General features: G+C 72.2%; 50 protein-coding genes, 1 tRNA gene and 2 pseudogenes (1 of these 53 running past the window's edge). 31 read left to right on the plus strand and 22 right to left on the minus strand.

All coding sequences use genetic code 11. From position 1 onward, the window contains the following. The first annotated feature begins 130 nt into the window (after positions 1–130). From AB0N17_RS08380 to AB0N17_RS08395, 4 genes are all read left to right on the plus strand, one after another. Positions 131–214 (plus strand) — tRNA-Leu (locus AB0N17_RS08380). Positions 215–475: 261 nt separating this feature from the next. Next, positions 476–1,909: a DUF2252 domain-containing protein gene (locus AB0N17_RS08385; protein ID WP_366010368.1), complete on the plus strand. Its 1,434-nt coding sequence runs from the start codon at positions 476–478 to the stop codon at positions 1,907–1,909. A gap of 90 nt (positions 1,910–1,999) precedes the next feature. Beyond that, positions 2,000–2,806 (plus strand): hypothetical protein, encoded by an 807-nt coding sequence (locus AB0N17_RS08390; protein WP_366010369.1) that lies wholly within the window; start codon positions 2,000–2,002, stop codon positions 2,804–2,806. A 49-nt stretch (positions 2,807–2,855) separates the two neighbouring features. Next, on the plus strand, positions 2,856–3,185 hold the full coding sequence (locus AB0N17_RS08395; RefSeq protein ID WP_366010499.1) for a rhodanese-like domain-containing protein: 330 nt from the start codon (positions 2,856–2,858) through the stop codon (positions 3,183–3,185). Between the two features lie 27 nt (positions 3,186–3,212). On the opposite strand, the gene AB0N17_RS08400 is transcribed toward AB0N17_RS08395, so the two are convergent. The 6 genes from AB0N17_RS08400 to paaA all read right to left on the minus strand — a co-directional run bounded on the left by AB0N17_RS08400 (position 3,213) and on the right by paaA (position 8,105). Next, positions 3,213–4,355 carry an acyl-CoA dehydrogenase family protein gene (locus AB0N17_RS08400; protein ID WP_366010371.1) on the minus strand — a complete coding sequence of 381 codons (1,143 nt, stop codon included), beginning with the start codon at positions 4,353–4,355 and terminating at the stop codon, positions 3,213–3,215. Positions 4,356–4,467: 112 nt separating this feature from the next. After that, on the minus strand, positions 4,468–5,532 hold the full coding sequence (locus AB0N17_RS08405; RefSeq protein WP_366010372.1) for a 2Fe-2S iron-sulfur cluster-binding protein: 1,065 nt from the start codon (positions 5,530–5,532) through the stop codon (positions 4,468–4,470). Beyond that, the gene (gene paaD / locus AB0N17_RS08410) at positions 5,532–6,059 is read right to left on the minus strand and encodes a 1,2-phenylacetyl-CoA epoxidase subunit PaaD (RefSeq protein ID WP_366010373.1); all 528 of its coding nucleotides are present in this window, start codon (positions 6,057–6,059) and stop codon (positions 5,532–5,534) included. The genes AB0N17_RS08405 and paaD overlap by 1 nt, the downstream gene beginning before the upstream one ends. After that, on the minus strand, positions 6,053–6,754 hold the full coding sequence (gene paaC, locus AB0N17_RS08415) for a 1,2-phenylacetyl-CoA epoxidase subunit PaaC (protein WP_366010500.1): 702 nt from the start codon (positions 6,752–6,754) through the stop codon (positions 6,053–6,055). Before paaC ends, paaD begins: the two co-directional genes overlap by 7 nt. A gap of 26 nt (positions 6,755–6,780) precedes the next feature. Beyond that, a complete protein-coding gene (paaB, locus tag AB0N17_RS08420) occupies positions 6,781–7,068 on the minus strand; it encodes a 1,2-phenylacetyl-CoA epoxidase subunit PaaB (protein WP_366010374.1) in 288 nt (95 codons plus the stop codon). Beyond that, complete coding sequence (paaA, locus tag AB0N17_RS08425; protein ID WP_366010375.1) at positions 7,065–8,105, minus strand: 1,2-phenylacetyl-CoA epoxidase subunit PaaA; 1,041 nt, start codon at positions 8,103–8,105, stop codon at positions 7,065–7,067. The genes paaB and paaA overlap by 4 nt, the downstream gene beginning before the upstream one ends. Before the next feature lie 451 nt (positions 8,106–8,556). On the opposite strand from paaA, the gene AB0N17_RS08430 reads away from it, so the two are divergent. The 3 genes from AB0N17_RS08430 to AB0N17_RS08440 are packed head-to-tail and all read left to right on the plus strand — an operon-like array spanning position 8,557 to position 11,410. Beyond that, on the plus strand, positions 8,557–9,447 hold the full coding sequence (locus AB0N17_RS08430; protein WP_366010376.1) for a DUF5819 family protein: 891 nt from the start codon (positions 8,557–8,559) through the stop codon (positions 9,445–9,447). Further along, positions 9,444–10,655 carry an HTTM domain-containing protein gene (locus AB0N17_RS08435; RefSeq protein ID WP_366010377.1) on the plus strand — a complete coding sequence of 404 codons (1,212 nt, stop codon included), beginning with the start codon at positions 9,444–9,446 and terminating at the stop codon, positions 10,653–10,655. Before AB0N17_RS08430 ends, AB0N17_RS08435 begins: the two co-directional genes overlap by 4 nt. After that, positions 10,652–11,410 (plus strand): TrmH family RNA methyltransferase, encoded by a 759-nt coding sequence (locus AB0N17_RS08440; protein ID WP_366010378.1) that lies wholly within the window; start codon positions 10,652–10,654, stop codon positions 11,408–11,410. The genes AB0N17_RS08435 and AB0N17_RS08440 overlap by 4 nt, the downstream gene beginning before the upstream one ends. Here the strand turns inward: AB0N17_RS08440 and paaN are convergent. Next, positions 11,407–13,098, minus strand: coding sequence for a phenylacetic acid degradation protein PaaN (gene paaN, locus AB0N17_RS08445; protein ID WP_366010379.1), 1,692 nt, complete (start codon positions 13,096–13,098; stop codon positions 11,407–11,409). The two genes, AB0N17_RS08440 and paaN, sit on opposite strands and share 4 nt — an antisense overlap. 159 nt (positions 13,099–13,257) lie before the next feature. On the opposite strand from paaN, the gene AB0N17_RS08450 reads away from it, so the two are divergent. Both AB0N17_RS08450 and AB0N17_RS08455 read left to right on the plus strand, forming a co-directional pair. Beyond that, positions 13,258–14,772 carry a 3-hydroxyacyl-CoA dehydrogenase gene (locus AB0N17_RS08450; RefSeq protein WP_366010380.1) on the plus strand — a complete coding sequence of 505 codons (1,515 nt, stop codon included), beginning with the start codon at positions 13,258–13,260 and terminating at the stop codon, positions 14,770–14,772. Continuing rightward, positions 14,769–15,356, plus strand: a complete 588-nt coding sequence (locus AB0N17_RS08455; protein WP_366010381.1) for a TetR/AcrR family transcriptional regulator — start codon at positions 14,769–14,771, stop codon at positions 15,354–15,356. Before AB0N17_RS08450 ends, AB0N17_RS08455 begins: the two co-directional genes overlap by 4 nt. A gap of 42 nt (positions 15,357–15,398) precedes the next feature. Here the strand turns inward: AB0N17_RS08455 and AB0N17_RS08460 are convergent, their stop codons facing one another. Continuing rightward, the gene (locus AB0N17_RS08460) at positions 15,399–15,884 is read right to left on the minus strand and encodes an Lrp/AsnC family transcriptional regulator (RefSeq protein WP_366010501.1); all 486 of its coding nucleotides are present in this window, start codon (positions 15,882–15,884) and stop codon (positions 15,399–15,401) included. Between the two features lie 190 nt (positions 15,885–16,074). Between AB0N17_RS08460 and pdhA (AB0N17_RS08465) the strand changes: the two genes are divergently transcribed. The 7 genes and pseudogenes from pdhA (AB0N17_RS08465) (at position 16,075) to AB0N17_RS08495 (ending at position 24,077) form a co-directional block, all read left to right on the plus strand. Continuing rightward, entirely contained in the window at positions 16,075–17,220 is a 1,146-nt protein-coding gene (gene pdhA, locus AB0N17_RS08465) for a pyruvate dehydrogenase (acetyl-transferring) E1 component subunit alpha (protein WP_366010382.1), read from the plus strand. After that, complete coding sequence (locus AB0N17_RS08470) at positions 17,217–18,221, plus strand: alpha-ketoacid dehydrogenase subunit beta (RefSeq protein WP_366010383.1); 1,005 nt, start codon at positions 17,217–17,219, stop codon at positions 18,219–18,221. Before pdhA (AB0N17_RS08465) ends, AB0N17_RS08470 begins: the two co-directional genes overlap by 4 nt. After that, complete coding sequence (locus AB0N17_RS08475) at positions 18,221–19,612, plus strand: dihydrolipoamide acetyltransferase family protein (RefSeq protein WP_366010384.1); 1,392 nt, start codon at positions 18,221–18,223, stop codon at positions 19,610–19,612. Before AB0N17_RS08470 ends, AB0N17_RS08475 begins: the two co-directional genes overlap by 1 nt. A gap of 154 nt (positions 19,613–19,766) precedes the next feature. Then, positions 19,767–20,177: pseudogene (locus AB0N17_RS08480) on the plus strand (molybdenum cofactor guanylyltransferase); the annotation flags it as partial. Between the two features lie 170 nt (positions 20,178–20,347). After that, positions 20,348–21,973: pseudogene (locus AB0N17_RS08485) on the plus strand (molybdopterin-binding protein); the annotation flags it as partial. Beyond that, complete coding sequence (locus tag AB0N17_RS08490; protein WP_366010385.1) at positions 21,970–23,067, plus strand: potassium channel family protein; 1,098 nt, start codon at positions 21,970–21,972, stop codon at positions 23,065–23,067. The pseudogene AB0N17_RS08485 and the gene AB0N17_RS08490, both read left to right, overlap by 4 nt. A gap of 29 nt (positions 23,068–23,096) precedes the next feature. Beyond that, on the plus strand, positions 23,097–24,077 hold the full coding sequence (locus AB0N17_RS08495; RefSeq protein ID WP_366010386.1) for an NAD(P)H-quinone oxidoreductase: 981 nt from the start codon (positions 23,097–23,099) through the stop codon (positions 24,075–24,077). A 746-nt stretch (positions 24,078–24,823) separates the two neighbouring features. Here AB0N17_RS08495 and AB0N17_RS08500 read toward each other — a convergent pair. Further along, positions 24,824–25,513 carry a hypothetical protein gene (locus tag AB0N17_RS08500; protein WP_366010387.1) on the minus strand — a complete coding sequence of 230 codons (690 nt, stop codon included), beginning with the start codon at positions 25,511–25,513 and terminating at the stop codon, positions 24,824–24,826. Between the two features lie 173 nt (positions 25,514–25,686). On the opposite strand from AB0N17_RS08500, the gene AB0N17_RS08505 reads away from it, so the two are divergent. Continuing rightward, positions 25,687–26,229, plus strand: coding sequence for a bacterial proteasome activator family protein (locus tag AB0N17_RS08505; protein ID WP_366010388.1), 543 nt, complete (start codon positions 25,687–25,689; stop codon positions 26,227–26,229). 91 nt (positions 26,230–26,320) lie between these two features. Here AB0N17_RS08505 and AB0N17_RS08510 read toward each other — a convergent pair whose 3' ends face one another. Then, positions 26,321–27,949 (minus strand): protein kinase, encoded by a 1,629-nt coding sequence (locus AB0N17_RS08510; RefSeq protein ID WP_366010389.1) that lies wholly within the window; start codon positions 27,947–27,949, stop codon positions 26,321–26,323. A gap of 343 nt (positions 27,950–28,292) precedes the next feature. Here AB0N17_RS08510 and AB0N17_RS08515 point away from each other — a divergent pair, with 343 nt between their 5' ends. Beyond that, positions 28,293–29,903 (plus strand): protein kinase, encoded by a 1,611-nt coding sequence (locus AB0N17_RS08515; protein ID WP_366010390.1) that lies wholly within the window; start codon positions 28,293–28,295, stop codon positions 29,901–29,903. A 61-nt stretch (positions 29,904–29,964) separates the two neighbouring features. Here the strand turns inward: AB0N17_RS08515 and AB0N17_RS08520 are convergent, their stop codons facing one another. Next, the gene (locus AB0N17_RS08520) at positions 29,965–30,978 is read right to left on the minus strand and encodes a phosphotransferase (protein ID WP_366010391.1); all 1,014 of its coding nucleotides are present in this window, start codon (positions 30,976–30,978) and stop codon (positions 29,965–29,967) included. A gap of 571 nt (positions 30,979–31,549) precedes the next feature. On the opposite strand from AB0N17_RS08520, the gene pdhA (AB0N17_RS08525) reads away from it, so the two are divergent. From pdhA (AB0N17_RS08525) to AB0N17_RS08545, 5 genes are all read left to right on the plus strand, one after another. Continuing rightward, on the plus strand, positions 31,550–32,815 hold the full coding sequence (gene pdhA / locus AB0N17_RS08525; RefSeq protein WP_366010392.1) for a pyruvate dehydrogenase (acetyl-transferring) E1 component subunit alpha: 1,266 nt from the start codon (positions 31,550–31,552) through the stop codon (positions 32,813–32,815). Between the two features lies 1 nt (position 32,816). Beyond that, positions 32,817–33,794 carry an alpha-ketoacid dehydrogenase subunit beta gene (locus AB0N17_RS08530; protein WP_366010393.1) on the plus strand — a complete coding sequence of 326 codons (978 nt, stop codon included), beginning with the start codon at positions 32,817–32,819 and terminating at the stop codon, positions 33,792–33,794. Positions 33,795–33,804: 10 nt separating this feature from the next. Next, positions 33,805–35,187 carry a dihydrolipoamide acetyltransferase family protein gene (locus AB0N17_RS08535; RefSeq protein ID WP_366010394.1) on the plus strand — a complete coding sequence of 461 codons (1,383 nt, stop codon included), beginning with the start codon at positions 33,805–33,807 and terminating at the stop codon, positions 35,185–35,187. Positions 35,188–35,633: 446 nt separating this feature from the next. Continuing rightward, the gene (gene murJ / locus AB0N17_RS08540; RefSeq protein WP_366010395.1) at positions 35,634–37,202 is read left to right on the plus strand and encodes a murein biosynthesis integral membrane protein MurJ; all 1,569 of its coding nucleotides are present in this window, start codon (positions 35,634–35,636) and stop codon (positions 37,200–37,202) included. Between the two features lie 186 nt (positions 37,203–37,388). Further along, the gene (locus AB0N17_RS08545; protein ID WP_366010396.1) at positions 37,389–38,267 is read left to right on the plus strand and encodes an alpha/beta hydrolase; all 879 of its coding nucleotides are present in this window, start codon (positions 37,389–37,391) and stop codon (positions 38,265–38,267) included. Between the two features lie 62 nt (positions 38,268–38,329). Here AB0N17_RS08545 and AB0N17_RS08550 read toward each other — a convergent pair whose 3' ends face one another. The 3 genes from AB0N17_RS08550 to AB0N17_RS08560 form a co-directional block, all read right to left on the minus strand. Beyond that, positions 38,330–38,797 (minus strand): hypothetical protein, encoded by a 468-nt coding sequence (locus tag AB0N17_RS08550; RefSeq protein ID WP_366010397.1) that lies wholly within the window; start codon positions 38,795–38,797, stop codon positions 38,330–38,332. Further along, entirely contained in the window at positions 38,794–39,252 is a 459-nt protein-coding gene (locus AB0N17_RS08555) for a sigma-70 family RNA polymerase sigma factor (RefSeq protein ID WP_366010398.1), read from the minus strand. The genes AB0N17_RS08550 and AB0N17_RS08555 overlap by 4 nt, the downstream gene beginning before the upstream one ends. A 190-nt stretch (positions 39,253–39,442) precedes the next feature. Continuing rightward, positions 39,443–40,354: a D-alanyl-D-alanine carboxypeptidase gene (locus tag AB0N17_RS08560; protein ID WP_366010399.1), complete on the minus strand. Its 912-nt coding sequence runs from the start codon at positions 40,352–40,354 to the stop codon at positions 39,443–39,445. Between the two features lie 189 nt (positions 40,355–40,543). Between AB0N17_RS08560 and AB0N17_RS08565 the strand changes: the two genes are divergently transcribed. Then, positions 40,544–41,215: a GntR family transcriptional regulator gene (locus AB0N17_RS08565; RefSeq protein ID WP_366010400.1), complete on the plus strand. Its 672-nt coding sequence runs from the start codon at positions 40,544–40,546 to the stop codon at positions 41,213–41,215. Then, entirely contained in the window at positions 41,212–42,522 is a 1,311-nt protein-coding gene (locus tag AB0N17_RS08570) for an MFS transporter (protein ID WP_366010401.1), read from the plus strand. Before AB0N17_RS08565 ends, AB0N17_RS08570 begins: the two co-directional genes overlap by 4 nt. Before the next feature lie 100 nt (positions 42,523–42,622). Here the strand turns inward: AB0N17_RS08570 and AB0N17_RS08575 are convergent, their stop codons facing one another. Next, entirely contained in the window at positions 42,623–43,447 is an 825-nt protein-coding gene (locus AB0N17_RS08575; protein ID WP_366010402.1) for a maleylpyruvate isomerase family mycothiol-dependent enzyme, read from the minus strand. A gap of 184 nt (positions 43,448–43,631) precedes the next feature. Here AB0N17_RS08575 and AB0N17_RS08580 point away from each other — a divergent pair, with 184 nt between their 5' ends. After that, positions 43,632–44,432 carry a carbon-nitrogen family hydrolase gene (locus AB0N17_RS08580; protein ID WP_366010403.1) on the plus strand — a complete coding sequence of 267 codons (801 nt, stop codon included), beginning with the start codon at positions 43,632–43,634 and terminating at the stop codon, positions 44,430–44,432. A 5-nt stretch (positions 44,433–44,437) separates the two neighbouring features. Here the strand turns inward: AB0N17_RS08580 and AB0N17_RS08585 are convergent, their stop codons facing one another. Both AB0N17_RS08585 and AB0N17_RS08590 read right to left on the minus strand, forming a co-directional pair. After that, on the minus strand, positions 44,438–44,932 hold the full coding sequence (locus tag AB0N17_RS08585) for an LURP-one-related family protein (RefSeq protein WP_366010404.1): 495 nt from the start codon (positions 44,930–44,932) through the stop codon (positions 44,438–44,440). A gap of 32 nt (positions 44,933–44,964) precedes the next feature. Continuing rightward, positions 44,965–45,969: a helix-turn-helix domain-containing protein gene (locus AB0N17_RS08590; protein WP_366010405.1), complete on the minus strand. Its 1,005-nt coding sequence runs from the start codon at positions 45,967–45,969 to the stop codon at positions 44,965–44,967. Positions 45,970–46,021: 52 nt separating this feature from the next. On the opposite strand from AB0N17_RS08590, the gene AB0N17_RS08595 reads away from it, so the two are divergent. Both AB0N17_RS08595 and AB0N17_RS08600 read left to right on the plus strand, forming a co-directional pair. Then, the gene (locus AB0N17_RS08595) at positions 46,022–46,435 is read left to right on the plus strand and encodes a cupin domain-containing protein (protein ID WP_366010406.1); all 414 of its coding nucleotides are present in this window, start codon (positions 46,022–46,024) and stop codon (positions 46,433–46,435) included. 44 nt (positions 46,436–46,479) lie between these two features. Continuing rightward, positions 46,480–48,327, plus strand: coding sequence for an NHL domain-containing thioredoxin family protein (locus tag AB0N17_RS08600; protein ID WP_366010407.1), 1,848 nt, complete (start codon positions 46,480–46,482; stop codon positions 48,325–48,327). 12 nt (positions 48,328–48,339) lie between these two features. On the opposite strand, the gene AB0N17_RS08605 is transcribed toward AB0N17_RS08600, so the two are convergent. The 5 genes from AB0N17_RS08605 to AB0N17_RS08625 all read right to left on the minus strand — a co-directional run bounded on the left by AB0N17_RS08605 (position 48,340) and on the right by AB0N17_RS08625 (position 54,583). After that, positions 48,340–48,591 carry a DUF6458 family protein gene (locus AB0N17_RS08605; protein WP_366010408.1) on the minus strand — a complete coding sequence of 84 codons (252 nt, stop codon included), beginning with the start codon at positions 48,589–48,591 and terminating at the stop codon, positions 48,340–48,342. A gap of 95 nt (positions 48,592–48,686) precedes the next feature. Beyond that, positions 48,687–50,330, minus strand: coding sequence for a hypothetical protein (locus tag AB0N17_RS08610; protein ID WP_366010409.1), 1,644 nt, complete (start codon positions 50,328–50,330; stop codon positions 48,687–48,689). A gap of 127 nt (positions 50,331–50,457) precedes the next feature. Then, on the minus strand, positions 50,458–51,756 hold the full coding sequence (locus AB0N17_RS08615) for a M18 family aminopeptidase (protein WP_366010410.1): 1,299 nt from the start codon (positions 51,754–51,756) through the stop codon (positions 50,458–50,460). Positions 51,757–51,865: 109 nt separating this feature from the next. Continuing rightward, positions 51,866–53,692: an acyl-CoA dehydrogenase gene (locus AB0N17_RS08620; protein ID WP_366010502.1), complete on the minus strand. Its 1,827-nt coding sequence runs from the start codon at positions 53,690–53,692 to the stop codon at positions 51,866–51,868. Between the two features lie 132 nt (positions 53,693–53,824). Then, complete coding sequence (locus AB0N17_RS08625) at positions 53,825–54,583, minus strand: alpha/beta fold hydrolase (protein ID WP_366010411.1); 759 nt, start codon at positions 54,581–54,583, stop codon at positions 53,825–53,827. A 132-nt stretch (positions 54,584–54,715) separates the two neighbouring features. Between AB0N17_RS08625 and AB0N17_RS08630 the strand changes: the two genes are divergently transcribed. The 3 genes from AB0N17_RS08630 to AB0N17_RS08640 form a co-directional block, all read left to right on the plus strand. After that, positions 54,716–55,186: an SseB family protein gene (locus tag AB0N17_RS08630; RefSeq protein ID WP_366010412.1), complete on the plus strand. Its 471-nt coding sequence runs from the start codon at positions 54,716–54,718 to the stop codon at positions 55,184–55,186. A gap of 369 nt (positions 55,187–55,555) precedes the next feature. Then, complete coding sequence (locus tag AB0N17_RS08635) at positions 55,556–55,756, plus strand: hypothetical protein (RefSeq protein ID WP_366010413.1); 201 nt, start codon at positions 55,556–55,558, stop codon at positions 55,754–55,756. Positions 55,757–55,863: 107 nt separating this feature from the next. Then, positions 55,864–56,213 carry the 5' end (the start) of a pirin family protein gene (locus AB0N17_RS08640; protein WP_366010414.1) on the plus strand. The gene runs 628 nt beyond the window's last position, so only the first 350 of its 978 coding nucleotides appear in the window; the start codon lies at positions 55,864–55,866; its stop codon lies off the right edge, out of view.

Here is a 56,213-nt window from a genome sequence, read left to right on the forward strand (position 1 = left end):
CGTGCCCGGGCACCGGGGATGCGAGCCGGGCGGGCGGGAAGGGATGTGAACCCACCCCGTACGACGTGCTAATGTTCTGGGTGTCGGAAGGGGCCGCCCCGCAAGGGAAGGACCGGAAGACACACCCAATGCGCGGGTGGCGGAATAGGCAGACGCGCTGGATTCAGGTTCCAGTGCCCGCAAGGGCGTGGGGGTTCAACTCCCCCCTCGCGCACAGAGGCTACGGGCCCATCGTGAAAACGGTGGGCCCGTAGTCGTTTTGGCATGTCGTTTTTGTGAGGAAGGTCTCAGGCAGGTCTCAGATGCCGAGAGGGCCTGGCCGGCCGTTCTGCGCGCCGGGGATTTTCCACAGGTGACGGGTTGTCCACAGGGTCTGCCACGTCCGCTTCACCGGCTGTACGGTCTGCACGAGTTGATGTTCGGCGCGCTGTTCGCGCAGGCATGTGCGGGCAGGGGTACGGGGGAGGCGGTCGTGATGACCGAGGCCGGTGGGGAAGCGACGGGGGCGGCGGGGGGTGCGACGGGGCGCCGGCTGCCCCGGGTGCGGGGCTTCGCCGCCTGGCCCCGGCAGGGCTCCCCGAAGGAGGAGGGCAAGGCGCTGCGGGCGGCCGTGCCGCGCACCGCGCACCGCGCGCTCGACCTGGACGACTCCCGCCCCGACGCGGTGAGCGCGGTGACCGAGTCCAACGCCGGCCGCATCCCCGAGCTGACCCCGATCCGCGTCGGCCGCATGGCGGCCACCCCCTTCGCCTTCCTGCGCGGCTCGGCCGGCCTCATGGCGTACGACCTGGCCCGCACCCCCATGACCAGGATCGGCACCCAGCTGTGCGGCGACGCGCACGCGGCCAACTTCGGTCTGTACGGCGACGCCCGCGGCGGCCTCGTCATCGACCTCAACGACTTCGACGAGACCGTGCACGGCCCCTGGGAATGGGACCTCAAGCGGCTCGCCGCCTCGCTGGTCCTCGCCGGGCGGGAGGCCGGTGCCGACGAGGACACCTGCCGGGCCGCCGCGCAGGACGCGGTCGGCGCCTACCGGCGCACCATGCGCCTGCTGGCCAAGGTGCCGGTGCTGGACGCGTGGAACGCCATCGCGGACGAGGAACTGGTCTCCCACACCGACGCCCACGACCTGCTCGGCACGCTGCAGCGGGTCTCGGAGAAGGCGCGGGCCAACACCAGCGGCCGGTTCGCGGCGAAGTCGACCGAGGCGGTGGAGGACGGCGGGCGCCGCTTCGTCGACGCCCCGCCCGTGCTGCGCAGGATCCCGGACGCCGAGGCCGCGGCGGTCGCCGTCTCTCTGGAGGAGTACGTGCGGACCCTCGGTGAGGACCGGCACCCGCTGCTCGCCCGGCACGCCGTGCACGACGTGGCCTTCCGGGTCGTCGGCACCGGCAGCGTCGGCACCCGGTCCTACGTCGTGCTCCTCCTCGACCACCGGGAGCAGCCGCTGGTCCTGCAGGTGAAGGAGGCCCGTCCCTCGGCGCTGGTGCCGCACCTGGCGACGGCCGGTTTCGAGGCGCCGCCGGTCGAGCACGAGGGGCGCAGGGTGGTCCTCGGGCAGAAGCGGATGCAGGTGGTCAGCGACATCCTGCTGGGCTGGACCACGGTCGACGGGCGGCCCTACCAGGTGCGCCAGTTCCGCAACCGCAAGGGCAGCGTCGACCCGGCCGCCCTCGCCGCCGACCAGGTCGACGACTACGGCCGCATGACCGGCGCCCTGCTGGCCCGCGCCCACTCCCACAGCGCCGACCCGCGGCTGATAGCCGGGTACTGCGGCAAGAACGAGGAGCTGGACGAGGCGATCGCGGAATTCGCCGTCGCGTATGCCGACCGAACGGAGGCGGATCACGCCGGGCTGGTGGCGGGGATACGGGCCGGGCGGATCGCGGCCGAGCTGGGGGTGTGAGGGGCGGCGGGCCGGGGGCGCCGGGCCGTTGACGGTTGCCAGGGGACCGCGCTGTGACCCCCTGGGGGCCGCACCGCCTACCCTGGTCGGGTGACCACCCCGGAAGCCGAACAGGCACCGCGGCCCGAGGAGCGCCTCGAGCAGGCCGTACGGGCTGCCGAGCAGGCGTTGATCGAGTACGAGATCGCCGTGGAGACCTTCCGCGTCGAGGTCGAGAACTTCTCCCGGCTGCACGAACAGAAACTCGGCCCGCTCTACCTCCGCATCGAGGAGCTGGACGCGGAGATCGCCGAGGCGAAGGCCGCCCGCACCGGTGACCCGGAGGACGTCCGCCGTGCCGAGGAGGCCCGCGCGCGCGTCCTGCCGATCCCCGGTGTGGAGGAGCTGCTGCACGGCTGGATGGACGGCCACGGCCTGTTCCCGGAGGCCGCCGCCATGCTCACCGACCAGGCCGTACGGCCGCCGCAGCGGGTGCGCCCCAGCGAGGAGGCCCGCAAGCTCTACCGGGAGCTGGCCCGCAAGGCCCACCCGGACCTCGCCCAGGAGGAACAGGAGCGGCAGCGGCGCGAGGAGTTCATCAGCCGTGTGAACGGCGCCTACGCCCGCGGCGACGAGACCCTGCTGAAGGAGCTGGCCGAGGAGTGGGCGGCCGGTCCGGTGCCGCCCGAGCGGCGCCCGAGCCCCGCCGAGGAGCTGTACGCCCGCCTCGAGTGGCTCGCCCAGCGCAAGGAGCTGCTCACCCTCGTCGCCCGGGAACTGGAGGAGGGGGCGATCGCCGGCATGCTCCGCCTCGCCCCGGACGACCCCGACGGGCTGCTCGACGAGATCGCCGGCAGGCTGCGCTCCGACATCGCCCAGCGGGAGGCGGAACTGGCGGCCCTGCTGGCGCAGGGCTGAGCCACCGCCCGCTTCGGGTAGCGTCGGGGACATGAATTTCGGAGCTGGTGTGCCCACGGTCGGGATCACGGACCTCAAGGACGGCGACTTCCTGCTGGGCGTCCGCGAGGACGACGAGTGGCAGGCGGGCCACGCCGAGGGGGCGCTGCACATCCCCATCAGTGAGTTCGTCGCCCGCTACGGGGAGCTGACCGCGGCCGCCCCGCAGGACGGACGCGTCCATGTGATCTGCCGCTCCGGCGGACGCTCGGCCCAGGTCACCATGTATCTGGTCCAGCAGGGTATCGACGCCGTGAACGTCGACGGCGGCATGCAGATCTGGCAGGACGCGGGCCGCCCGGTGGTCACGGACGACGGCAAGCCCGGCTTCGTGCTGTAGTCCGGCCCGGTCGGGCTGTCGGGCCGGTCAGCCCAGTGGATGGGCCGCCAGCAGATCGCCGAGCCGCTCCTCGTACGCCGCCGCCGGGCCGAGCGCCAGCTCCAGGTGCTTGGCCCAGGCGTGATACCGGTGCAGCGGGTAATCGGTGTCCGCGCCGAACCCGCCGTGCAGATGCTGTGCCGTCTGCACCACCCGCCGTACGCCCTCCGCCGCCCAGATCTTCGCCACCGCCACGTCTCCGGCGGCGGGCAGTGCTCCTGGGGCGCCGGAGGCGATCCGCCACGCGGCCTGCCACAGGGTGGCCTCCATGGCCCGCAGATCGATGTACCGGTCCGCGGCCTGCACGGCCACCGCCTGGAACGTCGCGATCGGATGCCCGAACTGCTCCCGCTTGCCGGTGTAGTCGGCGGTCATCCTCAGCACGCGCTCGCCCAGCCCGAGCGCCAGGGCGCAGGTGCCGGTCGCGAGCAGCGCGTGCAGCCACTCCCAGGCGCCGTCGGCCTCGACGACCTCGCCGGCGTCGATCCGTGCCGACGCCAGCCGCAGCTCGGCCAGCCGCTCCCCGCTGGTGGACACCTGCTCGGCGAGGCTCACCCCGGCCCCCTCGCACGGCACCAGCGCGAGCACGGTCCGGTCGGCGGCCGATCCTTCGACGTGCGCCGGTACGACGACCAGGTCCGCGTCGTACGCCCACGGCACCGCCGTCTGCACGCCGTCCAGCACCCACGCCGGGCCCTCGCGCCGTGCGGTGACGGCCAGTTCGGCCGGATCATGGCCGGTGCGCCCGCTCGCCGCGACGGTCAGCACGAGCTCTCCACGGCCGGCCCGGGTGAGGAGACGGTCCGCCAACTCAGCGCCGCCGTACGCCTGTACGGCCGCTGCCGCCGCGCTGTGTTCCAGCAGCGGCACCCGGGCGAGCACCGCGGCGGACTCGCGCAGCACCAGGCACAGGGCGATCGCGTCCAGGCCGGAGCCGCCGTGCGCCTCGTCGACCAGCAGGCTCAGCAGGTCCGCCTCGGCGAGCCGGGACCACAGCTGCCGGTCGAAGCCCTCGGCCACCGGGCCGGTGGTCAGCGCCGGGCTGGGCACCGCGTCCGGCAGGACGCCGGCGAACACCCCGCGCGCCGCCTCGGCTGCCGCCCGCTGCTCCTCGGTGAAGGTGAAGTCCACGGCCTGTCCCTTCCGACGGTGCGGTCATCTGACGGGCCGTCAAGATAGAACAGGTTCTAGGAGAAGGGAACGCCGCGGACGGTGCGCGTGTCAGCGGCCGACGGTGCGCGCGTCAGCGGTCGAAGTCCAGCTCCACCTTCTCCGTCACGGGATGTGACTGGCAGGCCAGCACATACCCGGCCTCCGTCTCCTCCGCCTCCAGCGCGAAGTTGCGGTCCATCCGCACCTGTCCGGAGACCAGGAAGGCGCGGCAGGTGCCGCACACCCCGCCCTTGCAGGCGTAGGGCGCGTCGGGCCGGTTGCGCAGGACCGTCTCCAGCAGGGACTCGCCGTCCTGGACCGGCCAGGTGCCGCCGCGTCCGTCGAGCCGGGCGGTGACCGTGCTGTGCGCGGGCGCCGGGGAGGCGGCCACCGGGGCCGGTCCCCCGTCCACGTGGAAGATCTCCTGGTGGATCCGGGTCCGCTCCACACCCAGCTCACGCAGCGCCTTCTCGGCACCCTCGACCAGTCCGTACGGCCCGCACAGGAACCAGCCCGCGACCCGCTCCACCGGCAGCAGCGCCGGCAGCAGCCCTTCGAGCCGCTCCCGGTCGAGCCGGCCGGACGGCAGGCCCGCCTGCTGCTCCTCCCGGGAGAGCACGGTGACCAGCTGCAGCCGCTCCGGGTAACGGTCCTTGAGGTCGGCGACCTCCTCCAGGAACATCGTCGAGGCGGCCGTGCGGTCACTGCGTATCAGGCAGAACCGGGCTCCCGGCTCGCGTGCCAGCAGGGTGGAGACGATCGACAGCACCGGTGTGATGCCGCTGCCGCCGACGACGGCCGCGTACACCCCCGGTGCCGGTTCCAGGGTGAAGCGTCCGGCCGGGGTCATCACCTCCAGCTCGTCGCCGACGACGATCTCCTTCAGCGCATAGGTGGAGAAGGCGCCGCCCTCGACCAGCCGCACGCCCACCCGCAGGCTGCCGGGGCCCTCACCGTCCGGGTCCGGGGCAGGGGAGCAGATCGAGTAGGTGCGCCGGATCTCCGTACCGTCGGCCCGGCGGCGCAGGGCGAGATGCTGGCCGGGGGCGTGCCGGTACTCCGCGCGCAGCTCCGGCGGGACGGTGAGGGTGAGGGCGACCGAGTCGTCGGTGAGCCGGTCGACCGCGGCCACCGGGAGCGGGTGGAAGCGCGCCATCACAACTCCTTGAAGTGGTCGAACGGTTCACGGCAGGACAGGCAGCGGCGCAGCGCCTTGCACGCGGTGGAGGAGAACCTGCTCAGCAGCTCGGTGTCGGCCGAACCGCAGTGCGGGCAGTGGACCGGCTCCGCGTCCGCCGAGGCCGTGCGCGTCGGGCCGAGGCTCAGCGGCACCGGGCCGGTGTCACGGCGTACGCGCGGGGGAGCGATGCCGAACTCCCCCAGTTTGCGGCGTCCTTCGGCGCTGATGTCGTCGGTCGACCAGGCCGGGGCGAGCACGGTGCGCACGGTGACCTCGCGCATGCCGTGGGAGCGCAGCACCCGCTCGATGTCGACGGTCATCGCCTCGATCGCCGGGCAGCCGGTGTAGGTAGGGGTCAGGTCGACCTCGACCGTGTCCGCGCCGTGCAGCCGCACCGCGCGGACCACGCCCAGCTCCTGGAGGGTGAGGACCGGCAGCTCGGGGTCGGGCACCGAGCCCGCCAGCTCCAGCAGCCGCTCCTCCAGGGCGGTGGCGGTCACCATGACGCCCCCGGGTGGCTGCGGTGCAGATGCTGCATCTCGGCGAGCATCCGCCCGAACGGCTCGGTGTGCAGGCCCTGCCGGCCGGCGCCCGCCGACCAGGCTCCGGTGCGCGGGCCCTCGGGGACGGCCAGGCCGGCCCGGCCGAGCACGTCCCGCACGGACTCCAGCCAGCGAGACTCCAGGGCGGGCCAGTCGGCTTCCAGGCCCCGCACCGGCTGGAACGGCTCGCCGGTGAACCGCCACAGCGCGTCACAGGCCCGCTGCATCCGCTCGTGACTGGTCTGCGTGCCGTCACCCAGCCGCAGGGTCCACTGCTCGGCGTGGTCGCGGTGGTAGGCGACCTCCTTCACCGCCTTGGCGGCGAGCGGCGCGAACGGACCGTCGCCTGACGCCAGTTCGCCGTAGAGCAGCTGCTGGTAGGTGGAGAAGTACAGCTGGCGGGCGATGGTGTGGGCGAAGTCGCCGTTCGGCTGCTCGACCAGCTGGAGGTTGCTGAAGGCCCGCTCCTCGCGCAGGTAGGCCAGCTCGTCCTCGTCGCCGGCCAGGGACAGCAGCACGCGGGCCTGGCCGAGCAGGTCGAGCGCGATGTTGGCGAGGGCGACCTCCTCCTCCAGGACCGGGGCGTGCCCGGCCCACTCCCCCAGCCGGTGGGAGAGCACCAGGGCGTCGTCGCCGAGGGCCAGCGCGGCGGTCACCGGGACGGTGGCGGGGCCGGTCACGGTCACAGGTGCTTCACCCCTTCCGGGATCTCGTAGAACGTCGGGTGCCGGTAGGGCTTGTCGGCGGCCGGCTCGAAGAACGGGTCCTTCTCGTCGGGTGAGGACGCGGTGATCGCGGCGGCCGGGACGACCCAGATCGAGACGCCCTCGCCGCGCCGGGTGTACAGGTCACGGGCGTTGCGCAGGGCCAGCTCCGCGTCCGGGGCGTGCAGGCTGCCGGCGTGGGTGTGGGAGAGGCCGCGCCGGGAGCGCACGAAGACCTCCCACAGGGGCCAGTCGGGGGTGCTCATGCTCGCGCTGCTCCTGTCTCGTGTCCTGCCGCACCGGCGCCGTCCGTGCCGCCGGTGTGCTTGGCCGCGTAGGCAGCGGCCGCTTCCCGCACCCACGCGCCCTCGTCGTGGGCGCGCCTGCGCTGGGTGATCCGCTGTTCGTTGCACGGGCCGTTGCCCTTGAGGACCTCCCAGAACTCCGTCCAGTCGATCGCACCGAAGTCGTGCTGTCCCCGCTCCTCGTTCCACCGCAGCTCCGGGTCGGGGAGGGTGAGGCCCAGGGACTCGGCCTGGGGGACGCAGATGTCGACGAAGCGCTGGCGCAGCTCGTCGTTGGAGTGGCGCTTGATCTTCCAGTCCATGGACTGCGCGGAGTGCTGGGACTCGTCGTCGGGCGGGCCGAACATCATCAGCGACGGCCACCACCAGCGGTTCACCGCGTCCTGCGCCATCGCGTGCTGCTCCGGGGTGCCCTTGCTGAGGGCCAGCAGCAGCTCGTAGCCCTGGCGCTGGTGGAAGGACTCCTCCTTGCAGATCCGCACCATGGCACGCGCGTACGGGCCGTAGGAGCAACGGCACAGCGGGACCTGGTTGGTGATCGCGGCGCCGTCCACCAGCCAGCCGATCGCGCCGACGTCGGCCCAGGTCAGGGTCGGGTAGTTGAAGATCGAGGAGTACTTCTGGCGGCCGCTGTGCAGCTTGTCGAGCAGCTCGTCGCGACCGGTGCCGAGGGTCTCGGCCGCGCTGTACAGGTACAGGCCGTGGCCGGCCTCGTCCTGGACCTTGGCCATCAGGATCGCCTTGCGGCGCAGCGAGGGCGCACGGGTGATCCAGTTGGCCTCCGGCTGCATGCCGATGATCTCGGAGTGCGCGTGCTGGGCGATCTGCCGGACCAGCGTCGCGCGATAGGCGTCCGGCATCCAGTCGCGCGGTTCGATCCGCTCGTCGGCGGCCACGGCCGCGTCGAAGGCGCGCTGGTACTCCGCCGTGGCGCCGGTGGTGTCCGGCGCGCCGTCCGCTTCGGTGCGGGCCGTGCGCTGCGCGGCTGCTGTGGCCATGCGGTCCCCCTGACCTCGGGCTCTCCGTGAACACTGTCCCGACCGATCGTTCGGTCCGTGTGCAGTCCATGGTGTGCCGGGCCGCCGGAAGGTGTCAACCGCTGTGGAAAACTCCGCGGGCGGGCCTGTGGACAACGCGCGGGGAGCCGGATACGGGCCCGACGCCGGGGCCGGGGCGCTGCGTCACCCGGGCGTGGCGGTGCGGTGGTCGGGAGCCCGGCCGTGCCGCGGCCCGTGGCGAGAACCACGGTCACGGGTCCGTACCCGGGGCTGCGCCCGGCGGCCCGGGCTGAGTACCGTTCCGTGCGAGCGCCGAGCAGTGGCGCACGCGAACGGTGGGGCGCCCGAGACGGACGCCGACCATGGAGCCGGACGAGTGAACCGGTGACTGACCGGTGACCGAACCGGACCACTGAACGAACGACCTAGGCGAAACGGGGGACGGGGCCGAATGGACGCGTACGACGAGGACTCGGGGGCCCCACCCGGGCCGAACGGGTCGACCGGGACGCGTCTCCCGGACCAGCCGCCGCCCGGCGAGGGCTCCCCGGAGGCCTCCCGGAACGACTCCCGGAACGACTCCCGGAACGACTCCGGGGGCGAAGCCCGGGGCGGCTCCCGCTCCGGCGGGGCTCCCGAGGCCGGCTCCCCGGCCCCCGCGGACCCGCCGGCCGGCGAAGGCTCCGTGGCCCCCCGTACCGGCGTCGCCGCCCTCTCCCCCCGGTACCAGGTCGGCGCGGCGCTGGCGCTCGCCGTCGTCGGTGTCGCCGCCTGTGTGCATCTGCTGATGGTGTTCCTCAGCCTCGCGCCCGCGAACACCGTGTCGAAGCAGCACGGCAAGGCGGTCGAGGAATGGGTGTACCCGGAGTTCGAGCAGAACTGGAAGCTGTTCGCCCCGAACCCGTTGCAGCAGAACATCGCCGTGCAGGTGCGGGCCGAGGTGCGGATGAAGGACGGCACCGTGCGCACCACCGGCTGGACCGATCTGTCCGCCCAGGACGGCGCCGCCATCGACGGCAACCTGGTGCCCAGCCACACCCAGCAGAACGAGCTGCGCCGGGCCTGGGACTTCCTCGTCGCCACGCACACCCCCGACAACCGTCCCGTGGGCATGCGCGGCGCCCTCTCCGAGCAGTACGTGCGCAGGATCGTCGTCATGCGGCTGGACCGGACCGACCCGACCAGCCGGGCCGGCGTCGTCCAGCGGGTGCAGGTCCGCTCCAGCACCACCAACGTGCAGCCGCCGAAGTGGAGCCGTGAGCGGGTGCCCGACAAGCCGGTGTACCGCGTGCTGCCCTGGTGGCCGGTGCCCGCCGACGAGGCCGCCGGAGGTGTGCGGTGAACCGCTTCTCCCTGACCCTCTCGCACGCGATCGCCCGCGTCACCGCAACGGCCCTCGGGCCGTACCAGAGCGCCGTGATCCGGATCGGGTTCGCCGGGACCTGGCTGCTGTTCCTGCTGCGCGAGTTCCCCCACCGCCAGGAGCTGTACGGGCCGGCCGGCCCCTGGGGCTGGAACCTCGCCAAGGAGCTGACCAGCGACAACCACGCCTTCACGGCCCTGCTCTGGTCCGACGGGCAGCTGTGGTTCGAGTGCTTCTACACGCTGGCGGTCCTCGCCAGCGCGGCCCTGCTGCTCGGCTGGCGCTCCCGGACGGCGTCCGTGCTGTTCATGGTGGGTGTGCTGTCGCTGCAGAACCGCAGCGTCTTCCTGGGCGACGGCGGCGACAACGTGCTGCACCTGATGTCCTTCTACCTCGTGTTCACCCGGTGCGGGCAGGTGTGGTCCCTGGACGCGCGGCGGGCGGCCCGTCTGGAGACGGCACGCGCGCGTGGGGAGCGGGTTCCCGCCGACCGGGTGGGGCCGGTCCTGTGGGCGGTGTCCGGTCTGGCGCTCGTCCTGGTGACGGCCACCGGACGGTTCGACAACGGCTGGCTGATCCCCGCGCTGCTGTGGACGGCCTGGGCGGGTCTCGGGCTGTGGTGGGCCGTCGGCCGCCCGGCGAGGTCGCAGGAGCCGCGGATCCTGCTGGACGTCGTCGCCAACGTCCTGCACAACGGCGCCCTCTTCGTGATCATGGCGGAGGCCTGCCTGATCTACGCGACGGCGGGCTGGTACAAGATCCAGGGGTCGCGCTGGCAGGACGGCACCGCCGTCTACTACCCGCTCCACCTGGACTACTTCTCGCCCTGGCCCGGGCTCGCCGACCTGATGTCCGCCAGCGGCACGATCATGATGGCGGTGGCCTACGGGACGGTCATGGTGCAGGTGGCCTTCCCGTTCACCCTGTTCAACCGGCGGGTCAAGAACGTCCTGCTGGTGCTGATGATGCTCGAGCACGCCGTGATCGCGGTCGTCCTCGGCCTGCCGTTCTTCTCGCTGGCGATGATCACCGCGGACGCGGTCTTCCTGCCGACGTCCTTCCTGCGCAGGCTGGGTGACCTGGCGGCACGCGCGCGTGGGCGGTTCGTCCGGCGCGACGACGCCACCGTGCCCCCGCCGCGCACCTCGGAGGAGACCACGCCGGGCCACGTAGGGTTCACGGCATGACCGACCCGCTGATCCGCTGGCGCGAGCACGCCGGTACCGCCGCCGTGCTGCTCGACGGTTTCCACGCCCTCAAGCACGCGCTGCGGTTCGGCGCGGAGGTGCTGGTGGCCGTCGCCACGGACCGGCGGGCCGCTCTCGCCCTCGCCGAGGAGCTGGCGGGCGACGTACGGGACAGGCTCGACGCGCTGATCACCGAGGTGCCCGAGCAGACGTACGCCTCACTGGTGCCGCGGCCCCACCCGACCGGGGTGGCCGCGCTCGCCGTACGGCCGTCCCGCGAGGCCAACCTGCGCACACTCGCCCGCACCCCGCGCACCGCGCCCGTCGTGGTCCTGGACGACCCGCGCAACCTGGGCAACGCCGGTGCCGTGATCCGGCTGGCCGCCGGCTTCGGGGCGACCGGGGTGGTCACCACGGGCACGCTCGACCCCTGGCACCCCACCGTGGTGCGCGGCGGCGCGGGCCTGCACTTCGCGACCGCCGTGGAGCGGCTCGGCGTCGACGAGCTGCCCGCCGGGCCGCTGTTCGCGCTCGACCCGGAGGGCGAGGACATCCGGGGCACGAAGCTGCCCGACGACGCCGTGCTCGCATTCGGCTCGGAGCGCAGCGGGCTGTCGGCCGGGCTGCGCGCGTGTGCCGACCATCTGCTGGCGCTGCCGATGCGCCCCCAGGTCTCCAGCTACAACCTCGCCACCAGCGTGGCGATGACGCTGTACCACTGGAGCGCGACCGGGGGCGCATCCACGGCCTCCTAGGCCTCCCGGCGCACCTCGACCACGCGGAAGCGGTTGGCCACGAAGGCGCCGTCGCACAGCGCGGCGTTCGCCGCCGGGTTGCCGCCCGAGCCGTGGAAGTCGGAGAAGGCCGCCGTCTGGTTCACGTACACCCCGCCGGTCAGGTTGAGCGACAGCTGGGCCGCCTCCTCCAGGCAGACCTCCTCGACGGCCTCCTCGACCTCGGGGTCGGTGGTGTAGGCGCCGACCGTCATCGCGCCCTTCTCGCGGACCGTGCGGCGCAGCAGCTCCACCGCGTCGGTCACCGAGTCGACGGCGACGGCGAAGGAGACGGGGCCGAAGCACTCGCTCATGTAGGCGGCCTCGTCGTCCGGCTTGGCGCCGTCCAGCTTGACCAGGACGGGGGTGCGGACCACCGCGCCCGGGAACTCCGGGTTGGTGATCTCGCGGGAGGCGAGGGCGACCTCGCCGAGGCCGGCCGCGGCCTCCAGGCGGGCCTTGACGTCCGGGTTGACGATCGCGCCCAGCAGGGCGTTCGCGCGCGCGTCGTCACCGAGCAGGCCGTCGACCGCGCGGGCGAGGTCCGCGGTCACCTCGTCGAAGGTCTTCGGGCCCTCGTCGGTGCGGATGCCGTCCCGGGGGATGAGCAGGTTCTGCGGGGTGGTGCACATCTGGCCGCTGTACAGGGACAGCGAGAACGCCAGGTTGGACAGCATGCCCTTGTACGTGTCCGTCGACTCCACGATCACCGTGTTGACGCCGGCCTTCTCCGTGTAGACCTGCGCCTGACGGGCGTTGGCCTCCAGCCAGTCGCCGAAGGACGTCGAACCCGTGTAGTCGATGATCCGGATCTCGGGGCGGGTGGCGAGCGTCTTGGCGATGCCCTCGCCGGGGCGCTCGGCGGCCAGCGTCACCAGGTTCGGGTCGAAGCCCGCCGCGGCGAGCACGTCCCGGGCGACCTGCACGGTCAGCGCCAGCGGCAGCACCGCGCGCGGGTGGGGCTTGACCAGGACCGCGTTGCCGGTGGCCAGGGAGGCGAACAGGCCCGGGTAGCCGTTCCAGGTCGGGAAGGTGTTGCAGCCGATGACCAGGCCGATGCCGCGCGGGACCGGCGTGAAGTTCTTGGTCAGCGCCAGCGGGTCGCGCTTGCCCTGCGGCTTGGTCCACTCCGCGGTCTCCGGCGTGCGGACCTGCTCCACGTACGCGTACGCCACGGCCTCCAGGCCGCGGTCCTGGGCGTGCGGGCCGCCCGCCTGGAACGCCATCATGAACGCCTGGCCACTGGTGTGCATGACCGCGTGGGCGAACTCGTGGGTCCGGTCGCTGATCCGCTTGAGGATCTCCAGGCAGACCACGGCCCGCAGCTCCGCGCCCGCGTCCCGCCAGGCACGCTGCCCGGCCTTCATCGCCGGCAGCAGCACGTCGAGGTCCGCGTGCGGGTAGCTGACGTCCAGGTCGATGCCGTACGGCGAGACCTCGCCGCCCACCCAGTCGTCCGTGCCGGGCTGGCCGAGGTCGAGGCGGGTGCCCAGCAGGGCGTCGAAGGCGGCCTTGCCCGCCGCCGCGTCCAGGCTGCCGTTCTCGCCGTACGCCTTGGGGTGCTCGGGGTGCGGGGACCAGTACGCGCGCGTGCGGATCGCTTCCAGGGTCTGGTCGAGGGTGGGCCGGTGCTTCGCGATCAGCTCGTGGGCGGTCAGTTCGGCGGCCATGCGGGACCAACTCCTCGTTAGGAGAACTCGTCGTCGAGTTCGCGGCCTGGCGGAAAGGGAAGCGGGATGGGGCGGTCAGGGCTAGAGTAACCGAACGATCGGTCGGGACAAGGGGGCCTGCCGCATCTGTGGAAAACCCCGTGCGGGAGGATCGCGCACATGACAGCACTCGACCCCAGCAGCCCCGTGGCCGTCGTCGGCACCGGCACCATGGGCCAGGGCATCGCCCAGGTCGCGCTGGTCGCCGGCCACCCCGTGCGGCTCTACGACACCGTCGCCGGGCGGGCCCGGGACGCGGCCGAAGCGATCGGCGCCCGCCTCGACAGGCTGGTGGACAAGGGCTGGCTCACCGCCGCCGGCCGGGACGCGGCCCGCGCCCGCCTGACGCCCGTGGACGGCCTCGCGGAGCTGGCGGACTGCGCGCTGGTCGTGGAGGCCGTCCTGGAGCGGCTGGACGTCAAGCAGCAGCTCTTCCGCGAGCTGGAGGAGACCGTCGCCGAGGACTGCCTGCTCGCGACCAACACCTCGTCCCTGTCGGTGACGGCCATCGGCGGTGCCCTGCGCCGGCCGGGCCGCTTCCTCGGCCTGCACTTCTTCAACCCCGCGCCGCTGCTGCCGCTGGTCGAGGTCGTCTCGGGATTCGCCACCGACGTCGCGTCGGCCACGCGCGCGTACGAGATCGCCCGCGCCTGGGGCAAGACCCCGGTGGCCTGCGCGGACACCCCCGGCTTCATCGTCAACCGCATCGCCCGGCCCTTCTACGCCGAGGCGTTCGCCGTGTACGAGGCCCAGGCCGCCGACCCGGCCACCATCGACGCCGTCCTGCGCGAGTGCGGCGGCTTCAGGATGGGCGCCTTCGAGCTGACCGACCTGATCGGGCAGGACGTCAACGAGTCCGTCACCCACTCCGTCTGGCAGTCCTTCTTCCAGGACGTGCGCTTCACCCCGTCCCTGGCCCAGCGCCGCCTGGTGGAGTCGGGCCGGCTCGGCCGCAAGAGCGGCCACGGCTGGTACGACCACGCCGAGGGCGCCGAGCGGCCCGAGCCGCACACCGCCGACAAGGAGCAGCCGCCCGCCTACGTCGTCGCCGAGGGCGATCTCGGGCCCGCGGCCGGCCTGCTCACCCTGATCCGCGAGGCGGGCATCGAGGTCCGCGAGCAGGAGGAGGACGGCGGCACGCACCTCATGCTGCCGAGCGGGGGCGTGCTGGGTCTCGCGGACGGCACGACCTCCGTGGAGTTCAGCGACGTCGTCCACTTCGACCTCGCCCTCGACTACCGCGCGGCCACCCGTGTCGCCCTGTCCGCCTCCCAGGACGTCTCGCCGCAGACCCTCGCCGAGGCCGTCGGGCTGTTCCAGGCGCTCGGCAAGCGGGTCAGCGTCATCGGTGACGTCCCCGGCATGATCGTCGCCCGCACGGTCGCCCGGATCGTCGACCTCGCCCATGACGCCGTCGCCAAGGGCGTGGCCACCGAGGAGGACGTCGACACGGCCATGCGCCTCGGCGTCAACTACCCGCTCGGGCCCTTCGAATGGGACCGCCGGCTCGGCGGCGGCTTCGCCTTCGACGTCCTGGACGAGATGCACCGGCGCGACCCCTCCGGACGCTACGCGCCCTCCCTCGCGCTCTACCGCAACGCCTACGCCACCGACCAGCGGGAGGGCACCCCATGACCACCGCCAAGCGCGACACGTACACCCCGGAGACGCTGCTCTCTGTCGCCGTCCGGGTCTTCAACGAGCGTGGCTACGACGGCACCTCCATGGAGCACCTTTCCAAGGCGGCCGGCATCTCCAAGTCGTCGATCTACCACCACGTCAGCGGCAAGGAGGAACTGCTGCGCCGGGCCGTCAGCCGCGCCCTGGACGGGCTGTTCGCCATCCTCGACGAGGAGCACGCACGCGTGGGCCGGTCCGTCGACCGGCTGGAGCACGTCGTACGGCGCATGGTCGAGGTGCTGATAACCGAACTGCCGTACGTGACGCTGCTGCTGCGCGTACGCGGCAACACGGCGACCGAGCGGTGGGCGCTGGAGCGGCGCCGCGACTTCGACCACCGGGTCGCCGAACTGCTGAAGGCGGCCGCCGCCGACGGGGACGTACGCGGCGACGTGGAGGTCCGGCTCGCCACCCGGCTGGTCTTCGGAATGATCAACTCGATCGTGGAGTGGTACCGGCCGGATCCGCGGGGCGCCGGCGAACGCGAGGTGGCCGACGCGGTCGCACGACTGGTCTTCACGGGACTCCGGCAGGCCTGAAACCTCGGCCGGAGCCGTGGCCGGCACGTCTAAGGCCCCGGCTCAGGCCTCCGGCTCCAGGTCCTCCTCCTCGAACACCAGCAGCGTGCGCGTGCTGAGCACCTCCGGGATCGCCTGGAGCCGGGTCAGCACCAGCTCGCGCAGCGCCCGGTTGTCCGGGGTGTGCACCAGCAGCAGCACGTCGAAGTCGCCGCCCACGAGGGAGATGTGCGAGGCCCCCGGCAGCTGTCTGAGCTGCTCGCGAACCGTGCGCCAGGTGTTCTGGACGATCTTCAGGGTGATGTACGCCGACGTGCCGTGACCCGCCCGCTCGTGGTCCACGCGCGCGCTGAACCCCCGGATCACCCCGTCCTCGACCAACCGGTTGATGCGGGCGTAGGCGTTCGCGCGCGAGACGTGGACGCGTTCGGCGACGGACCGTATCGAGGCACGGCCGTCCGCCTGGAGGATGCGCAGGATGTCCTGGTCGATGGCGTCCAGTGGGTGGGGCGGCGGCAGGGCGGCGCGGTCCTGCGGTCCGTCGGCCATTTGTTCAGCTGCCATGTCCCCCCGCTTCCTCGCCGTGGACGTCCTGCGTTCATTCCAGGCTGTGGAGAACCGTTTGTCCACAGCCTGTAGGTGCCTGTAGCCAAAATGTGCCGACGACCGAACAATCGGTAGGTGAGGCGCCTCACAGCCGACGCGCCTCCCGTAGCCGCTCCCACGAGGAGGTGCCGTCATGACGGTTCTGGAGCAGCGGGGCGCGTACCGGCCATCGCCGCCGCCCGCCTGGCAGCCCCGTATGGACCCCGCGCCGCTGCTGCCCGACGCCGAGCCCCACCGCGTCCTCGGCACCGAGGCGGCCGCCAAGGCCGACCCGGACCTGCTGCGCCGGCTCTACGCCCAGCTGGTGCGTGGCCGTCGCTACAACACGCAGGCCACGGCGCTCACCAAGCAGGGCCGCCTCGCCGTCTACCCCTCCAGCACCGGCCAGGAGGCCTGCGAGGTCGCCGCCGCCCTGGCCCTGGAAGAGCGCGACTGGCTCTTCCCCAGCTACCGCGACACGCTCGCCGCGGTCGCCCGGGGCGTGGACCCCGTCGAGACCCTCACCCTGCTGCGCGGCGACTGGCACAGCGGCTACGACCCCCACGCCCACCGCGTGGCCCCCCTGTCCACCCCGCTGGCCACTCAGCTCCCGCACGCCGTCGGCCTCGCCCACGCCGCCCGCCTCAAGGGCGACGACGTGGTCGCGCTCGCCATGGTCGGCGACGGCGGCACCAGCGAGGGCGACTTCCACGAGGCGCTGAACTTCGCCGCCGTCTGGCAGGCACCGGTCGTCTTCCTCGTGCAGAACAACGGCTTCGCCATCTCCGTCCCGCTCGCCAAGCAGACCGCCGCGCCCTCCCTGGCCCACAAGGCCGTCGGCTACGGCATGCCGGGCCGGCTCGTCGACGGCAACGACGCCGCGGCCGTCCACGAGGTCCTCAGCGACGCCGTACGGCACGCCCGCGCGGGCGGCGGCCCGACCCTGGTGGAGGCCGTGACGTACCGCATCGACGCCCACACCAACGCCGACGACGCCACCCGCTACCGCGGCGACGCCGAGGTCGAGGCCTGGCGCGCACACGACCCGGTGCGGCTGCTGGAACGCGAACTCACCGCGCGCGGGCTCCTCGACGAGGCCGGCATCGAGGCCGCGCGCGAGGACGCCGAGGCGATGGCGGCGGACCTGAGGGAGCGTATGAACCGCGACCCCGAACTGAACCCCATGGACCTCTTCGACCACGTCTACGCCGAGACCACCGCGCAACTGTGTGAGCAGCGCGCCCTGTTGCTGGCCGAGCTGGCGGCCGAGGACGAGCACCAGGAAGGCGGTCACCGATGACCACCGTCGCCGTCAAGCCCGCCACGATGGCGCAGGCCCTCACGCGCGCGATGCGTGACGCGATGGCCGCCGACCCCACCGTGCACGTCATGGGCGAGGACGTCGGCACGCTCGGCGGGGTCTTCCGGGTCACCGACGGCCTCGCCAAGGAGTTCGGCGAGGACCGCTGCACCGACACCCCGCTCGCCGAGGCCGGCATCCTCGGCGCCGCCGTCGGCATGGCGATGTACGGTCTGCGCCCCGTGGTGGAGATGCAGTTCGACGCCTTCGCCTACCCGGCGTTCGAGCAGCTGATCAGCCATGTCTCCCGGATGCGCAACCGCACCCGCGGAAGGATGCCCCTGCCCATCACCGTCCGCGTCCCCTACGGCGGCGGCATCGGCGGCGTCGAGCACCACAGCGACTCCTCCGAGGCCTACTACATGGCCACCCCGGGCCTGCACGTCGTCACCCCGGCGACCGTCGCCGACGCCTACGGCCTGCTGCGCCGGGCCATCGCGTCCGACGACCCCGTCGTCTTCCTGGAGCCCAAGCGGCTGTACTGGTCCAAGGACTCCTGGAACCCCGAGCAGCCCACGGACGTGGAGCCCATCGGCCGCGCGGTCGTGCGCCGGCCGGGCCGCGGCGCCACCCTCATCACCTACGGGCCGTCCCTGCCGGTCTGTCTGGAGGCCGCCGAGGCCGCCAAGGCCGAGGGCTGGGACCTGGAAGTGGTCGACCTGCGCTCCCTGGTGCCGTTCGACGACGAGACGGTCTGCGCGGCCGTCCGCCGCACCGGACGCGCGGTCGTCGTGCACGAGTCCACCGGGTTCGGCGGCCCGGGCGGTGAGATCGCGGCCCGGATCACCGAGCGCTGCTTCCACCACCTGGAGGCGCCGGTGCTGCGCGTGGCCGGCTTCGACCTTCCCTACCCGCCGCCCATGCTGGAGCGGCACCACCTGCCCGGCGTCGACCGCATCCTGGACGCCGTGGCCCGGCTGCAGTGGGAGGCCGAGGGCTGATGGCACAGGTGCTGGAGTTCAAACTTCCCGACCTCGGCGAAGGGCTGACCGAGGCGGAGATCGTCCGCTGGCTGGTCCAGGTCGGTGACGTCGTCGCCGTCGACCAGCCGGTCGTCGAGGTCGAGACGGCCAAGGCGATGGTCGAGGTCCCGTGCCCCTACGGCGGCGTGGTCACCGCCCGCTTCGGCGAGGAGGGCACGGAACTGCCGGTCGGCGCACCGCTGTTGACGGTCGCGGTGGGACCGGCTGCCCCCCAGGAGGAGACCGGGGGATCGGGCAACGTGCTGGTCGGATACGGCACCTCCGAAGCGCCGGCGCGACGCCGCCGGGTGCGGTCGGTGGCGGACAGGGCCGCCGCCAACGGCCAGGCCGCCGGCAACGGCCAGGCCGCCGCCAACGGTCAGGCCGCTCAGGTCGCCGCCGGCGGTCGGACGAGGCACGCCGTCCCCGGGCCCGCCCCGGTGTCGGCTCCCGCCTCCGTCCCCGTCTCCGCGCTCGCCGACGGCCCGGTCCCGGTCATCTCCCCGCTGGTGCGCAGGCTCGCCCGTGAAGGCGGCCTCGACCTGCGGCAGCTGGCGGGCTCGGGCCCCGAGGGACTGATTCTGCGCGCCGACGTCGAGGGCGCCCTGCGGGCCAAGGCCGCGCCTGCCCGCGAGACTGCGGAGCCGGTCGTGCGGACAGCCGTGCCGGCGCCCGCCGGGGGCGGTGTGCGCACTCCCCTCAAGGGCGTGCGCGGAGCCGTCGCCGACAAGCTCTCCCGCAGCCGCCGGGAGATCCCGGACGCCACCTGCTGGGTCGACGCCGACGCCACCGAACTCATGCGCGCGCGGACCGCCATGAACGCCGGCGGCAGCACGAAGATCTCCCTGCTCGCGCTGCTCGCCCGCATCTGCACGGCCGCCCTCGCCCGGTTCCCCGAGCTGAACTCGTACGTCGACACCGACGCCCGCGAGGTCGTCCAGCTCGACCACGTCCACCTCGGATTCGCCGCGCAGACCGAACGCGGACTGGTCGTGCCCGTCGTCCGGGACGCCCACGCGCGCGACGCCGAGTCGCTGACCGCCGAGTTCGCCCGGCTCACCGAGGCCGCCCGCACCGGGACGCTGACGCCCGGGGAACTCACCGGGGGCACCTTCACGTTGAACAACTACGGAGTCTTCGGCGTCGACGGCTCCACCCCGATCATCAACCACCCCGAGGCGGCCATGCTCGGTGTCGGCCGCATCGTCCCCAAGCCCTGGGTGCACGAGGGCGAGCTGGCCGTGCGCCAGGTCGTGCAGCTCTCGTTCACCTTCGACCACCGGGTGTGCGACGGCGGCACGGCGGGCGGCTTCCTGCGGTACGTGGCGGACTGCGTGGAACAGCCGGCGGTGCTCCTGCGCACACTGTGACCCAAGGGGGCGGACGCAGGGAACGGCTCGCCCAGGCGTTCCCTGCGGAGCGCGCCCCGCTCCGTCGGTTCCCTGTGATCAGCCCGGCACGCATACTCGGGGAGTGACCGACAACGCCACCGCCGAGTCCGCACCCGCCGTGCCGTACGACGCCGTGGTCCTGGCCGGCGGTGCCGCACGGCGGCTCGGCGGGGCCGACAAGCCCGGAGTCCGGGTCGGGGGCCGTGCGCTGCTCGACCGGGTGCTCACCGCGTGCGCCGGCGCCCGTACGACCGTCGTCGTGGCCGGCCGACGGCCCACCATCCGGCCGGTGCGCTGGGCGCGCGAGGAGCCGCCCGGCGGCGGACCGGTCGCCGCCCTGGACGCGGGCCTGCGCCTCACCACGGCCGAGCACGCCGTGGTCCTCTCCGCAGACCTGCCCTTCCTCGAACCGCTCACGCTCCATCGCCTGTTGGCCGCCCTGCGCACCACCGGTGCCGACGGTGCGCTGCTCACCGACGGCGGCGGCCGCGATCAGCCGCTCGTCGCCGCGTACCGCACCGCCGTGCTCCGCCGCGAGCTGGCCGCCCTCGCCGCCGGGCCCGGCGGACTGACCGGACTGCCCCTGCGCCGGCTGACCGGTGCCCTCCACCTCACCCGCGTCCCGGACCCGCTCGCGTCCTTCGACTGCGACACCTGGGACGACATCGTCAACGCCAGGGCACGCATCAGGGAGCATGGGCACGTGTTGGATGAATGGATCTCCGCAGTCAAGGACGAGCTGGGCATCGACCTGGACGTCGACACCGACGTCCTGCTCGACCTGGCCCGGGACGCCGCGCACGGCGTGGCCCGGCCCGCCGCCCCGCTGACCACCTTCCTCGTCGGCTACGCCGCCGCGCAGGGCAAGGGCGGCCCCGAGGCCGTCGCCGAGGCCGCCCGCAAGGCCGCCGCGCTCGCGCTGCGCTGGGAGGAAGAGAGCGACGGGGGCACGGAAGCGAAGAGCGGGGGCCCGAGCGCCCCGGACGCCGGATGACCGCCCCGGGAACCCGCGCCGGGACGCCCGCCGGGGACACCGACGACCTCGATGTCGAGGAGGCCCTGGCCCTCGTGAGGGAAGCGAAGGACGGCAACGCGGGCCAGGTGCCCGCTCCGGCGCCTGAAGCGCACAGCGAGCGGCACCGGGCCACCCCCTGGCCCCAGGCCCGCGAGATCGCCGCTCGCGCCGCACGGTCGGGTGCCCGCCGCGCCCCCGTCTCCATGTCGCTCCAGGACGCCCTCGGGCTGGTCCTCGCCGCTCCCCTGGACGCACTCACCGACCTGCCCTCCTTCGACACCTCGGCGATGGACGGCTGGGCGGTCGCCGGGCCCGGCCCCTGGGAGGTACGGGACGCGGGCGTGCTCGCCGGGCACGCACAGCCCGAGCCGCTCACCGACGGCGAGGCCGTCCGCATCGCGACCGGGGCTCGCATCCCCGTCGACACCACGGCGGTCCTGCGCAGCGAACACGGCCGCACGGACGCCCAGGGCCGGCTCCACGCCACCCGCGAGATGGACCACGGGCAGGACATCCGCCCGCGCGGCCAGGAGTGCCGCAACGGCGACCAGCTGCTGCCCGTCGGCACCCTCGTCACCCCCGCCGTCCTCGGCCTGGCCGCGGCGGCCGGGTACGACACCCTGACCGCCGTACCCCGCCCGCGAGTCGACGTGTTCGTCCTCGGCGACGAGTTGCTGACCGAGGGGCAGCCGCACGACGGGCTGATCCGGGACGCGCTCGGCCCCATGCTGCCGCCCTGGCTGCGCGCGCTCGGGGCCGAGGTGACGGCGGTGCGGCGGATCGGCGACGACGCCAAGGCCCTGCGCAAGGCGGTCACCGGTTCCACCGCCGACCTGATCGTCACCACGGGCGGCACCGCCGCCGGGCCCGTCGACCACGTCCATCCCACCCTGGAACGCGTCGGCGCCGAGCTTCTCGTCGACGGAGTCAAGGTGCGCCCCGGCCACCCCATGCTGCTCGCCCGCACCAAGGACGACCAGCACCTGGTCGGCCTGCCCGGCAATCCCCTGGCGGCCGTCTCCGGCCTGCTCACGCTCGCCGAGCCGCTGCTGCGCACCCTCGCCGCCCGCCCGGCCCCGGAGCCGTACACCCTGGCGCTGAAGGAAGCGGTGCACGGGCACCCGTACGACACCCGGCTCGTACCCGTGGTGCTGCGGGGCGACCATGCCGTGCCGCTGCACTACAACGGCCCGGCCATGCTGCGCGGTGTCGCCGCCGCCGACGCCCTGGCCGTCGTACCGCCCGGCGGAGCCCGGCAGGGCACGGAGGCGGAGCTGCTGGACCTGCCCTGGGCGACCGCCGGAATCGGGGTGTGTTTCACGTGAAACTTCCGGGCCATGACGCCATCGCCCGCCAGGCGGGCGAACATCTGGTGACCCAACGGGTGAAACTCCCGAGGAAAGTGGTGGAGCGCCCGATCCGCCAGGTCGTCAAACGGCTGCTCATGGCCCTGCTGGTGCTGGTCGCCACCGCGCTCGTCGTCTACGCGGACCGCGACGGCTACCAGGACAACTCCGACAGCTCCGTCGATCTGCTCGACGCGTTCTACTACGCGACCGTCACCCTCTCCACCACCGGATACGGCGACATCACCCCGGTCAGCGACAGTGCCCGGCTCACCAACATCTTCGTCGTCACACCCCTGCGCGTGCTCTTCCTGATCATCCTGGTCGGCACCACGCTCGAGGTGCTCACCGAGCGCACCCGGGAGGAATGGCGCCTGAACCGCTGGAGGTCCGCCTTGCGCGAGCACACCGTCGTCATCGGCTTCGGCACGAAGGGACGGTCGGCCGTGCAGACCGTGTGCGCGACGGGACTGAGGAAGGAGCAGGTGGTGGTCGTCGATCCCAGCGCCAAGGTGATCGACGCGGCGACCGCCGAGGGCTTCGCGGGCGTCATGGGTGACGCCACCCGCAGCGAGGTGCTCAAGCGGGCCGAGGTGCACCGGGCCCGGCAGATCATCATCGCCCCGCAGCGCGACGACACCGCCGTCCTCGTCACGCTGACCGCCCGCCAGCTCAACAGGAGCGCGAAGATCGTGGCCGCCGTGCGCGAGGAGGAGAACGCCCCGCTGCTCAGGCAGTCCGGCGCCGACGCCGTCATCACCAGCGCCAGCGCGGCCGGGCGGCTGCTCGGCCTCTCCGTGCTCAGCCCTGCCGCCGGCATGGTCATGGAGGATCTGATCCACCAGGGCAGCGGACTGGACATCGTTGAACGCCCCGTGGTGCGGGCCGAGGTGGGCAGGAAGCCGCGCGAGACGGACGACCTCGTGGTGAGCGTCGTCAGGGGGCACCGGGTCCTCGGTTACGACGATCCGTCCATCGGCGATCTCCAGCTGACGGACCGGCTGATCACGATCGTCCGCGTCACTCCCGGCGCCCGGATAACCCCGGACACCCGGCCTCTGCCGCACGAATGACGGGCCTGTCGGGGAGTAGCGTCACGAGCATGCATGCGATCACGATTCCCGAACCTGGTGGTCCCGAGGCACTGGTGTGGACGGAGGTCCCCGATCCGGTGCCCGGCGAGGGCGAGGTGCTGGTCGAGGTGGTGGCCAGCGCCGTCAACCGTGCCGACATCCTGCAACGACAGGGCTTCTACACCCCGCCGCCCGGCGCCTCCCCCTACCCCGGTCTGGAGTGCTCCGGCCGGATCGCCGCGCTCGGGGCCGGGGTGTCCGGCTGGGCCGTCGGCGACGAGGTGTGCGCGCTGCTCGCGGGCGGCGGGTACGCCGAGAAGGTCGTCGTGCCGGCCGGGCAGTTGCTGCCCGTACCCGAGGGGGTCGGGCTGAAGCGGGCGGCGGCGCTGCCCGAGGTGGTCTGCACGGTCTGGTCCAACGTGTTCATGATCTCCCACCTGCGGCCCGGGGAGACGTTGCTGGTGCACGGTGGTTCCAGTGGGATCGGCACCATGGCGATCCAGCTGGCCAAGTCCGTCGGTGCGAAGGTCGCGGTGACCGCGGGGACGAAGGAGAAGCTGGAGTACTGCGCCGAGCTGGGCGCGGACATCCTGATCAACTACCGCGAGCAGGACTTCGTCGCCGAGGTCAAGCAGGCGACCGGCGGCGCGGGGGCCGATGTCATCCTCGACAACATGGGGGCGAAGTACCTGGACCGCAATGTCCAGGCCCTCGCGGTCAGCGGGCGGCTCGCCATCATCGGCATGCAGGGCGGGGTCAAGGGGGAGCTGAACATCGGCACGCTGCTCGGCAAGCGGGCGGCGATCAGCGCGACCTCGCTGCGGGCGCGGCCGCTGAGCGAGAAGGCGGCGATCGTGGCCGCGGTGCGGGAGCATGTGTGGCCGCTGCTCGGCGGCGGGCATGTGCGGCCCGTAGTGGACCGGGAACTGCCGATGCCGGAGGCGGCCGAGGGCCATCGAGTGGTGGAGGCCAGCGGGCACATGGGGAAGGTGCTGCTGGTGGCGCCGTAGCCCGGTGGCCTCGGCGGTACGGGCCCGACCGGCGACCGGTGCCGACGGTGCCCGGCGTTGCGGCTGGGCGGAGCGGGCCACGCCTGTCGGCGCCGGCAGACCGCCACTGCGCCCACCCGCGCCGCCCCAGCGACACGACTGCCCGCGGCTACGGCCTCTGTGCCCGCTCGGGGCGAGGCCACCCGAGCGGCACGGCGGCCCTCGTCACGGCGTGTGCCTGCCGCTCGGGGGCGGGCATCGCCCCGGCGGTCCGCCTGCCCTCGGTTGTGCGGGGGCGCGATGGCCGCTTCCCGGGTGGGTGTCACTGAGCGGTACGGCGGGGCGCGGTCGTGCGGGGCACGATGGCCGCTCCCCGGGTCGGCCACCCGAGCGGTACGGCCGCCCGGGTTGGGCGGGGGTACGAAGGCCGTCGGCAGGTGGGCCACCCGGGCGGTACAGCGGGCTGTAGGCGCGCGGGGGTACGGAGGCCGTCGGCAGGTGGGCGTCGCCCGAGCGGTACGGCGGCCTGGCGGTCTTGCGGTCTTGCGGCCTGGCGGCCCGACAGCCTGACACCCCTGCGGCCTCGCGGCCCGACAACCTGACAGCCCGGCGGCCTCGCGGCCCGACAGCCCGACAGCCCGACAGCCTGACAGCCTGACAGCCCGGCGGCCTCGCGGCCCGACAGCCCGACAGCCTGACAGCCCGGCGGCCTCGCGGCCCGACAGCCCGACAGCCCTGCGGCCCGGCAGCCACCCCCGCAGATGCGGTCAGCTTTTGCGGAGTTTCAGGCTCAGGAACGCCAGGCCCAGGCCCAGGCCGATGAGGACCAGGCCGGTGCCCAGCGGGAGGATCTGCAGGGTCGGCTCCGAGGCGTCCTCGCTCTGCCGGGCCGCGGCCTGGGCGGCGGGCTCCCGGGGCTGACCGGCGGGGTCCAGTTCGGCCTCGGAGGCTGTCGGCCTGCCGGTCGGCAGGTTCGTGGTCTCCGGCTCCTCCGGCTGGGCGGCGGAGGTGGTGGGCGCGCCGTCACCGCTGTCCGTGCGGTCGTCGTCCCCCTCCACCTCGCTCATCGGCCCGTCCGGCCGCCCCGGCCGCATCCGGCCCTCACCGGCCCTGCTGCCGGCCCGGGTCGGCTCCAGGACGGCCGCGGGCACCGCCGGTGAGTACGAGGCGGACGCCGAGTCGGAGGGCATGGGCGCGGCCGACGGGGCGGCGGGAGTGCTCCGGCCTCCGTCCTCGCCCGCCGGGGCGGAGGGCGGCCGGTGCTCGTGGCCGGGCGGCACGGGATGCCCGGGGCCCTCGGCGGCCGGATGTCCGCCCATGGAGGGGGGAGCGGTGCTCTGCCCGGCGGCGTGGGCAGTGGTCGCGTACGCGGTGGCGGTGCCGTAGGCGGGCAGCGCCGCCGCGAGGGCGAGCAGCAGCCGTACCCAGCGGAGCGTGAGTCGCAGCCATGGAGTCACGTCGGTGACCTCCCGGAGTGACGACGGATGGGTGGCGGAAAACCGACGGGATCCAGCCTCACATTCAATGGCAAACAGGGCATTCCGGATTGGGCCGTTGGGTCTAAAGGGTGGATCAGCCCTTCGAGGGGGCACGACGGTGATGAGGTGTACACGTGCGAGAGAATGGCGGCATGGAGATGCCGAGAAACGAACGGTCGCCGGAGAACCCGCAGATTCTCGTCGTGGGCCAGGACGGGATGGCGCTCGGCGGTGGCGGGGACCACGACTCCCGCGAGATTCCGGTGACGGAGCAGGTGGAGCAGCCTGCCAAGGTCATGCGGATCGGCAGCATGATCAAGCAGCTCCTGGAGGAGGTGCGCGTTGCTCCCTTGGACGAGGCCAGCCGGGTCCGGCTGAAGGAGATCCATGCCAGCTCGGTGAAGGAGCTGGAGGACGGCCTGGCGCCGGAGCTGGTCGAGGAGCTGGAGCGGCTGTCGTTGCCGTTCACCGACGAGGCGACCCCCAGTGATGCGGAACTGCGCATCGCGCAGGCACAGTTGGTGGGCTGGCTGGAGGGCCTCTTCCACGGCATCCAGACGACGCTGTTCGCCCAGCAGATGGCCGCGCGGGCCCAGCTGGAGCAGATGCGCCGCGCGCTTCCGCCGGGGCTGAGCGGTCACGAAGGCGGTGACGACCACCAGGCCGGCGGGCGCTCGGGCGGGCCCTATCTGTGACGGGTCACGTCCCTGCGACGAGCCGCCTGTGACGCGAAGAGCCCGGCACGCAAGTGCCGGGCTCCCTCATTACCGTGGGGTGGCTCCGTCCTCAGGACGGGTTGCCCGTCGACACGCTCAGCTCGATCTTGCCCATGCCCTTGGGGTCGACGTCCGTGCCCGCCGAGGGGAACTGGTCCACCACGGTGTCCTTGCCCCAGGTGTTCTCGTCCTCGTGCTTGATGTCCCACTCCCAGTGGGCGGCCTGGAAGCAGGCCTTCACGGAGTTGATGTCCTTGTACCGGAAGTCGGGCAGCACGATCTTGTCGGCGTCCTCGGAGGACTCCAGCGGATCGGTGCACTTGCTCTTGTCGATCCGCCGCGTGGGGTCCGGCCCGCGGTAGCCCACCGCCTGGGAGCCGGACGACGAGGCGCTCGCGCCGCCGCCGGTCTTGTCGTCGCTGCTGCCGTTGTTCAGCACCAGCGCCACGATCAGGGCGATGACCGCGACCAGCGACACCGCCACCGAGCCGATGATCACCGGCTTGTTGCCCTTGCCGGAGCCCGACCCGGTGCCGCCGGACTGCGGGCCCGCCTGGGGCGAGACCGTGTACGGCGGCGGAGTGGCGGCGGCCTGCGGGCCGTAGCCCAGCGGAGGCGGCGTCTGGTAGCCGCCCTGCTGCGGGTAGCCGTACGACGGCGCGGGCGCCTGTGCGCCGTACGCACCCGGCTGGTACGGCGTCTGCACCGGGCCGGGGGGTGTCTGGGGGGTCTGGCCGACCGGCGGGAACACCGCCGAGCCGACGCCCGAGCCGCTCTGCACCGGCCCGGCGCCCGGCACGATGCTCGGCGCGGCCGCCTGGAGGGAGGCGGCGACGCGCAGGCACTCGTCGCGCATGGACTCGGCGGTCGGGAAACGCTCGTTCGGGTTCTTCTTCAGCGCGCGGGCGACCAGCGCGTCCACCGCGGGCGGCAGGGAACGGTTGATCGAGGAGGGAGCCACCGGCTCCTCCTGCACGTGCGCGTACGCGATCGCCAGCGGCGAGTCCGCGTCGAACGGCAGCCGCCCGGTGACCAGCTGGAACAGCATGATGCCGACCGAGTACAGGTCGGAGCGGGCGTCCACGCCACGGCCGAGGGCCTGCTCGGGCGAGAGGTACTGCGGGGTGCCGACGACCATGCCGGTCTGGGTCATCGAGGTGACGCCGGACTGCATGGCGCGGGCGATGCCGAAGTCCATGACCTTGACGACGCCGCGCTTGGTCATCATCACGTTGCCGGGCTTGATGTCGCGGTGCACCAGCCCCATCTCGTGGCTGATCTCCAGCGCGGCCAGCACGTCCGCGGTGACCTTCAGCGCCCTGTCGGCGGGCATGGCGCCGTACTGCCGGATGTCCTCCTCGAGGACCGAGCCCAGCGGGCGGCCCTCGATGTACTCCATGACGATGTACGGCGTCGCCATGCCCTGCAGCGCGTCCTCGCCCGTGTCGAAGACGGAGACGATGTTGGTGTGCGTGAGCTTGGCCACGGCCTGGGCCTCGCGGCGGAAGCGCTCGCGGAAGGCCTGTTCCCGGCCCAGCTCGGTGTGGAGCGTCTTGACCGCGACCTGGCGGTCGAGCACGGCGTCGTACGCCAGGTGCACCGAGGCCATGCCGCCCTCGCCGAGCAAGTCGCGCAGCTGGTAGCGGCCACCGGCCAGAGCCTGCCCCGCGTACCGGCCGTGTGCGCCGTCCTGGCTCATCTCTCCGCGTCCCCCATTGGCCGTCCGGCGGCTTCGCTCATCGCACGGGCCTTGATCGAATGTGTCATTCCCGGCCAAGTCTGCCCCAGGGCACTGACACGTCAAGCTCGGTGCCCGTTCCGTGACCGTACGCGCAGGAAGCGTCGCGCAAGCGTTACAGGGGGCGTACGACCGGCACACAGAATTTGCACGACAGCGCGTGCTACAGGTTTCATGGCCGGTCCGGCTTGGGCCGGTCCCGGTTCCGGTTCCAGACCGGTGGCTCGCGCGAAGGCTGTAGCGTGGCCGACGGAGACCGTGACAACACCGCGCGTACCGCGGGCAGAAACGACGGCGAGGACTGATGGCACAGACGCACAGCGCCCAGGGCCCGTCCGACCCCGAGGCGTCTGGCGGCGGTATGTCGGACGCGCCGGAGATGTGGGGCAACGGCGGGCTGGTCGGCGACGGCCGGTACCGGCTCACCCACCGGCTGGGCCGGGGCGGCATGGCCGAGGTCTTCGCGGCCGAGGACGTCCGTCTGGGCCGTACGGTCGCGGTCAAGCTGCTCCGCGCGGACCTCGCCGAGGACCCCGTGTCCAAGGCCCGCTTCACGCGCGAGGCGCAGTCGGTCGCCGGCCTCAACCACCACGCGATCGTCGCCGTGTACGACTCCGGCGAGGACGCCGTCGGCGGCCAGTCCGTGCCGTACATCGTGATGGAGCTGGTCGAGGGCCGCACCATCCGCGATCTGCTGCTGAACGCCGAGGCCCCCGGCCCCGAGCAGGCGCTGATCATCGTCTCCGGGGTGCTGGAAGCGCTCGCCTACTCGCACCAGCACGGCATCGTGCACCGCGACATCAAGCCGGCCAACGTGATCATCACCCACAGCGGTGCGGTCAAGGTGATGGACTTCGGCATCGCCCGCGCCCTGCACGGCGCGTCGACGACGATGACGCAGACCGGCATGGTCATGGGCACCCCGCAGTACCTCTCCCCGGAGCAGGCGCTCGGCAAGGCCGTCGACCACCGCTCCGACCTGTACGCGACCGGCTGCCTGCTGTACGAGCTCCTCTCCCTGCGGCCCCCCTTCACCGGCGAGACCCCGCTGTCGGTGGTCTACCAGCACGTCCAGGACATCCCGACGCCCCCGTCGCAGGTCTCCGACGGCGTCCCGCCGGAGCTGGACGGCCTGGTCATGCGCTCCCTCGCCAAGGAGCCGGACGACCGCTTCCAGACGGCCGAGGAGATGCGCGGCCTGGTCCAGTACGGCCTGCAGATGCTGTACGACCAGGGCGGCCACACCGGCACCTGGAACACCGGCCCGGTGGAGACGCACGACGGCCGGCACACCCCGGCGGCCGGCTTCGCCGGGACGACCGTGATGCAGCACCCGGGCGGCGCCTTCGGCTCGGGCACCACCCAGATCCCGCAGCCGATCCTGCCGAACGGGTACGGCAACGGTGACGACGGAGGCTTCGAGGGGCACGGCAACAAGGGCAGCGGACGCGGCAAGCTGTGGATCCTCGCCGTCCTCGCGGTGATCGCGATCGCGGCCGGTGTCGCGCTGGCGGTCAAGGGCACGGGCGGCACCGGCGGCAGCGGCGGCAGCGGCACCGACACCAAGCCGACGACGACCCACTCGAAGTCCACGAAGGACGACTCAAACAGCGCGAGCCCGTCCGACGACACCAATACCCAGCCGTCGGGCACCACCGACGACAACAGCTCGGACACGGGCTCGACGTCCGGCTACACCCAGTCCGCGCCGCCGTCGTACACCCCGACGCAGCCGGACCCCACCGGCCCGACCGACGAGCCGACGGACCCGCAGACCTCGCAGTCGCAGCCGACGGACCCGCAGACCTCGCAGTCGCAGCCGACGGATCCGACGGCCGGCGGTACGGACGGGACGACCACGAACGGCGCCGACGGCAGCACGACGGACGGCAGCACCGGCGACACCGGTCCTTGAAGGACACCCACGGCGACCGGGACGCCGGCTCTGTGAGCCGCCGACGTCCCGGGCCGCCCGCTCACCGCACGAACGCGTCGCACACGAACGCGTCGCACACCGCGTCGTACTCGCGCGTCCACCACACCGCGAGCGCCGACGCGGCCGGGAACTGGCAGTCCGCGCGCGTGTCGCCGCGCTCGTAGTGCCAGCGCAGCATCCAGAAGTCGTTCAGCCGCTCCCACCACACCCGGTGCACGGCCGCCGCCAGCTCCGAGGGCGAGGCGCCGGCCGCGCGCCGGTACGCGCGCGCGTAGGCGCGCACCTTCGGCAGGTCCAGCGCGCCCGCAGGCCGGACGAAGAAGATCGCGGCGGCGCGCACGGCCTCCTCGGCGCGGGGCTGCACGCCGAGCCGGTCCCAGTCGACGATGGCCGCCGGGGCGTCGTCCTTGTAGAGCAGGTTGAACGGGTGGAAGTCGCCGTGCACCCAGCCCACCGAGCCGCCGCGCGGCGGGCGCCGGTCCGCGTGCTGCTCCAGCAGGGCCCGGCGTTCCAGCAGCCGGTGCCGGGCCAGCTCGTCGAACGCGTCCGCGGGGCGGTGGCGGCTCACCCGGCCGAGCAGGTCGTCGATCAGGGCGAAGGTGTCGGCCGGGTCGGCGCTCTCCACGGGATGGGGGCTCGTGGCCGGGCGGGTACGCCCCTTCGGGGGCATCACACGCTCCAGACAGGCGTGTACGGCGCCCAGCAGCGCCCCCAGGCGGGCGCTCTCCCCGCGGGTCAGCTGGCCGCCGTCCCGGTGCCGGCCGTCGATCCAGGGGTGCAGGGCGTAGGCGTGGCCGCCGACGACGGCGACCGTGCGGCCCTCGCGGTGCGCGAGCGGTACGGAGACCGGGACGCCGAGGTCGGCCAGGCGCTGGGTGGCGCGGTGCCGGCGCTCGATGGCGGCGGGGTCGGCGGTGTCGGGGTCGAAGTGGTGTTTCAGGAAGTAGCGGCCGCGTGTGGTGCACAGCCGGTAGCCGCGGTTGAGCAGGCCCTGGTCGACCGGTTCACAGGTGAGGGCGGAACCGGCGGCGTACAGGCGCAGCAGGGTGCCCACAGGGGGCGCGTGGGGTACGGGGGGTGGTACACATGAGCGCGGCACGCCGCAGATGCTAGGGCACGAAAAGACGCTGTGAGCTGCGCGTTGTCACAGGCAGTCGTCGACGGTCGCTTTCGGTCACGCGACGGGCTTTATCAAATGTTTCCGCGACCCTCGCCCTTTTCCGCGGGCATACGATCCGGCCGCCCCGGCGAAGCATTTCATGATCGGCGCAAAGAAATAACCTGACTTTTCCGCCTTCGCCCATGAGGTCGGTCTCACAGACGACTCTTCCCGTGACCTGGGTGCGCGGGATAACGTGCGGTTGCTCCGGCCTGAAGCAAGGCTGTGACCAGCACGCTTGCACACCTCCCCGATTTACTTGGAAATCCAAGCAAAATCGCAGGTCAGGTGGGGTTTCACAGAAATGTGGAGCACTGGGTAACGTGATGGTTGCAGGGCGCTCGCCGGGGCACCTGTCACGCCTGTTCCCGGCCGAGTGGCACCCACCCCGTGCCCGGTGGTCGAAACAGGTGAGCCGCACTGGCCTACCGGCAACCCCGGGGGCCGGAACGACGGAGGAGCACACGTGACCGTGGACAGCAGTGCCACGCGCAAGCCGCGACGCAGCGCCGCAGGCAAAGCCGGCACCACCGGCAGCAAGACCGGCACCACCGGTGACACGACCGGGACCGCCGGCACCAAGCGCACCACCCGCGCCCCTCGCGCCACCGCGAAGAAGAGCACCGAGCCCGAGCTCGTGCAGCTTCTGACGCCCGAGGGCAAGCGGGTCAAGAACGCCGAGTACGACTCCTACGTCGCCGGCATCACCCCCGAAGACCTGCGTGGCCTGTACCGCGACATGGTGCTCACCCGTCGCTTCGACGCCGAGGCCACCGCCCTGCAGCGCCAGGGCGAGCTGGGCCTGTGGGCCTCCCTGCTGGGCCAGGAGGCCGCCCAGATCGGCTCCGGCCGGGCCCTGCGCGACGACGACTACGTCTTCCCGACCTACCGCGAGCACGGCGTCGCCTGGTGCCGCGACGTCGACCCGACCAACCTGCTGGGCATGTTCCGCGGTGTGAACAACGGCGGCTGGGACCCCAACAGCAACAACTTCCACCTGTACACGATCGTCATCGGCTCCCAGACGCTGCACGCCACCGGCTACGCGATGGGCATCACCAAGGACGGCGCGGACAGTGCGGTCATCGCCTACTTCGGCGACGGCGCGAGCAGCCAGGGCGACGTAGCCGAATCGTTCACCTTCTCCGCGGTCTACAACGCGCCGGTGGTGTTCTTCTGCCAGAACAACCAGTGGGCGATCTCCGAGCCGACCGAGAAGCAGACCCGCGTGCCGCTCTACCAGCGCGCGCAGGGCTTCGGCTTCCCGGGCGTGCGCGTGGACGGCAACGACGTGCTGGCCTGCCTGGCGGTCACCAAGTGGGCGCTGGAGCGCGCCCGGGCCGGTGAGGGCCCCACCCTCGTGGAGGCGTTCACCTACCGGATGGGCGCGCACACGACCTCCGACGACCCGACCCGCTACCGGGGCGACGAGGAGCGCCAGGCCTGGGAGGCCAAGGACCCGATCCTGCGCCTTCGCCGGTACCTGGAGGCCTCAAACCACGCGGACGAGGGATTCTTCGCGGAACTCGAGGCCGAGTCCGAGACGTTGGGCAAACGAGTACGCGAGGCGGTCCGCGCCATGCCCGACCCGGACCACTTCGCCATCTTCGAGAACGTGTACGCGGACGGGCACGCGCTCGTCGACGAGGAGCGCGCCCAGTTCGCCGCCTACCAGGCGTCGTTCGCGACTGGGTCCGAGAGCGGCTTCGCCGCGGGTGAGGAGGGTCGCTGAGATGGGTGAGAAGATGGCGATGGCCAAGGCCATCAACGAGTCGCTGCGCCGTGCGCTGGACGCCGACCCCAAGGTCCTGGTCATGGGCGAGGACGTCGGCAAGCTCGGCGGCGTGTTCCGGGTGACGGACGGCCTGCAGAAGGACTTCGGCGACAGCCGGGTCATCGACACCCCGCTGGCGGAGTCCGGCATCGTGGGCGCCGCGATCGGCCTGGCCCTGCGCGGTTACCGGCCGGTGGTGGAGATCCAGTTCGACGGGTTCGTCTTCCCCGCCTACGACCAGATCGTCACGCAGCTGGCCAAGATGCACGCCCGCTCGCTGGGCAAGGTGAAGATGCCGGTCGTCGTCCGGATCCCCTACGGCGGCGGCATCGGCGCGGTCGAGCACCACTCGGAGTCCCCCGAGGCCCTGTTCGCGCACGTCGCCGGCCTGAAGATCGTCTCCCCGTCGAACGCCTCCGACGCGTACTGGATGATGCAGCAGGCCATCCAGAGCGACGACCCGGTGATCTACTTCGAGCCCAAGCGCCGCTACTGGGACAAGGCCGAGGTCGACTTCGAGGCCATCCCGGCCCCGCTGCACAAGGCGCAGGTCGTGCGCGAGGGCACGGACCTCACCCTGGCCGCCTACGGTCCGATGGTGAAGCTGTGCCAGGAGGTCGCCGCGGCGGCGGCCGAGGAGGGCAAGTCGCTGGAGGTCCTGGACCTGCGCTCGGTCTCCCCGCTGGACTTCGACGCGATCCAGACCTCGGTGGAGAAGACCCGCCGGCTGGTCGTGGTGCACGAGGCACCGGTGTTCTTCGGCTCGGGCGCGGAGATCGCCGCGCGGATCACCGAGCGCTGCTTCTATCACCTGGAAGCGCCCGTGCTGCGGGTCGGCGGCTACCACGCCCCGTACCCACCGGCGCGGCTGGAGGAGGAGTACCTGCCGGACCTGGACCGCGTGCTCGACGCCGTCGACCGCTCGCTGGCGTACTGAGGAGAGGGTCGTGACGACGATGACGGAAGCGTCCGTACGCGAGTTCAAGATGCCGGACGTGGGTGAGGGGCTCACCGAGGCCGAGATCCTCAAGTGGTACGTCCAGCCCGGCGACACGGTCACCGACGGCCAGGTGGTGTGCGAGGTCGAGACCGCCAAGGCGGCCGTCGAACTCCCCATCCCCTACGACGGCGTGGTCCGCGAGCTGCACTTCCCCGAGGGCACCACGGTCGACGTGGGCACCGTGATCATCGCGGTGGACGTGGCGGGCGGCCCGGCGGCACCGGAGGCGGCGCAGCCCGAGGCCGCGCCCGCCCAGCCGGCCGAGGAGGAGCCCAAGCCGGAGGGCCGTCAGCCGGTCCTGGTCGGCTACGGCGTGGCCACCTCCTCCACCAAGCGGCGCCCCCGCAAGGGCCCCGAGGTCACCGTGCCGGCCCCGGCCCAGGCGATCCAGTCCGAGCTGAACGGTCACGCGCCGGTCGCCGACAAGGCGCGCCCGCTGGCCAAGCCGCCGGTCCGCAAGCTGGCCAAGGATCTCGGCGTCGACCTGGACACCATCACCCCGTCCGGCCCGGACGGCGTCATCACCCGCGAGGACGTCCACGCGGCGGCGGCCCCGAAGCCCGCCGAGCAGACGGCCCCCGTCGCCGCCGCCCCGGTGGCGCCGGCGCCGGTCACGTCGTACGACGGTGCGCGTGAGACCCGGATCCCGGTCAAGGGCGTCCGCAAGGCGACCGCGGCGGCCATGGTCGGCTCGGCGTTCACCGCGCCCCACGTCACCGAGTTCGTGACGGTGGACGTGACCCGCACGATGAAGCTGGTCGAGGAGCTGAAGCAGGACAAGGAGTTCCAGGGCCTGCGGGTCAACCCGCTGCTGCTGATCGCCAAGGCCCTGCTGGTCGCCATCAAGCGCAACCCCGAGATCAACGCCTCCTGGGACGAGGCCGGCCAGGAGATCGTGCACAAGCACTACGTCAACCTGGGCATCGCGGCGGCCACCCCTCGCGGCCTGATCGTGCCGAACATCAAGGACGCGCACGACAAGACACTGCCCCGGCTCGCCGAGTCCCTCGGTGAACTGGTGTCGACGGCCCGCGAGGGCAAGACCTCGCCGGCCGCGATGCAGGGCGGCACGGTGACCATCACCAACGTCGGCGTCTTCGGCGTCGACACCGGCACGCCCATCCTCAACCCCGGCGAGTCCGCGATCCTCGCGATCGGTGCGATCAAGCTCCAGCCGTGGGTGCACAAGGGCAAGGTCAAGCCGCGTCAGGTGACGACGCTGGCGCTGAGCTTCGACCACCGTCTGGTCGACGGTGAGCTGGGCTCGAAGGTGCTGGCGGACGTGGCGGCGATCCTGGAGCAGCCGAAGAGGCTGATCAGCTGGGCGTAAGGGGGTCCGGGCGACAGCCTCGGACGTCTGAAGGGACGGCCGCAAATTCCAGTTGCGGCCGCCCCTTCTCCTTTTCTCCTCAGGTTTCCCCTCGGCTTTCCCCTCAGCTCTGGTGGAGCACGTACACCGGCGCCCCGTCCTCAGCCCCGCCCCGGGAGCCCCGTACGGGCGGCGAGCGCGTCCGTCGTTGCGCGCAGCGCGCCCGACTCGACGAGCACCGGGACGATCAAGCCTTTCCTTCTGCAGGGCCAGTCCCTCCTGCTGCACGGTCTGCGTCTGCGTCTGCGACTCGATCGATGCCAATTGCAAGGCCGAAGTCCACAATTGCGAGTGAAGGTCGCCGAAAACGACTCCCGTAGAGTTACCGCATGGTAGCGGGGGAGAAGATCGCAGCTCGGCATGCGAAGCCAAGAGCGGTGGCCGGGGTCGGGCGGGCCTCTGTGCTCATGGCCGGGGGGACCGTCGTGTCGCGGGCCAGTGGGCTCGTCCGGCAGGTGCTGCAGGGGGCCGCGCTCGGGACCGGGCTCCTCGCCACCACGTACAACACCGCCAACACCGTGCCGACCAGCCTGTACACCCTGCTGATCGGCGGTGCGCTGAACGCCGTGCTGGTGCCGCAGTTGGTACGGGCCCGGGCCACCCACGCCGATGGCGGGCGGGCGTACGAGCAGCGGCTCGTGACCCTGGTCGTCAGCGTGCTGGCGGTCGGCACCCTGCTCGCCGTCTGGGCGGCGCCGGACATCGTGAGCCTGTACATACGGGACACCCCCAAGGAGCACGACGCGTACCGGCTGACGGTCGTCTTCGCCCGCTTCCTGCTGCCGCAGATCTTCTTCTACGGGCTGTTCGCCATCCTCGGTCAAGTGCTGAACGCCCGCGAGAAGTTCGGGGCGATGATGTGGACGCCCGTGCTGAACAACGTCGTCCTCGTGGCGATGTTCGGCGTCTATCTCGGGATGATGACCGTCCCCCGTTCCATCACCGACATCACCGACGCCCAGGTCCGCTGGCTCGGGGCCGGCACCACGGCCGGGATCGCCGTGCAGGCCCTCGCCCTCGTGCCGTTCGCCCGCGCCGCCGGCTTCCGCTTCCGGCCGCGCTTCGACTGGCGCGGGTCGGGGCTCGGCTCCGGGGTCCACGCGGCCAAATGGACGCTGCTGTTCGTGCTGACCAACCTGGTCGGGCTCACCGTCGTCACGAACTACGCCAACGCCGCCGACGCGCGACTGCCGAAGGCCGGCGTCGGCTACACGGCGTACAGCTACGCGCAGACCATCTGGATGCTGCCCCAGTCCATCGTCACCGTTTCGCTCGTCACCGCTCTGCTTCCCCGGATGAGCAAGGCCGTGACCGAGGGCCGGATCGGTGATCTGCGTGCCGATCTCTCCCGGGCGCTGCGGGTCAGCGGTGTCGTCATCGTCCCGGCCGCCTTCCTCTTCACCGCGCTCGGGCCGGACATCGCCACCCTGCTCTTCGCGCACGGCGCCGCCGGCCCGGCCACCGTCCGGCCCCTCGGGTACATGCTCCAGGCCTTCGGGCTCGGACTGATCCCGTTCTCCGCCCAGTACCTGCTGCTGCGCGGCTTCTACGCCTTCGAGGACACCCGGACGCCGTTCTTCATGGCCGTGTGGACCCAGGTGGTGAACATCGCGCTCGCCACCGCCTGCCATCTGCTGCTGCCCGCGCGGTGGGCGGTCACCGGAATGGCCGGCGCCTACACCGTCTCCTACGCCGCCGGACTCGTCCTCACCGCGCGCCTGCTGGCCCGCCGCACCGGCGGCCGGCTCGACGACGGCACGCTGCGCACGACGTACGCCAAGCTGCTGTGCGCCGGGGGCGGCGCGGCGGTGGCCGGCTGGGGCGCGGCGCGCGGGTGCGCCGGGGTGCTGGGCGGTGGCACGGCGGGCACGGCCCTCACCACCGTCGCCGGCACCCTGGTCCTGGCCCTGGCCTACCTCCTCCTCGGCCGTCTCCTGCGCCTGCCCGAACTGCGCCGGCTGCCCGGCCTGCGCTGAGCCACCCGAACTGCGCTGAGCCGCCCGGCCCGCGCTGAGCCGTCCGGAAGTCCCCCTCGGAAAGGCCGAGCCACCCGGACGTCCCCCTCGGAAAAAAACAGGGTGGAACCTTTCGGGCACGCCCCTCCTCCTGACCCGGCGACGCGGGCCCGACGGGGGACCGCACCGGCCCGAGTGGGGGCTTGCATGGCATCGCACACCGACCGTCCACTGCCGCGGGACGAGCGCGCCGCGCACCGCTGGCTGGACGTCCGCGGGACCCGGCTGCATCTCGCCGAGTACGGCAGCGGCACCCCGCTGCTGATGTTGCACGGGTTTCCGCAGCACTGGTACGCCTGGCACAAGGTCGCGGCGCTGCTCCCGCAGGGGTACCGGCTGCTCTGCCCCGACCTGCGGGGCTTCGGCTGGTCGGGGATCACCGCGCGCGGTCACGACATGGACGGCCTGGCCGAGGACATGCTCGCGCTGCTCGATGCGCTCGGACGGGAGCGGGTCGGCCTCGTCGGGCACGACTGGGGGGCCCACCTGGGGTTCCGGCTGTGCTTGCGGGCGCCGGAACGGTTCTCCGCGTACCTCGCCCTCAACATGTCCCACCCCTGGCCCCGCCACGGCGCCGTCCTGCCCAACCTGTGGCGCCTGTGGTACACCGCGTTCGTCGAGTACCCGGTGCTCGGACGCGCCGTCCTGCGGCACTGGCCGGGCTTCACCCGGTTCCTGCTGCGCCGTCAGGCCGCCGACCCGGCCGTGTGGACGCGGACCGAACTCGCCGAGTACGCCGAGGCCGCCTCGGTGAGCGCCGTCGCCGGGCAGCAGTTGTTCTGGCAGTACGTGCTGCACGACATCCCGGCACTGGTGCGCGGCACCGCGCGGCGGCAGCGGCTGACCGTGCCGACGCTGCTGCTCGGCGGGGAGCGGGACACCGTCGTCGTACCGTCGCTGCTGGCGGGTGCGGAGCCGTACGCCGATGAGCTGAGCGTGCGCCTGGTGCCGGGGGCAGGGCACTACCTGCCGCAGGAGCGGCCCCAGGAGGTGGCCGAAGCGGTCCGCGCGCTCTTCCGCCACTGATCCGGCTCCGTCCGCCCTTCCGGCACGCGCCGACGCGGCTCCCCCGCCCCTGCGAACGCGCGCTACCGCAGCTCCGCCCGTTCGGCGACCCGGTGCAGGAACGCCTGCCCCCGCCGTTCGCCGAGCAGGCGGCCGTAGAGCCACTGGGCGGGGCGGAGGGTGGTGGGGCGGCCGGCGCCGAGGACCGCGAAGCGGGTGCCCCCGGCCTCCGGCACGGCCGCCATACCGCCCACGACCAGGCGGGACTGCATCAGGCACCAGCCCGGGGCGAGCCGTACCTCGAACGGTTCCGACACCTTCCAGCGGCCCACCGCCAGCGCCCGGTCACCGGTCACGCGGAACTCCCGCAGGAACGGGACCAGGTGCGGCAGTTCCCCCTCCAGGTCGGAGGCCACCGCCCACACCCGGTCGTACGGGAGCGCCAGACGCTCCTCCGCGTACATGCCGGCGCGCAGGCCGGCCGCCAGTACCCGCAGCCGCCGTACGGGGTCGGGAGCACCCGCCGGGGTCACCTCTTCGGGGACAGTCATCGCGACCACGCCTTCCGGAACGAGGAACGGGCCCGGTGCAGCCGGGACTTGACGGTGCCCTGGGGCACTCCGAGCAGGCGGGCGACCGTGGCCTCGTCGAGGCCCTCCAGTTCGCGCAGGACCAGGACGGCGCGGTGCCGGACCGGCAGCCGGGCCAGCACGTCCCGTACGTCGGCGGGCAGCTGCCCGTCGGGGCCCGGCCGCAGTCCGCCGAGGCGGGCCAGGTCCGCGGGGTCGGCCGGTTCCTCGGTGGCGGTGCGGCGCGCGACCCGGACCGCCTCGCGCACGGTCGCCGTACGCACCCAGCCGTAGAAGGCCTGTGGATCACGCAGGCCGCGCAGCCCCTTGAAGACGGCGAGCAGCGACTCCTGCACGGCGTCGGCGACGTCGTGCGGCGCGAGCGGGCGGCACAGCCGGGTCACGTAGGGCGTGACCAGTGCCAGCAGTTCGTCCATGGCCAGCGCGTCCCCGCGCTGGGCGGCCCGGACCAGCGTGGCGGCCGTGTCCCACGGTTCGGCACGGCCGTCCGTCTCCCCCTGGATGTCGGCACCTTCCTTCGCTTCGGTCGTCGACGCGGTGTCGATGCCGCGGGCAGCAGGACGGGCCCGCCGCTGTGTGCGACGGGCCCGTGGGGTCGTGCGGGCGTCAGCCGAGCTTGGCGAAGCCGTAGTTGAGCAGCTTCTTCGCGTCCGCCTCGCGGTTCGGGATGGAGGTGGAGGCGAGTACGGTGCCGATGACGGTCTTGCCGTTGCGGGTGGCGGCGAAGACCAGGCAGTAGCCGGCCTCCGGGCCGGAGCCCGTCTTCACACCGATGGTGCCGCTGTAGCTGCTGAGCAGCCCGTTGGTGTTCGTCCACGCGCCCATCGTGCGGGTGCCGCCCGACTTGGTGACCGTCTTGGCGGTGTACGACTTCGTCTTGACGATCGTGCGGAACGTGGAGCTCTTCATCGCGCTGCTGGCGATCTTCGTCAGGTCGCGCGGCGTCGAGTAGTTGTTGCCGTTGCCGATGCCGTCGAACGAGTCGAAGTGCGTGTTCTTCAGGCCCAGGCTCTTGGCGGCGCTGTTCATCTTGCCGATGAAGTTCGACACGCGCGCGGCGCGGGTGGAGCCCGAGCCGTAGGTGTCGGCGAGCGCGTAGGCGGCGTCGCAGCCGGACGGCAGCATCAGGCCGTACAGCAGCTGGCGGACGGTGACCTTGTCGCCGACGATCAGGTGCGCCTGGGAGGCGTTGTTCTTGACGACGTAGTCGCTGTACGCCTTCTGGATCACCACCTTCTTGTCGAGGTTGAGGTTCGACTGCGCGAGCACGACCTTGGCGGTCATGATCTTGGTGGTGGAGCCGGTGGAGCGCTGGGTGTCCGCCGCCTTGGTGTACAGCGTCGAACCGCTCGAGTTGTTCATCACGTAGCCGCCCTTGGCCACGATCGAGGGCGTCGTGACGGCCTGCGCGGGTGCCGCGGCGACGGCGCCGGCGGCCAGCAGCGCGCCGGAGGTGACGGCGACGGCGGCGGCTCGGCGGACGCGGGTGGCGCGGGTGCCCTTAATGCCGGTAATCAAAGTAAGATACCCCGATTGTCTGAAATGCCCCTGAAGTGCGGCCGGTTGCGGTGGCAGGGAGCGTAGGGCCGCAAGTGTGAGACATGTAAGTAGCACACATGGTTGTGCGGTCGCTGCGAGAGATTTTCGCCATGTCCGCATGGTGGACCGCGCCCCCGCATGTGTACGCGTTGTATCTATCATGTCGGCATGAAAACGGCCGTCCAGCAGCCCGCCCGACCCATGAAGCAGCCCCCCGCCGCCGACCGCGTCTACGCCCACGTCAAGCAGGGCGTCCTCGACCGCCGTTACGAGGGCGGCACCCTCCTCACCGAGGGGGAGCTGGCCGAGGCCGTGGGAGTTTCCCGCACCCCTGTCCGGGAGGCGCTGCTGCGGCTGGAGGCGGAGGGCCTCATCCGGCTCTACCCGAAGAAGGGCGCCATGGTCCTGCCGGTCTCCGCGCAGGAGATCGCCGACGTGGTGGAGACCCGGCTGCTGGTCGAGGAGCACGCCGCCCGCAAGGCGGTGCCCGCCCCGCCGGGACTGGTGGAGCGGCTGGCCGAGCTGCTGGAGCGGCAGAAGGCGCAGGCCGCCGCCGGTGACCTGGCCGCGGCCGCGGTGACCGACCGCTGCTTCCACGCCGAGATCGTGCGCAGCGGCGGCAACGAGATCCTGGCCCGGCTCTACGACCAGCTGCGCGACCGCCAGCTGCGGATGGGCGTCGCCGTCATGCACTCCCACCCCGACCGGATCGCCAAGACGCTCGCGGAGCACGAGGAGATCCTGGACGCGCTGCGCTCCGGGGACGCGGAGGCGGCCGTCGGCGTCGTGCACCGGCATGTGAGCTGGTTCTCGCACCTCGCGCGGGGTGAGGTCCGATGAGCGCCACGGCGGGCAACGCCACCCTTCCGGGGGATCCACCGGGCGGCCGGCGGGCCGTCGCCGTGTGGTCCATAGGGGTGGCCGTCTACTTCGTCGCCGTCATCTTCCGTACGTCGCTGGGAGTGGCCGGACTCGACGCGGCCGACCGGTTCCATGTGGGCGCCTCCGCGCTGTCGACGTTCTCGATCCTCCAGCTGCTGGTCTACGCGGGCATGCAGATACCCGTCGGCCTGCTGGTCGACCGGCTCGGCACCAAGAAGGTGCTCAGCATCGGCGCGGTGCTGTTCACCGCCGGGCAGCTGGGCTTCGCCTTCTCGCCGTCGTACGGCACCGCCCTCGCCTCCCGGGCGCTGCTGGGCTGCGGCGACGCGATGACGTTCATCAGTGTGCTGCGGCTCGGCACCCGCTGGTTCCCGGTCCGGCGCGGGCCGATGGTCGCCCAGTTCGCGGGGCTCGTCGGCATGGCCGGCAACCTGGTCTCCACGCTGGTCCTGGCCCGGCTGCTGCACGGCATCGGCTGGACGCCGGCGTTCGCGGGCAGCGCACTGGCGGGCGTGCTGGTCCTCGCCCTGACGCTGCTGTTCCTCAAGGACCATCCCGAGGGATACGAACCGGAGCCGTCCCCGCACCAGGGCGCCGCCTATGTCCGGCGCCAGATCGCCGCGTCCTGGCGCGAGCCTGGGACCCGGCTGGGGCTGTGGGTGCACTTCACCACCCAGTTCCCGGCGATGGTCTTCCTGCTGCTGTGGGGGCTGCCGTTCCTGGTGCAGGCGCAGGGGCTGAGCCGGGGCACGGCCGGTGAGCTGCTGACCCTGGTGGTGCTGTCCAACATGGTCGTCGGGCTCGTCTACGGCCAGGTCGTCGCCCGGCACCATGCGGCGCGGCTGCCGCTGGCGCTGGGCACGGTGGGGGCGACGGCGCTGGTCTGGGCGGTGACGCTGGTCTACCCCGGGGAGCATGCGCCGATGTGGCTGCTGGTGGTGTTGTGCACGGTGCTGGGGGCGTGCGGACCGGCCTCGATGATCGGTTTTGACTTCGCCCGGCCGGCCAACCCGCCCGAGCGGCAGGGCACGGCCTCCGGGATCACCAACATGGGTGGGTTCATCGCCTCCATGACGACGCTGTTCGCGATCGGGGTGCTGCTGGACGCCACCGGGGACGACTACACCGTCGCGTTCAGCGCCGTGTTCGTGCTGCAGGCGCTCGGTGTGTCGCAGATCCTGCGGCTCCGGGGGCGCGCGGCTCGGCGGGAGCGGGAGCGGCTGGTCTCCAGCCGGGTCGAGACGGTGCACGTGCCCGCGGCCTGACCGGGCTCTGCCACCCGCGCACCACCGGCTTGTGGTCGGCAGGGAAGCGGGGCGAGCCGTCCGGACCCCCGCCGTCGGGGGCCTCCCGCCCCGGCACGGCCTACGGCGTCACCGTGAAGTTGCGCAGGATCGCCGCCGTCAGGTCCGGGTCGCCCTCGGTCTTGATGCGGTCCGCCACCGACTCCGCGCCGACCCGGCCGCAGGCCAGGCGGACGTAGGTCTCCCAGTCCAGGGTGATGGTGGCGGCCGGGCCCAGCGCGGGCGTCGTCTCCAGGGTGCCGCGGCCCTGGATGTCCACGCGGATGGTGCGCAGGAACTCCACCGGCCCGTGGACGTCGAACACGATCGCCGAGCTGCGGGGCGCCTCCGCGTCCTTGGCGACCACCTTGGGCAGGGCCTCCAGGAGCATGTCCCGGGCCACGTACGCGCCCGGCGAGTCCAGGTTGCCGGGGCGGCCGAGGGCCGTGCGCAGGTCCTGCTCGTGCACCCACACGTCGAAGGCCCGGGCACGGTAGGCCTGTTCCAGGGTGATCTCCGTGCCCAGCGGGCCGCGCATCGTGCTGCCGGGCTCGCGGGCCTCGTTGCGCAGCTGGCGGTTGCGGCGGATGACCGTGTACTCCAGCTCGGCCGTCATCTCCGGCGCCGTGTGGTGCCGGCGGACGTCGACCTGCATCTCCATGTAGCGCTGGTGCTCGGTGGTGACGTGGAAGAGGTCACGGGGCAGGGAGTGGATGGGCCGCGGGTCGCCGAGCATCTCGCAGTCCATGCCGATGACGTGCGACACGACGTCCCGGACCGACCAGCCCGGGCACGGGGTCCGCCTGTTCCACTCACCCTCGGCCAGGGGCTGCACCATCTCGGATATCGCGTCGATCGAGTGCGTCCAGGCGTCGGCGTAGGGCTGGAGGGTGGGATGCAGACTCACGGAACGGGACCCCTCGGCGGTCGGTACACGGGCAGGTTGTGGCGGCGTTGCCGGCGGGCGGCGGGCGGCACTTCAGCGGGTGTCTTGAGAGGCTAAGTTACGCTGCTGGCAGGCACCCCGGCAGTGCTTTCGTGTGACGATCGTAGGCCTGTATGGACGACTCGAATGCCAGGACGGTGGTAGTGTGCGCGCCTCGCTGATCCAGATCGCCGTGAACGAGGACGAACCGGTCGACTCCCGGCGGCAGCGCGTGGCCGCGCTCGTCCGGGAACAGGCGGGGTCCGACCTGGTGGTGCTGCCCGAGCTGTGGACCACCGGCGCCTTCGCCTACGAGGAGTTCGGCCGCGAGGCCGAGCCGCTCGAAGGGCCGACGTACGAGGTCATGGCCAAGGCGGCGAGCGACGCGGGCGTGTGGCTGCACGCGGGCTCGGTCCCCGAGCGCGACCCCGACGGTCCCCTTTACAACACCTCTCTCGTCTTCTCCCCCTCAGGTGAGCTCGCCGCCGCCTACCGCAAGATCCACCGCTTCGGCTTCGACAAGGGCGAGGCCGTCCTGATGGGCGCCGGGCGGGACCTGGTGACGGTCCGGCTGCCCGGAACCACCCTCGGCGTGGCGACCTGCTACGACCTCCGTTTCCCCGAACTCTTCCGCGGACTGGTCGACGCCGGCGCCGAGACGCTGGTGGTCCCGGCGGGCTGGCCCGAGCGGCGACGCGCGCACTGGACGCTGCTGGCTCAGGCGCGGGCGGTGGAGAACCAGGCGTTCGTGCTCGCCTGTGGAACGGCCGGGACCCATGCCGGAGTTCCGCAGGCGGGTCACTCGATCGTGGTGGATCCCTGGGGTGAGGTGCTCGCCGAGGCGGGGGCCGGCGAGGAGGTCCTCACCGTCGAGTTCGACCCGGGGAAGGTGGCGGCCACCCGCGAGCAGTTCCCGGCCCTCAAGGACCGGGTGCTGGGCCTGCGGCCGCCCCGCCACCAGGGCTGACCCGCTCAGTCCTCCTCCCGCTCCTTCTCCGCGAGGTGGATCACGCACACCGTCACCGCGATGAGAAGCGCCGGGTCCGCGTCCTCCCGCACGACGTCGACGCCGTAGGTCTCCCGGACGTGCAGCCAGCGCCGGGAGATCACCGCGAGGAGTTCGCCGTCGTACTCGACGGCGAACTCGCGGTCCAGGATCTTGCCGCTGACGTCCAGTTCGGTGCCGTCGACCAGCGAGACGCGGTAGTGGTTGCGCAGCAGCGACAGCCGTTTGCGCTTGATCCTGGCCAGGCCTTCGCCGTCCCGCTCGATCACCATCGTGTCCCGCAGGGCGAGCATCTTCTGGTGGATGTCGATCAGGACGCGCCCCTGGGCGTCCTTCAGCTCCCAGGTGTCCCTCAGCCGCATCGCCTTGCCGTCGACGAGGAACACCTTCCGGCCGTGCTCGTCCTCGATCCAGTAGTCGTCACCGATACCGAGGAGCCGGTCGCGTACGAGGAATCTCATACCGTTAGCGCTTCCCCGGTATCCGCCGATCGTCACAGGACCGCGCCGTTCGCCCCCTCGCGCGCCGGGCCGAAACGCCTGCGGTAGGCCGAGGGACTGAGCCCCGTCTCCCGGCGCAGCCGGGCCCGCAGGTTGGCCGCCGTACCCAGCCCGCTGCGGGCCGCCACCACGTCCAGCCGGTCCTCGCCCCGCTCGATCAGCCGGCAGGCCAGCGTCACCCTCTCCCCGGTGAGCCAGGCCAGCGGCGTCGTACCCAGCTGGGTGCGGAAGCGGCGGTGCAGTGTGGCCGGGCTGACGGCCGCCCGGGCCGCGAGGTCCGCCACCGTCAGCGGCTCGTCCAGGCGCTCCTGCGCCCAGGCCAGCAGCGGGCCGAGCGACTCGTCGGGGACCTCGGGGACGGGCCGTTCCACGAACTGCCGCTGGCCGCCGTCCCGGTGGGCGGCGAAGACGAGCCGGCGGGAGACGGCGTTCGCGCGCTCGGCCCCGTGGTCGCGGCGCCAGACGTGCAGGCCGAGGTCGAGCGCGGCGGCACTGCCGGCCGCGGTCAGGACGTCGCCGTCGTCCACGAAGAGGACGTCCGGCTCCAGCAGCACCCGGGGATGCAGCCTGCGGAAGGTGTCGGCCCACAGCCAGTGCGTCGCCGCGCGGCGGCCGTCCAGCAGACCGGCCTCGGCGAGCGCGAAACTGCCGGTGCAGAAGCTGACGATGCGCGCCCCGCGCACGTGGGCACGGCGGATGGCGTCGAGGACGTCCGCACCGCGCGGGACGACGTTGTCCGGCCGGCCGGGCACGATCAGGGTGTCCGCGGTGTCCGCCGCGGTCAGGTCGGCCAGGCCGGTCATGGTGAAGAAGCCGTGGTTCATGCGCACTTCACGCGCGGGCGTGCACAACGTCACCTCGTACAGCGGTCCCGGCAGCCCGAGTTCCGGCCGGGGCAGCCCGAACAGCTCGGTGGCGACCCCGACCTCGAAGGGGTTGGTGCCCGTGTCGACGATCACCACGACCCGGTGCGGCGGTTGAGAGGATCCTTGCGGCATGTGCGATTCCTAGCACTCGCACGGCGCCGCCTGCACCCCGGACGATGACTTCATGGAATCCACCGAAGCCACCGAACCCGTCGGACCCGTCTCCCTGGACAGCGCTCTCGCCTCCTTCACCGAGCGGTGGAGCCCCCGCATCGTCACCACCGTCAACGACTACGACGTGCGCGTCGCCAAGGTCGAGGGCGAACACCTGTGGCACGTCCACGACGACACCGACGAGTTCTTCCTGGTCCTCGACGGCGAACTGCACATCGGTCTGCGCGAACCGGCCGGCGAGCGCACGGTCGTCCTGCCCAGGGGATCGGTGTTCACCGTCCCGCGCGGCACCGAGCACAAGCCGTACGCGCCCGTGCCCACGCAGATCCTGCTCCTCGAACCCACCGGGACCTCGACCGTCGGCGACCGTCACGACGAGGTACCGGACCACGTGGACGCGACCACGGGGCACGCGCTGACCTGACCGCACCTCGGTGGTTGTCGGAGCCGGGTGGCACCCTTGGAGCCATGACCGACTCCGCACCCCGACGCGCCCGCGTCCGCGCCCCCGAGCTGATCGGCAAGGGCGGCTGGCTGAACACGGGGGACAAGCAGTACACCCTGGCCGACCTGCGCGGACGCATCGTCGTCCTCGACTTCTGGACCTTCTGCTGTGTGAACTGCCTGCACGTCCTGGACGAGCTGCGGGAGCTGGAGGAGAAGCACCGGGACACGGTCGTGGTCGTCGGGGTGCACTCACCGAAGTTCGTGCACGAGGCGGAGCACCGTGCGGTCGTCGACGCGGTGGAGCGGTACGGCGTGGAGCACCCCGTGCTGGACGACCCGGAGCTGGCGACCTGGAAGCAGTACGCGGTCCGGGCCTGGCCGACCCTCGTCGTCGTCGACCCCGAGGGGTACGTCGTCGCCCAGCACGCCGGCGAGGGGCATGTGCACGCCATCGAGCGGCTGGTCGAGGAGCTGGAGGCCGAGCACGGGGCGAAGGGCACCCTGCGCCGCGGCGACGGCCCGTACGTGCCGCCGGAGCCGGAGCCGACGACGCTCCGCTTCCCCGGCAAGGCCCTTCTGCTGCCGTCGGGGCGCTTCCTGGTCAGCGACACCACCCGGCACCAGCTGGTGGAGCTGGCCGAGGACGCCGAGACGGTCGTACGGCGGATCGGCTCGGGCGCTCGCGGCTTCGCGGACGGCGGCCCCGGGCAGGCCTGCTTCAGCGAGCCGCAGGGGCTCGCCCTGCTGGCGGACGGCTCGGTGGTGGTCGCCGACACGGTCAACCACGCCCTGCGCCGCCTCGACCTCGCCTCCGGTGAGGTGTCGACGCTGGCCGGCACCGGCCGGCAGTGGTGGCAGGGGTCGGCGACGTCCGGCCCGGCCCGCGAGGTGGACCTCTCCTCGCCCTGGGACGTGGCGTTCTTCGCCGGCAAGGTGTGGATCGCCATGGCGGGCGTCCACCAGTTGTGGGCGTACGACCCGGCCGGCGGCACCGTCGCCGTGGCGGCCGGCACCACCAACGAGGGCCTGGTGGACGGCCCCGGCCCGGAGGCCTGGTTCGCGCAGCCGTCCGGTCTCGCCGCGACCGACGACCGGCTCTGGCTCGCCGACTCCGAGACGAGCGCCCTGCGCTGGGTGGACCTCGACGGGCACGTCCACACGGCGGTCGGCACCGGTCTGTTCGACTTCGGGCACCGCGACGGCGCCGCCGGCCAGGCCCTCCTCCAGCACCCGCTGGGCGTGACGGCCCTCCCCGACGGGTCGGTGGCCGTCGCCGACACCTACAACCACGCCCTGCGCCGCTTCGACCCCGCCACCGGCGAGGTCACCACGCTCGCCACGGATCTGCGCGAGCCGAGCGACGCCGTGCTGGTCGGCGAGGACATCGTGGTCGTGGAGTCGGCCCGGCACCGTCTGACCCGGCTGCGGCTGCCCGAGGAGGCGGTCCGCGTGGAGTCGGTCGCCCACCGCACCCAGCGCGCGGCCACGGAGGTCGCCCCCGGCGGTCTCCGCCTGGACGTGATCTTCCAGGCCCCGGCGGGCCAGAAGCTGGACACCCGCTACGGCCCCTCGACCCGCCTCCTGGTCTCCTCGACCCCGCCCGAGCTGCTGCTCAAGGGCGAGGGAGCGGACACGGACCTCTGCCGCGACCTGGAGCTGAACCCGGCCGTCGCGGAAGGCGTCCTGCACGTGTCGGCGATGGCCGCCAGCTGCGACGACAACCCGGCTGGGGGCACCTCCCGGTCGAAGACCGGGGGAGGGTACCCCGCCTGCCATGTGCACCAGCAGGACTGGGGCGTCCCGGTCCGCGTCACCGAGGGCGGGGCGGACCGCCTGCCGCTCGTCCTGGCGGGCATGGACGAGCAGTAGGCAGGCGTCGCGTCAGACGCCGTAGCCGTCGCTGTAGCCGTCGACACGGTGGTGGTGGTGCGGTTCCTCCTCCACCACCGGCGTCGGGGGCACCATGACCCGCCGGCGTCGTGCGATCCCGCTGAAGGTGGCCACGCCGATCAGGCCCACCGCCATCAGGATCACGCCGACGACCGTGAGGTTGACGCCGTGCATGTGCCAGTCGGTCGCGAACGTGAGGATGGCCCCCACGGCGATGAGGATGATGCATCCTCCAAGTCCCATGAGAACTCGCCTCCCCTTTCGGTTCCGGAATCTCCGGTGCCGTCCGGGTACCCCCCGCCGCCCCGGACATGTCCCGGGCGGCGGTTGACGCGCGCTCAGACCACGTCGACGTAGTCCTCGTACCCGGCGCTGGTGAGGTGGGTGCTGTTCGGGTACAGCAGCACCGCGACCCAGGTGCCGTCCTTCGACGCCGTGTTGGCCTTGCTGAAGGTGCCGTCCGTGTGGGTGGTGGCGTTGCCCATGTCGTACCAGGTGCTGGAGCCCTTGGGGCGGAAGAGGATCTTCACCTTCTGTCCGGCGTAGGCCTTCCAGGTGCCCGAGGAGGAGTACTGCAGCTTGCCCTTGTAGGTGAGGGTGTGCCCCTTGCGGACCGGTTCGGGCGCGGCGTTGCCGCCGGTGATCCGGGTCGGGGTGCGCTGGACGTGGACGACCGGGCTGTACGACTCCTGCCAGTTGCGGCCGTCGCCGGCGAAGTGGGCCCGGTAGTAGCCCTTGTACGAGGTGGCGAAGGTGCCCTTGAAGGTCGCGCCGGTGCCGGGCTCGAAGTTGCCGGGCGTGACCGTCTTCATGGTCTTCCAGCCGGTCCTGCCGTCCGCCGAGTACTGCAGGCCGACCTTGTAGTAGAGGTCGGCGGGCATGCTCTTGCCGGTGTTCAGCAGGCCCTTGGCGGTCAGCTGGGAGTACTTGTCGAGCGTGGCCGTGAAGCCCGTGATCGACGTCTTCTTCGCGACGTACAGCTTGAGCGTCTGCTCCGGGCTGTTCTTCAGGTAGGTGCCGCCGTAGATCTGGACCTCGACCGTGCCCGAGTGCGGCAGGGTCAGCTGTCCGGTGAAGCGGCCGTCCGCGTCGGTGACGGGGCGGGCGGCGGCGGCACCGGTGTCGCTGGCGTAGAGCTCGGTGACGGTGACGCCGGGCAGGGGCTTCCACTGCCCGTCGAGGTAGTACTCCGCCTTGCCGGAGACCGCTGCCGGCTGCCCGTCCGTCGCCTGGAGTTCGGAGGCGTCGAGGGTCACCCGGGTGTCGGACTGCACGGGAACGACGTCCACGCTGGTGGAGTCGGGGGCGACGGGGTCGGTGGTGTCGGGGTAGAGCCAGGGGCTGACCTGGGGGCCGTAGGCGTCGGTCTGGTGGTAGGAGTACGAGAAACGGCCGTCGGCGTCGAGCGGGACCTTGGGCGAGTCGTTCCAGTTGGACGTCGAGAGCATCACCTGCCCGCCCGCGGGTCCGGTCGTGCCGGTGCGCGGGTCCTCGACGGTGTAGCGCCCGGAGACGGAGACGGTCTGGTGCTCGAAGTCCGGGTTCCGGGGCGTGACCTGGAAGTCGGACAGGTGCGCCTGGAGCCAGTAGTCGTAGCCGCCCGTCCCCTGGAGCGACGAGGTGTCCCCGTCGGCGTCCTCCAGGTCGACCACGACGTGGTAGGTGCCGAGCGCGGAAAGGCGCAGCGGGGTGCTGGTGCGCCACACGCCCTGGGTGTCGGTGCCGGACACCCGGGTGAAGTCGCTGACCTCGGCGACCTCGGGGGCGTCGGCGGCCGAGTCCGGCGCGTACAGGTGTGCCGTGATCGAGGTGATGGCGCTGTCGGAGCCGGCGTACACCGAGACCAGGCCGCCGGCGGGCGCACCGTCGCTGCCCACCCCGTTCAGATGGGGCGCGGTCGCCGCGTGCGCGGTGGCCGCCGGCCCGAGCAGCAGGGCCGCCACGACACCGGCGCAGCCGAGCGCGAGGGATCTGTTCTTCACGTGTGGTCCCCCCACAGGACATGGAGGCGCCCATCGTGTGATGGGCGCAGCGCATCCTAAGCCGCGAGAACGTCTCTTGAACAGGTTCAAAAATAACGTTCTCGCAGCGGGCGGGGGGAAACGGAGCTCAGCCCTCCAGGAATGCCGTCAGCGCGTTCGCCAGCAGGAACGGGTCCTCGGCACCGCAGAGTTCGCGGGCGCTGTGCATCGACAGGATCGCCACGCCGATGTCGACCGTGCGGATGCCGTGCCGGGCCGCGGTGATCGGGCCGATGGTGGTGCCGCACGGCATCGAGTTGTTGGAGACGAAGGACTGGAAGGGCACGCCCGCCTTCTCGCAGGCGGCGGCGAACACCGCCCGGCCCGAACCGTCCGTGGCGTAGCGGTTGTTGACGTTCACCTTCAGGATCGGGCCGCCGTTGACCCGCGGGTGGTGCGTCGGGTCGTGCCGCTCCGCGTAGTTGGGGTGCACGGCGTGACCGGTGTCGGAGGACAGGCAGACCGTGCCGGCGAAGGCCCGGGCCCGGTCCTCGTACGACCCTCCGCGCGCGAACACCGAGCGCTCCAGCACCGATCCGAGGAGGGGGCCGTCCGCGCCGGTGTCCGACTGCGAGCCGTTCTCCTCGTGGTCGAAGGCGGCCAGCACGGGGATCCGGGTGAGCGCGGCGCCGGAGCCGGCGACGGCGGCCAGGGCGGCGGTGCCCGCGTGCACCGACAGCAGGTTGTCCATGCGCGGCCCGGCCACCAGCTCCCGGTCCCGGCCGAGGTACGCCGGCGGCTCCACCGGATGCACCATCAGGTCCCAGCCGGCCACCGAGCCGGCCGTGAGCCCGGCCTCCTGCTCCAGGAACGAGATCAGGTCGCCGTCGAGGACGTCGTCGCCGAGCCCCCACACCGGCTGCGAGTGGCGCTGCTTGTCGAGCTTGAGCCCGTCCGTGCCGACCGAGCGGTCCAGGTGGATCGCGAGCTGCGGCACCCGCAGCAGCGGCCGGTCCACGTTCACCAGCGCCGTCGAGCCGTCGCGCAGGGACAGCCGGCCCGCCAGGCCCAGGTCCCGGTCCAGCCAGGAGTTCAGCAGCGGGCCGCCGTAGATCTCCACGGCGACCTGGCGCCAGCCGTGCGCCCCGCTGTCCGGGCGCGGCTTGATCCTGAGGTTCGGGGAGTCGGTGTGCGCGCCGATGATGTGGAACGGCGTGTGCGGCTCGGCGCCCTCGGGCACGTACCAGGCCACGATCGCACCGCCGCGCAGCACGTACCGGCCACCGTGCGTGCCGTCCCAGGCGTCCGTCTCGGCGACCTGCCGGAAGCCCGCCTTCTCCAGCCGCTCGGCGACGTTCGCCACCGCGTGGTACGGCGACGGGCTCGCCGCCAGGAAGGACATCAGGTCGTCGGTGTGGCCGCGGTCGAAGCGGGCTGCTGCGCTCATGTGGTTTACCTTAACGACGGATGCGGGCCCGCTCCCGGAAAGGGAGCGGGCCCGCTCAGCGAATCGATCAGGAGCCGGCGGGGCCCGGTGGGCCCGGCAGGGGTCGTGCCTAGAAGGCCGCCTCGTCCAGCTCCATCAGGTCCAGCTCGACGCCCTCGGCGACCTTGCGGGCGAGGGTGACGCCCGGCAGGACGTTCGCCGCGAAGAACTTCGCCGCGGCGATCTTGCCGGTGTAGAACGCCTTGTCCTTGGCGGAGGCCGTGGCCAGCTTCTCGGCGGCGATCGCGGCGCCCTTGAGCAGCAGGTAGCCGACGACGACGTCACCGGAGGCCAGCAGCAGGCGGGTGGTGTTCAGGCCCACCTTGTAGATGTTCTTGGTGTCCTGCTCGGTGGCCGCGAGGTCGGTCAGCATCAGGCCGACGATCGCCTCCAGCTCCACGGCCGCCTTGGCCAGGTGCTCACGGGCGCCGGACAGCTCCTCGCCGCCGGTGCCGAGCGCCAGGAACTTCTTGATGTCCTCGGCGAGGGAGTTCAGCGCGGCGCCCTGGTTGCGGACGATCTTCCGGAAGAAGAAGTCCTGGCCCTGTATCGCCGTGGTGCCCTCGTACAGGGTGTCGATCTTGGAGTCCCGGATGTACTGCTCGATCGGGTACTCCTGCAGGAAGCCGGAGCCGCCGAAGGTCTGGAGCGACTGGGCGAGCTGCTCGTAGCCCTTCTCGGAGCCGTAGCCCTTGACGATGGGCAGGAGCAGGTCGTTCAGCGCCTCCTCGGCCGAGGCGTCCTCGCCGTTCGCCTCCTTGACCTGGATCGCGTCCTGGATCGAGGCGGTGTACAGCACGAGGGCGCGCATGCCCTCCGCGTACGCCTTCTGCGTCATCAGCGAGCGGCGCACGTCGGGGTGGTGCGTGATGGTGACCTTGGGCGCGGTCTTGTCCATGAAGTTGGCCAGGTCCGGGCCCTGGACGCGCTCCTTGGCGTACTCCAGCGCGTTGAGGTAGCCGGTGGAGAGCGTGGAGATCGCCTTCGTGCCGACCATCATGCGGGCGAACTCGATGATGCGGAACATCTGGCGGATGCCGTCGTGCTTGTCGCCGATCAGCCAGCCCTTGGCGGGGTGCTGGTCGCCGAAGGTCATCTCGCACGTGTTGGAGGCCTTCAGGCCCATCTTGTGCTCGACGTTGGTGGCGTAGGCGCCGTTGCGCTCGCCCAGCTCGCCGGTCTCGAAGTCGAAGAGGTACTTCGGGACGAGGAAGAGGGACAGGCCCTTGGTGCCGGGGCCGGCGCCCTCGGGACGCGCGAGCACGTAGTGGAGGATGTTCTCCGACATGTCGTGCTCACCGGAGGTGATGAAGCGCTTCACGCCCTCGATGTGCCAGGAGCCGTCCTCCTGCTGGACCGCCTTGGTACGGCCGGCGCCCACGTCCGAGCCGGCGTCCGGCTCGGTGAGCACCATCGTGGAGCCCCACTGCTTCTCCACGGCGATCTTGGCGATGTGCTTCTGGACCTCGTTGCCCTCCTCGAAGAGGATGCCGGCGAACGCCGGGCCCGAGGAGTACATCCACACGGCCGGGTTGGCGCCCAGGATCAGCTCGGCGTAGGCCCAGATCAGGGAGCGCGGCGAGGTGGTGCCGCCGATCTCCTCGGGCAGGCCGAGCCGCCAGTACTCGGAGTCCATGAAGGCCTGGTAGCTCTTCTTGAAGGACGCCGGGATCGGCGCGGTGTTGGTCTCCGGGTCGAAGACCGGCGGGTTGCGGTCGGCGTCGGCGAAGGAATCGGCCAGCTCGTTCTCGGAGAGGCGGGTCAGCTCCTCCAGGACGCTCTTGGCGGTCTCGACGTCCATCTCCTCGAACGGGCCGGTGCCGTACACCTTGTCGCGCCCCAGTACTTCGAAGAGGTTGAACTCGATGTCGCGGAGATTCGACTTGTAGTGCCCCATGGCGACGGCTCCGTAGAGGGATCGGCGAGGCACTGACTCCTCGCACCTAGTTCACGTACCAACAAGTAGCACCGATGATGCTACCCGTCGGTAATAAGAAGCAACCCCTGCCGGTTCAAGTGTGAGAAGGGTCTATTCCACCGCGCCCGTGACACCGCCCGTGAGCAGGGCCGCCCACCGGTCCGGCTGCTCGGCGAAAGGCAGGTGACCGCCCGGTATCTCCACCAGCCGGGCCCCCGCGATCCCCGCCGCCACCGCCCGGTGCAGCCGGGGCGGGACCAGGCGGTCGTCGACCGGTGAGACGACCAGGGTGGGCGCGGTGATCCGGGCCAGGTCCGCGGTCACGTCCAGCCGCTCCACCAGGTCCACCTGGTCCGGCGTGCCCTCCGGTGCCGCCGCCCCTGTCTCCTTCGCCGCCGCGTCCAGCTCCTCCGGGTCCATCGCCTCCAGCGCGGCCGGGCTCAGGGCGTGGGCGAACACGAACCTGCCGAGCGTGGTGGCGTCCCCCGACCCGGCGAGCGTCCGCCACACGCGCGCGGTGAGCCGCACCTGCGCGTCGGCGCGGGCGAACGGCGCGGTCAGCACGAGTCCCGTCACCCGCTGCGGATGCCGCGCGGCCAGCCGTATCGCCACCGGGCCGCCCAGCGAGAAGCCGGACACGGTGAACCGCTCGGCGCCCGCCGCGTCGGCGACGGCCAGCAACTGGTCGGCCAGCCCGTCCAGTTCGAGCGGACGGGTGGCGCGCGGAGTGCTGCCCGTGCCCGGATAGTCGGCGCCGATCACCGTGTACCGCGCGGTCAACCGGTGCATGACCGGGCCGTAGTTGGTGGCCAGGGATCCGCCGGCGCCGTGCGCGAGGAGCAGGGCGGGGCGGGACGTGCCGTCAGACATGAAGGACCCCCGTGGTCGCTGTCCGTAGTTTTCGGTAGCGGTCGATACAGAAAACGTAGCAGGATTCTCTAACGATCGCTACATAAGTTTTCCCGGGTCACCGCTCGTCCTCCGCTCGGTACGCTTGCGCCCATGTACGGATACGGCCAGTCCATGGACGGTGGCGCCGCTCAGCAGCAGTACGCCCCGCCGCAGGGCGGTGTCGGCGGGTACGGCCAGCAGCCGCCGCTCTACCCGGAGCCGTCCCCGCCCTCCCTCGCGGACGCGGTGCGCGCCTTCACCACCGGGCAGATGTCCGCCGAGGACTTCCAGCAGATCTTCGCCACGTCGAAGGTGTACTGCCCGCGCGGTGACACTCCCGGCTTTCTGGCCCTGCACAACACCCAGCAGCCGGTGATCCCGATGTTCACCTCGCTGAAGGAGCTGCGCCGGTACGCGGGCAAGGAGTCCAAGTACTTCGTCATCACCGGCGCCGAGGTGATCGACCTGCTGCCGACCGGCTACGGCTTCGTCCTGGACATGGAGGGCGAGCACCGGATGGTGTTCGACGCCAAGGCGGTCGAGCAGATGGTCGAGTTCGCCATGCGCCGCATGTACGGCTAGACGTGCGACGGTGTACGGCTGGGCGTGGGGGCTGTACGGCTGGCCGTGAGGGCTGGACGGCGTACAGCTGAACGCCCCCTTCCGGTCGTGGGGCTCCCCTACTGTGCCCGCGTGGCCTCCACCGACGCATCGCCGACGGTCCTGCACGGCGGGCGGAGTGCGCCGCCGGATACCCGTGGCGGCGCTGGTGTCGGTGGAGCCGCTGCGGCGGCCGGCCGGCGACCCGAGGCGCCGCCTGTGGTGGGCCGGTGGCGGCGCCTTCGCCCTGATGGCCTGCGTGCTCGGGGTGGGCGCGGGGCCGTTCGCCACCTTGATCTGGCTGTGCGGTCCGGGTCTGCTCGTCTGCGGCCGGCTCGGTGCCGGCGGCTGGTGCGCCATGCCTGGGTGCTGCGCACCCGGGGGATCACGGTGGAGGGGCGGCTCGTGTCGTCGTACGTGGACAGCACCGAGAACGGCCTGGTCACGGCGATGCTCGTCGCGGGTGCCGTCCTCCTGCTGGTGTTCGGCCTTCCGGTGGTGCTGGCCGGTGTGGTGATGGCCGCGTTCGCCGTGGCGCTGCTCTTCCTGTGAGAGGGCACCCGCTGCCGCCCGGAGGGAATGTCCTCCGGGCTTTCTCCGTTACGGGTGGCAGAAAGTTCAACGCTCAACTAATGTGGGCGTACCAAGGAGGTACCGACATGCCTGCAGTGACCGTCGAGAACCCGTTGACGCTGCCCCGTGTGACCGCTCCCGCCGAAGCCGTGGCACGTCCCGTGCTCGCCGTCACGACCGCTCCGAGCGGTTTCGAGGGTGAGGGCTTCCCGGTGCGCCGGGCGTTCGCGGGGATCAACTACCGCCACCTCGACCCGTTCATCATGATGGACCAGATGGGCGAGGTGGAGTACGCGCCGGGCGAGCCCAAGGGCACCCCCTGGCACCCGCACCGCGGCTTCGAGACCGTCACCTACATCATCGACGGCATCTTCGACCACCAGGACTCGCAGGGTGGCGGCGGCACGATCACCAACGGCGACACCCAGTGGATGAC

The sequence above is a fragment of the Streptomyces sp. NPDC051133 genome (assembly GCF_040682635.1).
Lineage (GTDB): Bacteria > Actinomycetota > Actinomycetes > Streptomycetales > Streptomycetaceae > Streptomyces.

Bases quoted from the DNA above. Each gene is read 5' to 3' on its own strand.
- AB0N17_RS08615 (WP_366010410.1), bottom strand. From the start codon at position 51,756: ATGAGCGCAGCAGCCCGCTTCGACCGCGGCCACACCGACGACCTGATG.
- AB0N17_RS08430 (WP_366010376.1), top strand. From the start codon at position 8,557: ATGGACGCGTACGACGAGGACTCGGGGGCCCCACCCGGGCCGAACGGG.
- AB0N17_RS08630 (WP_366010412.1), top strand. From the start codon at position 54,716: ATGTACGGATACGGCCAGTCCATGGACGGTGGCGCCGCTCAGCAGCAG.
- AB0N17_RS08625 (WP_366010411.1), bottom strand. From the start codon at position 54,583: ATGTCTGACGGCACGTCCCGCCCCGCCCTGCTCCTCGCGCACGGCGCC.
- AB0N17_RS08570 (WP_366010401.1), top strand. From the start codon at position 41,212: ATGAGCGCCACGGCGGGCAACGCCACCCTTCCGGGGGATCCACCGGGC.
- AB0N17_RS08585 (WP_366010404.1), bottom strand. From the start codon at position 44,932: ATGAGATTCCTCGTACGCGACCGGCTCCTCGGTATCGGTGACGACTAC.
- AB0N17_RS08555 (WP_366010398.1), bottom strand. From the start codon at position 39,252: ATGGACGAACTGCTGGCACTGGTCACGCCCTACGTGACCCGGCTGTGC.
- AB0N17_RS08545 (WP_366010396.1), top strand. From the start codon at position 37,389: ATGGCATCGCACACCGACCGTCCACTGCCGCGGGACGAGCGCGCCGCG.
- AB0N17_RS08470 (WP_366010383.1), top strand. From the start codon at position 17,217: ATGACCACCGTCGCCGTCAAGCCCGCCACGATGGCGCAGGCCCTCACG.
- paaD (WP_366010373.1), bottom strand. From the start codon at position 6,059: ATGGTGACCGCCACCGCCCTGGAGGAGCGGCTGCTGGAGCTGGCGGGC.
- AB0N17_RS08605 (WP_366010408.1), bottom strand. From the start codon at position 48,591: ATGGGACTTGGAGGATGCATCATCCTCATCGCCGTGGGGGCCATCCTC.
- paaN (WP_366010379.1), bottom strand. From the start codon at position 13,098: ATGGCCGCCGAACTGACCGCCCACGAGCTGATCGCGAAGCACCGGCCC.
- AB0N17_RS08475 (WP_366010384.1), top strand. From the start codon at position 18,221: ATGGCACAGGTGCTGGAGTTCAAACTTCCCGACCTCGGCGAAGGGCTG.
- AB0N17_RS08385 (WP_366010368.1), top strand. From the start codon at position 476: ATGACCGAGGCCGGTGGGGAAGCGACGGGGGCGGCGGGGGGTGCGACG.
- AB0N17_RS08460 (WP_366010501.1), bottom strand. From the start codon at position 15,884: ATGGCCGACGGACCGCAGGACCGCGCCGCCCTGCCGCCGCCCCACCCA.
- AB0N17_RS08620 (WP_366010502.1), bottom strand. From the start codon at position 53,692: ATGGGGCACTACAAGTCGAATCTCCGCGACATCGAGTTCAACCTCTTC.
- AB0N17_RS08495 (WP_366010386.1), top strand. From the start codon at position 23,097: ATGCATGCGATCACGATTCCCGAACCTGGTGGTCCCGAGGCACTGGTG.
- paaB (WP_366010374.1), bottom strand. From the start codon at position 7,068: ATGAGCACCCCCGACTGGCCCCTGTGGGAGGTCTTCGTGCGCTCCCGG.
- AB0N17_RS08405 (WP_366010372.1), bottom strand. From the start codon at position 5,532: ATGGCGCGCTTCCACCCGCTCCCGGTGGCCGCGGTCGACCGGCTCACC.
- AB0N17_RS08510 (WP_366010389.1), bottom strand. From the start codon at position 27,949: ATGAGCCAGGACGGCGCACACGGCCGGTACGCGGGGCAGGCTCTGGCC.
- AB0N17_RS08530 (WP_366010393.1), top strand. From the start codon at position 32,817: ATGGGTGAGAAGATGGCGATGGCCAAGGCCATCAACGAGTCGCTGCGC.
- AB0N17_RS08600 (WP_366010407.1), top strand. From the start codon at position 46,480: ATGACCGACTCCGCACCCCGACGCGCCCGCGTCCGCGCCCCCGAGCTG.
- paaA (WP_366010375.1), bottom strand. From the start codon at position 8,105: ATGGCCACAGCAGCCGCGCAGCGCACGGCCCGCACCGAAGCGGACGGC.
- murJ (WP_366010395.1), top strand. From the start codon at position 35,634: ATGGCCGGGGGGACCGTCGTGTCGCGGGCCAGTGGGCTCGTCCGGCAG.
- AB0N17_RS08515 (WP_366010390.1), top strand. From the start codon at position 28,293: ATGGCACAGACGCACAGCGCCCAGGGCCCGTCCGACCCCGAGGCGTCT.
- AB0N17_RS08450 (WP_366010380.1), top strand. From the start codon at position 13,258: ATGACAGCACTCGACCCCAGCAGCCCCGTGGCCGTCGTCGGCACCGGC.
- pdhA (WP_366010382.1), top strand. From the start codon at position 16,075: ATGACGGTTCTGGAGCAGCGGGGCGCGTACCGGCCATCGCCGCCGCCC.
- AB0N17_RS08595 (WP_366010406.1), top strand. From the start codon at position 46,022: ATGGAATCCACCGAAGCCACCGAACCCGTCGGACCCGTCTCCCTGGAC.
- AB0N17_RS08565 (WP_366010400.1), top strand. From the start codon at position 40,544: ATGAAAACGGCCGTCCAGCAGCCCGCCCGACCCATGAAGCAGCCCCCC.
- AB0N17_RS08550 (WP_366010397.1), bottom strand. From the start codon at position 38,797: ATGACTGTCCCCGAAGAGGTGACCCCGGCGGGTGCTCCCGACCCCGTA.
- AB0N17_RS08505 (WP_366010388.1), top strand. From the start codon at position 25,687: ATGGAGATGCCGAGAAACGAACGGTCGCCGGAGAACCCGCAGATTCTC.
- AB0N17_RS08440 (WP_366010378.1), top strand. From the start codon at position 10,652: ATGACCGACCCGCTGATCCGCTGGCGCGAGCACGCCGGTACCGCCGCC.
- AB0N17_RS08455 (WP_366010381.1), top strand. From the start codon at position 14,769: ATGACCACCGCCAAGCGCGACACGTACACCCCGGAGACGCTGCTCTCT.
- AB0N17_RS08590 (WP_366010405.1), bottom strand. From the start codon at position 45,969: ATGCCGCAAGGATCCTCTCAACCGCCGCACCGGGTCGTGGTGATCGTC.